This window comes from Sphingobium sp. B7D2B (assembly GCF_025961895.1).
GTDB lineage: Bacteria > Pseudomonadota > Alphaproteobacteria > Sphingomonadales > Sphingomonadaceae > Sphingobium.
Window position 1 is genome coordinate 2,840,422 of sequence record NZ_JAOQOM010000001.1, and the last position, 57,243, is coordinate 2,897,664.

A 57,243-nucleotide genomic window follows, 5' to 3' on the forward strand; every position below is an offset into this window, starting at 1 on the left:
CCGTTGAGATTGTAGGCGCCGGTCGAAAGGGTGCCGCCGCTGGTTACGTTGGTCGCGTCTGCTGTCGCGAGGTTGAAGTTGCCGGTCGTAATGTAGCCAGGCGCCGTGAGAGTCACAGCACCAGTGGCGCCCGTCTGAGTAATCGTGCCGGTGTTGATGGTGCCGGTGCCGGTCTTCCCGGCCGTAACGGTGAGTGCACCGCCAGCAGTCAGAGCGCCGCCGTTGACGTTGATCGCAGCATCCAGGTTGAGGCTGCCCGCCGTTGCGACGATGTTGTTGTGGACGATCGTTCCGGCCTTGGCCTGTACCAGCAAGTCCGCGGTATCGATCTGCACTGTGCTGCCGAGGTTGAGTGTGCCTGCGTCGGCAATGATGCTGCTGCCGCTGCCTGCCGTCTGGCGGATTGAGCCATTTATGGTGATGCCATTGCCACTGCTGATATTCACCTTGCCGGCGGAAGTGATGCTGGACCCGGTTGAGACGATATTGATACCGGGCGCGGCGCCTGTCGTGCTGGTAGACGCCATGGTAACGCCCCCTGCACCTGCGGTAATCGTAGCCGTACTATCCAGCCAGATCTGCGAACCCTTCTGGCTGCCGGTGAAAGCGACGCTGTTGCTACCGTTGAACGAGACACTGCCGCCGGCGAAAAACGTGCCGGGGCCAGGATGATTGGTCGTGGTATTGGTGACCAGAATATCCTTACCGGCGAAGGTGCCCGTCCCAGCCGAGTTTCGATAAATTCCATTCACGTTGGTGGACGTGCCGTCGAGTGTCAGAGTGCCCGTCGTCGTGAGCGACTGCGAGGTTCCGCTCCGGAAAACAACGCCGTAGCCGTCATAACCAGATCCGACGAGGCTGATCCCGCCGGTGCCGGCTGTGAGGGTGTTCGCACCAATGCTGACGCCTGAGCGGTCGGGATAACCATTGCTATAAGATCCTGTGGGAATCGTGGAGGCGCCATTGAGGTTGATGCCGCCGGTACCCGCCGTCTGGAGGATCGCGCCGTCATACAGATAGACCCCGCTGCCGGTGCCGTTGTTGTTGACGTTGACGCTGGCGCGCCCACTCAGGCTGATCGTTCCGCCCTCGGTCGTGCCGCGCCGCGCATCAATGGTGGTCGTGCCCTGGACGCGGACTCCCGCGTCACCGTTAAAGCCTTCGGCATACCCACCCGGCGTAGGCGTGCCATAGGCGGTTACGTTGCCGCCCTGCGTGGTGATATTCCCGGTGATATTGATAAAGGAATTGCGGAGCGTAGTGTCGCTGTAGCTGCTGTTCAGAGTCACATCGAGCTTGCCTGCGCCGACTTCAGCCGTGATCGCGGTCCCCACGTTGATCATCCCCATGGCCCGCACGGTGAGCTTGCTTGCCCCTGTCGCCGTCGCCTTCTTAAGAATAGAAGGAGGACTTACTTGGCCGGCTGTTCCGGTGATCGTGAGATCTCCCGACCCATAAAGGGTGATGGGATTGAGAGTCATGTACGTGCCGGTTAGCGAGATGGCGTCATTGGTATAGGTGGTCAGATTGCCCATGCTCATCGTGGCCGCACTGCCGATCGACACGGTCCCGCTCGAACCCGTCTGCTGAATATACGCCCCAGCATTCCCAAAGAGCGCGACATCGCTGTCGCTGTAAATGTCGATCGCGCCCGCGCTTTTGAGCAGCGAACCGGCCGCAGTGTCCAAAATGATGCCAACGGAATTGACCGCCGGATAGCTGGTCGTCGCATTCGCGCGGATCGTGAGGCCACCGCTACCGGCAGCAAGGGTCAGCTTTGGATAATAGAAGGGGTTTCCGGTGCCTGCGGCGATCGTGGCGCGAAGAGCGGATGTACCACGGACATTCGATGTCACATCGTTTGCATTCGATGTGCCGAGGATCGACAGGGCCCCCGCTCCACCTGTTGAAATAGTGGTGTCGCCATTCCCGAAGAGAATGGCTTCTTTGGACGCGGTCAGGTCCGTGCTGGCACCAATGAGACTGATGTTACCGGACGTCGAGGTAATGCCCGCGGTGCCCTGGTGGTCGATCGCAAGACCGGCACCCTTGGCGCTCGTTCCCTTCAGCGAAATGGCGCTTGTTGTCGTAGCAAGCGTGCCGCCATAGAAGCGATTGCCATAACCGGTGCCGGCTGCCGTGCCTTCCAGGCTGACCGCACCGGTTCCGCTGGTTGCGAAAGTGGAGCCGTAACTGTGGAGTCCATAGCTGCTTCCAGCAGCGTTAGTGCTGCTGCCGAGAAGCGAAATAGCACCGTTCGTCGCGCTGATATTGGCCTGGAAAAGGTGAATACCGTGAGCGGAAGGGTTGGTCGAATCTGACGTACCGGTCAGAGTGACCGGGCCTGCGCCCCCCGTCAGCGTATAGGTGAGGCTTCCCCCTGTCTTCTGGATCACAAGGCCGACGCCGTTGACGCTGCTTCCGGTCATCGTGATTGCGCCATCGGCCTTGATGTTCGTATTTGCGACACGAACGCCGCTCGTATCCTCGGCCGAGTAAAGTGCGGCAATGCTCCGACCGACGATGTTTATCGACCCGCTGCCCGCATCAATCGAAGCATTGTTGCCCAAACCGGAAATGAGCACGCCCGCCATGGTGTCAGTGTTGCTGATCGCCGCGCCACTGCCCACAGCGCCACTGCCGCCCCAGATGTTGAGGTCGCCGCCATTGGTGGTGATGCTGTTGTAGACCTGGACGTTGCCGGACGCTGCATCGCTGGCACGGCTGTTCAGGTTGACGGTCAGCTTTCCGCTTGTCGAGCTGATCGCGCCGTTCAGGATGATGTTACGATCCGCCTTCAGCGTGAGCGCGGCATCGCCGCCTGCGCCCTTGACGATGTTGGCACCCGCAGCCAGCGTGATGTCGCCCGTGCCGCCCGAGACCCCGGCGCCGCCGGTCGAGATGGTCACATTGGTGCCGCTGTTGAGCCGCCCGTTGAGGTTGGTGACGTTGACCGTCGAGATGCCGGCGGTCGGCGTATAAGTGCCGCCCGCATAGGTCGCCGAGGCATCCGCCGCCGTGGAGATGGTGACGCTGGCGGGATCGAGCAGCCACTCGCCCGCCTTGCCGGTGCCGGCCTTGGCATCGACCGTGCCGACGGCCTGGAGGACATTCTTGGACGAGGTTTCGACCCGGCCGCCATCGGTCGTGCCGCTGGCGTCGATGGTGCCGTGAAAATTGGTGAAATTGTCGGACCAGAGCACGGCCTTGCCGCCCGCGCCGGCCGAACCGGTCACGTCGATCTTCGCATCGGGTGCGACGACGACGGCTCGCGCGCGCTGGATGTCGCGGTCGAGCAGGCGGGTGTCGGCATTGTGGCCGCCCTCCCAGTCGCCGCCGACGAGCACGGTGCCGCCGGTCGTGCCGGAGGCATCGAGCTTCGCACCCTGATCGAGCAGGATGTTCTTGCCGGTCACTTCGATGGCGCCGCCGGTGGCGTCGGCCTTCTTCGCGGTGAGCGTGCTGGCGATATTGACCTCGCCGCCTTCGCCGGCGGTGAGGAAGATACGGCCACCTTGCGCGGACACACCCTGGGCGTTGATCGCGCCGCTGGTGCCGGCGAGGGCATAGATGTTGCCGCTCTGCGCGCGCAGTTCGGCCTCGGCAGCCTTCAACTGGCCCGCATTGGTGACGGACGTGCCGGTGCCGCCGACGACGACCGAGAACTTGCCGTCCCGGTCCGCCTGGTCGCGCAGCATCACCTGATAGCCGGCGAGCAGGCCCACCGAACCGTTGGCCGCCTCGATTGCGCCCTGATTGTCGACCTTCGCCGCGACCAGCACGACATCACCACCCAGGCTGCCGATCTTGCCATAGTTGACGATGGAGGCCTCGCTCGCGCCCGCGAGCGTCTGATTGCCGCCAGCGAGGAAGCTCTCGTTGCTTATGTCCTGCGTCGAGCCGACGAACTTGCCGCCAACGTCGATCCGGCCTTCCTTGCCGATGACGATGCCGTTGCGGTTGATGAGGTAGACCGATCCCGTCGATTGCAGCAGGCCGTCGATGCTGGAGGCTGCGGCGCCGGTCACGCGGTTCAGCGTGGCGCCGCTGCCATTGTCGATCGCGACGGTGCCGCCCTTGCCGATGGAAAAGTCATTCCATTCGATGATGGCCTTGCCACTCGTCTGGCGGATGTCCGTCCGTCCCGCGCCCGCGTTGATCGTTGCAGAGCCGGTCACCACCGTCCCGCCCGATGGCAATGTCTGTGCATAGACAGGCGCCAGCGGCACGAACGCGCACAGCGACAGGCCGAACAACGGCTTGGTGAAGAGTGCGGCGCGGCGAGCCTGAGAGCGAGTGGTCATCGTATCAATCCCATCTTCTGTGAGCGCAGTGGTCCGGCCGCCAAAAGGGCGGGGAAGATCGCTCTGGTGTCGGTGCCTGCCGCGAGCCTTCCCGGGCGGGCGTTTCATGTGCGGGCCGCGCTTCGCGGCGGAAAATCCGGTGCCGCGTATCGCGGCGGAAAAGTCAGCGTGCTGCGTATCGCAGCGGAAATCTTCTGGGGCGGATGGCGGCCGGCTGGGGATTGTGCCGGCCGCCATCCTTCGGGGGATCATGGGTGGTCAGGCGGCCCTTCTCAGGCGGCTTCGGCCACCGGCTGTTCCTCGGCCTGGCGGCGCGCCGCGCGGCGGACGATGAGATCGTCCCAGCGCTGCAGCGAGACCAGGTGCATGTCGATCATCGCATGGGCGCCGCGCTTGACGAGGTCAGCGAGCACCGCATCGGGCAGTTCGCGGAGCGTCTCTTCCGAGACGGCATAATAGTCCGCCAGATGCTCGGGCGTTTCACCCGGGATGAACGTGTTCTTGACCTCGAACAGGCCGGCAGCCTCGATCATGTCGATGAAGGTCTGAGTGCGGCGGCGCTCGGATTCGAACTCGTCGAGAAACGCAATGGCGTTCTTGGTGAATTCGGTCGGTTCGCCGCCGGAGAACAGGGCTTCGCCCTCCTCACCCTCGACAAAACCGGGCGCTGCGCGGTCGATGCAGACGACGAACTGTTCCTCGCCGGCACCGGCCAGCGTGAAGGGGTAGCGGCGCAGATAAGCGGGCACATAGGCGCCGGCCTCGAACTGGCCGTCGGCCATGAACAGGTTCTCGCCCTCGGCCAGGCCCATCACCGCCAGCGGCGTGCGCTCGGCACCCGCGAAGATGATTGGATAGTGGCGCATTGCCTGCGGAAACTCGCCGACGAGCAGCGGCACCAGGTGCAGTTCGCGCCCGCTGGGAAAACCCGCCTCGGCACGCTGAAAGCGCAGCGCGCCGTGGACTTCGGAGTGGAGGGCCTCGGGCTGATCGTAGAGAAGCTGCGAGCCAGAGAGTTCGATGTCGTTGTTAACCTTGGTCATGCGAGTGGTCCTTCGCGTTTCGTGGTTGTGATCGTGATGATCGGGGGTCTTCCGGTTCAGAAGCTGGCGGTGACGCGGGCCTGGAGGCGCCAGTCGCCGGAACGTGTGCTCATCCCATCCTTGAGAGCCCAGGCCGAATTGATGCCGGCAGAGAGGTGCCGGCCGAAGCGGTAGTCCGTCCCCACACCCGCCGATGCGACGGTCGTGTTGCGCCGCGCGGCAAGATCGCGCCCATGCGCGATGTCGGTGAAGAGGTAGGGGGAAAGCTGGTCTTCCTTGCCAATCAGGGCGAAGGGCGGCAGGCGCAGCTCGTTGCGCAGCACGAAGCCGCGATCGTAGCTGCCGTCATCTGCCGTGTAGCCGCGTGCCAGCCCCTCGCCACCGACGCCGATCTGCGCAGGAAGCGGCAGCGGGCGGCGGGCATATTGGAACGCGAACTGGCTCGTCAGCGCGAAGTTCTTCGGCAAGCGAACCGCGCCGGAGACGTCCAGCGTCGCATAGGCATAACGGTCGGACGTGACCCGGTCGTTGGTCAGTTCCGCAAGCCGCGCGCCAGAGCTGCGGGCGCTCAGCCCGCCGGGGCTGACATGGAGGTTCCCGCTAACCGAAAGCTGGCGTCCATTGCCCGTCCATCCCTTCGAGAGGCCGAGCAGGCCCTGCCACATATCCGCAGAATCGGAGAGCGCGGTCAGTTGGCCGAAGAAGACCTCCCGGCGCTGACGCTTAAATTCGACACCTGCTAGAACGTCGCCAAAGCCGGCAGGCAGGCCCAGATTGGACAGTGCCGAGCGATAACCGAGCGTTGCCTCGCGGGTGCGCTGGCGAACGGAGAAATCCGCATTGATGACCTGATTGGTGAGCGCATCGCTCAGCGTCAGTTCGATATTCTGGCGCGGCGCGGTCGGGATATAAAGCCGGCCACCCTGTGCGACATAGCGCGGCTGGCCGCGAAGAACGCCGCCATCCTTGTACCAGAAATCCGTGCTGCCGGTGATCTGGTAGGATGCATAGCCCCCTTCGATGAGGGGAAGACGGGCCATCGCACCCAGGAAGAACCGGTCGATCCCCGTGGAATCCGAGCCGCCATTGCTCCAGCCGCCATAGACGCGCACGGGGCGGTCACGGCGCACAGCCAGAGTGAGATCAGTGACGCCGTCCTGGTCCACCGCCGGCGCGAAACGCGCACCGACTTCACCCATGGGCGTGCGATTGAGCCAGTCGAGATCTTCGGCAAGCGGGGTCGCTTCCACCGGGTCGCCCGACTTCTGGCGGATGCCATCGAGCACGGCCTTGGCCGCCTTGCCGTCAGCGCCCTGCACCTTGATGTCGCCGACGCGGAACTCGGTCACGCGGATTTGCAGGACGCCAGAGGTGATTTCCTGCGCAGGCGTGGAAAGAGAAACGAACGGGCGCCCGACACTGCGCGCCTTGCGCGCGATGTCGGCCTGAATCTGGGCGATCAGCTTGCGCGAGAGCGGCTGGCCGATGAACGAGCGCAGCGTGTTGTCGATACCAGCGCGATCGAGATTGGGAACGCGCGAGGCATCGACCGCGTCTGAAGGCACCATGTCGAAGGCAAGCGGCTCGTCCGTGCCGGAGAGAAGAACGATGTGGCGCAGCGTCGCGCCCAGGGGCGTCTCGTCTTGCGATGCCGGCACGATGTCTGGCGCGGCAATGGGCGCGCCCGGCGCCACCGGAACCGGCGGGAGGCTGCGTTCGATTGCGGTCTGCGCATTAGCTGCCGACGCACCCAGAAGGGCCAAGCTTGTCGAAAGCATTAAGATGTGGGTCTGTTTCATCATTCCAAGCCAATTACAAAGAGACATTAAGTCACGTCTGAAAGTAAATATGCAGCCTGTTATGAGTAATTCTGATTAATAATTAGTTAAAATGACCTGTTACATAATATATGTAACGCTATGTTACATATTTCACTATGTATCACCTAAACTGTATTTGAGTTATCGGATGGGCTTTTGCGTATTAGGAAGGCGCTGCATGAGAAGCACGGCTTCCCGCTGCAGCGTGCAAACGAGACCTGCGCGATCCACCCGCTTCCCGCGGTGGACGGCAATCCAAGTGGCAATGTCGATAGGAAAGGGCTGGGGATGCAGATCTCGCCGCGCACGCCTGCCAGGCCTGGAGAACCCGGTTCGCGTCACCGCCACCGACGCAGTGCCGACGCAACCCAAGCGACGTTCAGGATTCGGGCGATGGATGCAGGAGGCGTGAGGTCATCCATCAAATGGATCATCGACCAACGCGAAAAGCGGTGCGCGCGGAAACCGACACCGCGAGCAAACCATGTTCAGATCAATATGGCGCCTTGGGAGATATACACTTTCCGCATCGACCTGACTGCGCCATGCCTGCGTGCGGTTCAGGCCCGGGGCTGATCGGTAGCGGTGACGACATAGCCGGTCCCTCGCGCCGCGCGCACGGGAAATGCCATGCCGGTGAAATCCTCGACCCGTCGGCGCATCCGGGAGATCAGGACGTCCAGCGCGCGGTTGTCCGGGTCCACATGCGTTTTCCCAAGGTTGGCGTTCAACACATCACGAGAAACCGCTTGTCCGGGCGTTTCCAGCAGTGGCGCCAATATCTGGCACTCCAGCGAGGAGAGCTTGACCGATTTGCCGTTCGGCGCCGTCAAAAGCCAGGCGCGCAGGTCGAGATGCCACGAGCCCTTTTCGCCAACAGGGTCTTCCTGGCTTGTCCGGCTCTTGCTGACACGACGTGCCAGATTTCTGATAACGCTCTCAAGCTCGCGCAGATTCACGGGCTTATGCAGATAATGGTCGACCCCCATGGACAGACTGAGCAGCTTGTCTTCCTCGGCCGTGCGCCCGGTAAGGATGATGATCCCCACTTGCGACCAAGACCGCAGCCGGGCCGCAGCCATGATGCCATTCTCACCAGGAAGATTCACGTCGAGGATTACCACGTCGGGCGGATCGGCCCGCCAGACATCGTCGAGGTCAGCCGTATTGGCGAAGGGAGCGACCTTCATTCCGACGCCGGACAAGAAACGGCTCAATATACTCCTCAGATCATCATCGTCTTCCACGATGCTGACCAAGACACTGTCTGGCATAATGGCTCCTATCTCTCGCCTTTCAATGACCCATGTCCTCGCTAAACCCTTATTCCTTCTCAGATATTACCAAAATTACCGTAAACCCCAAACGCCGCTTCAGTCGGGTCGGTTGCTTGCCAGCCCGAACCGGGTGTACGCCATCCTGACGGGTCGAGGTCTCTTTGCCGTTGAGTGGAAGCGCGAGGGCCGGCTCGCGAAGCACCTCAAATATTGACGACCTTGCGAATATGCTGAGCCAGCGTGATCGGGTTGAAGGGTTTCAGGATGATGTCCGCCACCCCCAGTTTGCGATAGCTCGCAAGGTCCATTTCCCGCCCCATGGCCGTGATGAAAATGAAAGGCTTGCCCTGAAGCCCGTAACTGTTGCGCAGGGTCTGCATCAACTCTGGACCGCTCATTTTAGGCATCATCACATCCAGCATGATCACGTCCGGTCGCCAGTCACTGGCATCCAATAACGCCAGAGCCTCTGCCGCGCTCCCCGCAGCGCGCAGGTCCATCGCGCGATCGAGCGATACCGCAAGCTTCACGATATGCCGGATGTCCGCGTCGTCATCGACATACAGCAAGGCAAGGGGCGCCTGACCACTCATAACCGGAGCCTGACGTGACGTTCTGCAATCACCCGGCGAATGGTCGCCTTGAGATCGGGCATGGACGCACGAGATTTCAGCAGCACCGCATCGACCGGAGTAAGATCGTCGAACCGCAAGTCCTGCGCGGAATAGATGATAACTGGAATTGCGACACCATCTGTGGTGAGCAGGTCAGGCAGTAGATCGAGCCCCGTTCCGTGCTCCAAATGATAATCAAGGATCACCAGGTCGGGTTGCCGCCTGGCAAGCAGGGTGCGGGCCTGCTCCAGCGAGCGGGCCTTGAAGATTTCGGCTTCACCAGCCAACGCCATGGCCGTCACGTCCAGCGTATCCTGGTCGTCATCGAGATGGAGGACGGTCGGCCGCTCTCTCTTATTAAGCGGGACACCGGCGGAGACAGCAGCCTTCAACCGTAGGACATCGACGGGCTTTTCGATCCAGTCGACCAAATCCAGCGAGAGACGGGTCGTTGGCGCCTCAAGATTCTGCGGTGACACCACCAAAATCGAGAGGCTGTCAGGCCCCGCCTGCTGGCGCAGATCACGCGCGATCTCAAAAGCATTGGCATCTTCCAGTGCCATGTCCAGCAGCAGCATCGTGTAACCATGCTCGGCAATGGCGTCGCGGGCTGCCATGGCATTGGTAACGAGGTGACTGGCATAGCCCTCACTCGCGAGGGCAGATTGCAGGGAAAGCCCCACCTGCGGGTCGCTCTCGCAAATCAGGATGCTGGTCTCCAGATCCAGATCGTCGGCGACAGTCGCCGACACCGATGCAGGGAGCGAGAAAACGAAGCGTGTGCCGGCCTTCGGCAGATCCTCAAACCAGATCTTACCGCCATGACGGCTGACGATCTCCTGTGCTATGGCAAGTCCGAGACCGGTGCCGGCAGTCCCTTCATGCTCGATAGCGCGCTCGAAGCGGCCGAAGATTCGCGAACGGAATTCCGCTGCAATGCCCGGCCCTTCGTCATCCACCTGCACGATTGCCTCGCCATCGTGCCGCCCGTGGCGCACGGTAATCTGCACACGGCCCTGCCCCGGCGTATATTTGAGCGCGTTGGAAACGAGGTTGCCGATCACCTGAAGAATGCGATCGTCATCCACTTCGACGATCACCGGCGCATCCGGCACATGACACGTCAATGCGGCACCTTGCGAGCGGGCAAGCCCGTCGAAATTCTCGCAGGCACGCAAAGCGATATCGCGCAGATCGACCTGGGCCATCGACATCTGGAAGCGCCCGGCTTCGATCCGATCAATATCGAGCATGTCGTTGATCAGCCGGATCAGCCGGCGACCATTATTTTCGGCGATGCCGACGAGCTCGCGCGCGCCTTCGGGCAGCTCACCGCCCGCCTCGGCATTGAGGAGCGAGAGCGCGCCGATGATCGAGGTGAGCGGCGTGCGCAGTTCATGGCTGACAGAGGAAATGAGGTCGTTCTTCTGCTGATCGAGACGACGGCGCTCGGTAATGTCTCGTAGGGACATCACGAGATGGTCTCCATCGGGCAACCGCATGGTGCCGAGCGCGATATCGAACGGGATCATCTTGCCACTGCGGTCGCGCACAATCTGCTCATGGAAGAAGCTGACCTTCAAGACGCCGTCGACCAGCCCCACCCGCTCATGGAAACTGCCGCTGCCCGGCGCGATATTGGTCACGACGCTGATGTCGCGACGATCGAGCTCGTGCGTGTCATAGCCCAGTGTGCGCGTGACGGCGGGATTGATCATCTCGATCGTCCCGCTCGGGTTGATGATGAAGATGGGATCGGCGGTCCCGTTGAGAATCGCCTGATTGCGCTTGGCCGCATCGTAGCTTGCCAGTGCGATACGATACTGCGCTTGCCGCTGGCGCCACAGCAGCCAGAGCATCACGGCCAGCACGAGGCTGCCTATAGCGAGGATGATCCACATCGCCCGCTGGAGCGTCGCTGATCGCGCCTGTACTGCCTGAACCCGCTGCGCGCCCGTGGCGATCTCTCGCTGGATTAGCTGGCCCGCCACCCGTTCAAACCTCGCCATCAACCGCTGACCCTGACCATCGCTGATCCGGCCGAGCGCAGCAGCAGTGCCCTGCGTGTCATGCAGATGGATCACCTCGTCCATCTCTGCGAATTTCGTATCCGCCGTCTGATCCAGGTCGGACAGCCTCTCCTGCTGGATGGTATCGTCGCCAAACCCCTTGTGCAGTTCGCGCAACAAACGGCGGGTCGAACGTTCGCCCTCGATAAATCGGGAACGGAGCGCTTCATCGCCACTGATCGCATAGCCACGCTGGCTGGTCTCAGCCGATCGCATGATCGACAGCAGGTCGCTGACCTGACTCCTGCGGCTGTTGGATGCTAAGGCTTCTACACGCAGCGTTTCCCAACGATCATATTCGCTCTGCAACCAGGTCAGCGTCGATGCCAGCATCAGGGGGATCATCAGCGCAGGCACGAGGAAGAGCCATGCAATGGGTCGGCGCGGTTGTAGCCGATTCATCCGAAGGTTCCTTCGCGCCCGATGTTGCCCAGCTCAAGAGGCACCGTCCCGATAAATCGAACACTGAGGAATCCGCTCAATCCCCGTTTATTTGCGATGCAGCGCACTCAGATTTGCCCAAGGCGTACGGTTCTTTTGAAAGCAAAGTTCCTAAGACTGAGCCGCAAAGCGGGTTCCATCAAAGCTCTCCCGAAATCGAAGCCTTCCAGCACGGAACCCTTACTTGTGCCGGCAGAGAGTTAGCCCCCCACTGGGCAGGGCACCCCGGCCTAGCTATATTCTCAATTTTTGTTCAACTCGCATAATGATTGCCTAAATCATCTTTGTCCACACTGGAGATGCGACCACTTGACTCCTCCATCAGGCGTGAATCCAGTGATAGTAGTGGGTGATATCGGATAGTCGAACATGCGCTCTATGCCAACGCCTCCCGGATCATCGGCGCGTCCCGGCTCGCACCCTCGCCTGCCAGTAAGTGTCGGCTCTGCTACTCAATCATTCCCTTATGGGCCGGAGCGCCCCGCCTCCATGCATTGTCGCCAAATCCTCCAGCAAAGATGGTACGATCTGGCACGCCGCCCTTTAGGCAACCGAGCGCGGGGGGCGTTCGTTCAACGATATTGCGCAACGCGTTCAAGGAGACATCACATGACCACCCGGACAGCATCGGCTCAATATGAAGGCATGGGCAAGGCCGGCAAAGGCCGCCTCACCACCCAATCCGGCGTGCTCAAGGAGCAGCCCTATGGTTTTGGCACCCGGTTCGGCGATGAGCCCGGCACCAATCCCGAGGAGCTGATCGCGGCGGCCCATGCCGGTTGCTTCACCATGGCGCTCTCCTTCGCGCTGGAGCGCGCCGGCTATGCCGACGGGTCGCTCGACACCAAGGCGTCCGTCAAGCTCGAACAGGGCGATGGCGGCTTTACGATCACCCGCTCGGACCTGGTGCTGGAAGCCACCGTCCCCGGCATAGACCCCGATGAGTTTGCGCGGATCGCGGAAGAGGCGAAGAAGACCTGCCCGGTCTCGAAGCTGCTCAATGCCGAGGTGACGCTGGAACATCGCCTGAGCTGATCCGGCACGCGAGCGCGCAGCAGGACGGGTTCTGCGAGCCCTCGGAACGACCTCGCCTTCCAGCCGTTATCTCTGCCAACAAGGGCAGGACGATCAGAAAGGCAAGGACATGACTTTCGCAGGATTTCGCACACCGGCCATCGCGCTCGCAGCCGCGACCATGACCCTCGCAGGGTGCAGCGACATGGGCCTTGGCGGCGGCCCCGGCTACGCCTCGAACAATGATGGCTATGTGCTGGGCGCCAATGACCCGATCTACCGTGACGACCGAGGCGGCTACTATTGCCGCAAGCCGGACGGCACGCGGGGCGCGATCATCGGCGGCCTTGCCGGTGGCGTTCTCGGCAACATCATCGCGCCCGGCGGCAGCAAGACGATCGGCACGATCATCGGCGCTGCGGGTGGCGCCGTGGCTGGTCGAGCCATCGAACGCGGCGAGGTGCGCTGCCGTTAAGGCTTGCCGGTCGACGCCGTGACAGCACTTCGCAACATTTTGCAAATCAGGAGAGCATCATGCTGAAAACATTTTTCTATGGAGCGGTCGCCGCCTTCATCGGCTCGAAGCTCAAGAAGATGAACGATGAGGGACGCCTCGAGCCGTACAAGGATCGCGCCCGCAAGCGCGCTCAAGAGCTGAAGGACAAGTTGGCGGAACATCGCCAGACGTCCGAGACGGATACGGCCCGGCAGGGGATCGGCAAATCGCTGTCGTCCGGCAAGGCGCAAGCCAATGCTTCGGCATCGCCGGACGTTTCGAAGCCTGCAAAGGCCCATCCTTGGCCGGTTGATCCAAAGGCCATGCCGAGCTGAGCGATTAGTCCTCCACATGAAACGGGCGCCCGAACGGCGCCCGTTTTGCTTTGTCAGCGGCGCTCGATCAGCCTGTTCAGCTCGACTTGGCGCTGGGCGATCAATTCCGGCACCGCGTCGATTTCCTTCTCCAACGCATCGCGCAGGCTGCAAATCTGCGCATCGGTGAGATGCTCGATTCCGATATAGCCATTCTGCGCGGACTCGATGGCGCGGATAAGCTCGTCCAGCTTGACCTGCATCGCGCTCGCGTCGCGGTTCTGGGCATTCTGGATCAGGAACACCATGAGGAAGGTCACGATGGTCGTGCCGGTGTTGATGACCAGCTGCCAGGTATCGGACCACTGAAAGAGCGGCCCGCTGACCCCCCATATGACGATGATGCCCAAGGCGAGAACGAAGGTGAATGGCTGGCCCGTCCAGCTCGCCATGCGACTGGCAAAACGGGTGAAAAACATCTCGATCATGGTGCGCATTCCAGCAGGGAGGATGCGGCGGATGTGTAACCGGTCGGGGCCGGGCTGGCCAGCACGCAGGCACGCACACCAAGGATGCTGCGCCCGCCTGTGCGCCAAGACAGAGCAGCCGAAACGCAGGCTCTAGGCATGAGCCGCCTGGCCGGCTAATCTCCCGCGCATGAAGCTCACCTCCGCCCGCGCGCTTGCCGCCCTCGCCCTGCCCGCAGCCATTTTGTTGAGCAGCTGCGCGACGCCGGAAAGTCGCATTCGCGCAGGGCTCGTGCGCGCTGGCCTCAGCGAGCCGATGGCCGGCTGCATGGCGCGCACCCTCACGGATCGCCTGAGCAATGCGCAGCTTCGCCGGATCGCGACGCTGACCGATGGACGCGGCATCGACCCGAACCGGACGACGGTGAGCGAAATGGTTCGCCACCTGAGCACGCTGGGCGATCCCGAAATCCTGCGAGCGGCGACAGCATCGGCCATTAGCTGCGCGATCTGACGCACAGACCTGACGTCTTCCAGCCAATCCGACTTGCGACGCCTTGCTCCGAGGGGGCACTGGTCCACGTGTAAATAGCGTATCCGAACCGTCGATTTTGCAACTTTGCAAATTACGCCGGCGTCGGCTTGGGCTATGGCGCGGCCAACCTCTTCTCAGGCTCAGGATACTGCACCCATGAACATCCATGAATATCAGGCCAAGGAACTGCTCGCGAAATTTGGCGCCCCCGTCCCCGCCGGCCATGCCGCGCTGACCGTGGCGGAAGCCGTCGAGGCCGCCAAGTCGCTCCCCGGCCCGCTCTATGTGGTGAAGGCGCAGATCCATGCCGGCGGGCGCGGCAAGGGCAAGTTCAAGGAGCTCGGTCCGGATGCCAAGGGCGGCGTGCGGCTGGCCAAGACGATCGAGGAAGTCGAGGCGCACGCCAAGGACATGCTCGGCAACACGCTGGTGACGATCCAGACCGGTGAGGCCGGCAAGCAGGTCAACCGCCTGTACATCACCGATGGCGTCGACATCGAGAAGGAATTCTACCTCGCCCTGCTCGTGGACCGCGCCAGCGGCCGCATCGCCATGGTCGCTTCCACCGAGGGCGGCATGGACATCGAGGAAGTGGCGCACTCCACGCCCGAGAAGATCCACACCATCACCATCGACCCGGCGACCGGCTTCATGCCGCATCATGGCCGCCGCGTGGCTGCCGCGTTGGAGCTTTCGGGCGATCTCGCCAAGCAGGCCAGCAAGGTTGCCGGCGCGCTCTACAAGGCGTTCCTCGGCACCGATGCCAGCCAGATCGAGATCAACCCGCTCGCCATCGCCGGCGGCAAGATCCAGGTGCTGGACGCCAAGGTCGGCTTCGACGGCAATGCCCTGTTCCGCCACCCGGACCTGATGGACCTGCGCGACGAGACCGAGGAAGACCCCGCCGAACTGGAAGCGAGCAAGTACGACCTCGCCTACATTAAGCTGGATGGCGACATCGGCTGCATGGTCAACGGCGCGGGCCTTGCCATGGCGACGATGGACATCATCAAATTGAACGGCATGTTCCCGGCCAACTTCCTCGATGTGGGCGGCGGCGCCTCCAAGGAGAAGGTGACAGCGGCGTTCAAGATCATTCTGAGCGACCCCGCGGTGAAGGGCATTCTGGTCAACATCTTCGGCGGCATCATGCGCTGCGACATCATTGCCGAGGGCATTGTCGCAGCGGCCAAGGAAGTGAATCTCTCGGTGCCCCTGGTCGTGCGGCTTGAGGGCACCAACGTGGCGCAGGGCAAGGAAATCCTCGCCAATTCCGGCCTCGCTATCGTGCCGGCCGACGATCTGGGCGATGCCGCCAAGAAGATCGTGGCCGAGGTGAAGGCACTGGCCTGATGCAGGGCGCGGCAGAGGGCGGTTGCCGCTGTGGCAAGCTGCGCTTTCGGGTGACCGGGGCGCCGCTGTTCACGGCGGCCTGCCACTGCCGCGGCTGCCAGCTGATGACGGCGAGCGCTTTCTCGCTGAGTAGCTGCTATCTCTCCACCGGTTTCGAGGTAATCGCCGGGGAGTCGGTGATCGGTGGATTGCACGGGGCAACCCGGCATTTCTTCTGCGACCATTGCCTGAGCTGGGTGTTCACGCGGCCGGACGGCATGGACGAGATCGTCAACGTGCGCACGACCTTGCTGGACGCGCCGCCGACGGACCCGCCGTTCCTCGAAACCTATACCTCGGAAGCGCTGCCCTGGGCAGTCACGAAAGCCAGACACAGCTTCGAGACCTTCCCGCCCATGGAGCAATTCCAACCCCTCATGGCGGAATTCGCCAGTCTCGCGCACGGTTGACGTTAACGTGAACGTCAACTAACATTTGAATGTCTTAAGGAGAGCGCAGATGAAAATCCTCGTCCCCGTAAAGCGGGTGCTCGATTACAATCTCAAGCCGCGCGTGAAGGCGGACGGGTCCGGTGTGGACCTGGCCAACGTCAAGCTCAGCATGAACCCCTTTGACGAGATTGCCGTCGAGGAAGCCATTCGCCTGAAGGAAAAGGGCGTCGCGACCGAGATCGTCGCAGTCTCCATCGGCGAGGCGAAGTCGCAGGAGACGCTGCGCACGGCGCTGGCCATGGGCGCGGACCGCGCGATCCTGATTACCCACGAGGGCGTGGCCGAGCCGCTCGCGGTGGCCAAGCTCCTGAAGGCGATTGTCGATGAGGAGCAGCCGGGCCTGGTGATCCTCGGCAAGCAGGCGATCGACGATGACAGCAATCAGACCGGGCAGATGCTCGCCGCGCTGCTCGGCTGGGCACAGGGCACCTTCGCCAGCAAGGTCGAGGTCTCGGGTGATACGGCGAACGTGACGCGCGAAGTGGACGGCGGGCTGGAAACGGTGGCGCTCAAGCTGCCAGCCATCGTGACGACCGACCTGCGCCTGAACGAGCCGCGCTATGCCTCGCTGCCCAACATCATGAAGGCCAAGTCCAAGCCGCTCGCGCAGAAAACGCCGGCCGACTACGGCGTGGACATGACGCCGAGGCTGACGACGCTGACGGTGACCGAACCGGCCAAGCGGCAGGCGGGCGTGAAGGTGAACAGCGTGGATGAGCTGGTCGAGAAGCTGAAGGTGCTTGGGGTCGCCTGAGCGACCGATCACTTTTCCGTTCGTGTCGAGCGAAGTCGAGACACGCCGCGCACAACGCTTCTCGACTTCGCTCGAAGCGAACGGGATGCGGATGAAGGGACAGGATAATGAAGACACTGGTTCTGGTCGAGCATGACAATGCCACCCTCAAGGATGCGACCCTGCCGGTCGTGACCGCCGCCGCCAAGCTGGGCGAGGTCCATCTGCTCGTCGCGGGCAAGGGCTGCGCCGCCGTGGCCGAGCAGGCAGCGAAGATCGCGGGCGTGGCCAAGGTCCATCTCGCCGACGACGCCGCGCTGGAGCATCAGCTGCCGGAAAATGTCGCGCCGCTGATCGTCGATCTCATGGGGCATCATGACGCCTTCCTCGCGCCTGCCACCACCACCGGCAAGAACATCGCCCCGCGCGTCGCCGCCTTGCTGGACGTGATGCAGATTTCGGACATCATCGCGGTTGATGGGCCGGACACGTTCACGCGCCCGATCTATGCCGGCAACGCCATCGCGCAGGTGAAGACGAGTGACGCCAAGCTGGTCATCACCGTGCGCGGCACCGCCTTCGACAAGGCGGCGCCCGAGGGCGGATCGGCTCCGGTGGAGGCCGTGTCCGGCACCGGCGATGCCGGCACGGCGCGCTTCGTGTCCGCCGAGGTTGCTGCCTCGGAACGGCCCGAGCTGACCAGCGCCAAGGTGATCGTCTCGGGTGGTCGTGGCGTGGGCAGCGGCGAGAATTACAAGGCGCTCATCGAGCCGCTGGCCGACAAGCTCGGCGCGGCAGTGGGCGCCTCGCGCGCGGCGGTGGATGCGGGCTTCGTGCCCAACGACTATCAGGTTGGCCAGACCGGCAAGATCGTGGCGCCGGACGTCTACATCGCCGTCGGCATTTCCGGCGCCATCCAGCACCTTGCCGGCATGAAGGACTCCAAGACCATCATCGCCATCAACAAGGACGAGGATGCGCCGATCTTCCAGGTGGCCGACGTCGGACTGGTGGGCGACCTGTTCCAAATCGTGCCGGAGTTGACGAGCAAGCTCTGAAGCGCGGGTTGAATTTGGCAGAATGCGGGCGCGTCGCTATTGGACGCGTCCGGGTTCTGCGGGGCCAAGACCGGCTCTGCTAAAGGTTCCTAACCTTGGCGCAGAAGGGCGCGGACGTGACTTGCGTTGTAGAACGGGAAAGTCAGGGATTGGTGAGCCCGAACGGCGATGCGCGCCGGCGCTAGCAGATGAAGAAACAAGGTTCGGCAGGCAATTTCGCCCGCTATAGTCGCACCGATGGCTCTTGACCTTGGACGGCGCCTTGCGCCCATACGCTTCCTCGCTTTTGCGACGATCCTGCTTGTCAGCCTGCCGCTGCTGCATCCGGTTCTGGGCTGGCGTCATGCCACGATGGCGGGATTCGATATCGCGGCCGGCATCTTTCTGCTGTCCGTCTGGCCTTTGCTGGCCCGCGCCGGGCCGGATCAGATGCGCCAGTCTGCCGCGCGGAACGATGCCAATCGCACCTTGCTGCTGGGGATAACCGGCGCGGTCTCGCTGGTGGTGCTCGTCGCAATCTTCTCCGAACTTGAGAACAGGCACGATCCCGGCGTCGAGGCCATGGCTCTGGTCATCGCGACCCTGGCACTGGCGTGGATCTTCTCCAACATGGTCTACGCCCTCCATTATGCCCATATGTTCTATGTGCGGAGCGAGGGCGACGCGAAGGACGAGGGCGGCGCGGATGCGCGCGGCTTCGACTTTCCCGGTACCAAGGAGCCGACCTATTGGGATTTCGTCTACTTCAGCTTCACGCTGGGCATGACGTTCCAGACCTCGGACGTGGCGGTCACCTCCACGTCGGTCCGGCGCGTGGCGACGATCCACAGCCTTGCCGCCTTTGTCTTCAATCTGGGCGTGCTGGCCTTCACGATCAACGTGCTGGGCGGCAGCGGTAACTGAGCCTATCCACGCGGTTGCGACACATTGATACAAAATCCGCCGATTGCGACAAAGTCTCGTGACAAGTGCGGGCTATACAGTCCTCATCAGCGTTACTCTCCCACGGCGCTGATACTCTCCCACAGTCCCCGACGGCCCCTCCCTCCCCCAGGGAGGGGCCAAGGACGTTGGGGCTAAGTGCCCCCATCCCAGCTAGATTTGCGAATAGTGCTCCTGCGCAGGCAGGAGCCTAGGGCGCAGCCGGATGTCCTTGCCGCCCTAGGCTCCTGCCTGCGCAGGAGCACACGCTTCTATCTAGCTGTCGTAATTGTAGCCCTCAGGCGGCGGTCCAGCCGCCATCCACGCTGATGTTCGCGCCGGTAATGTTGCTCGCGGGATCCGAGCAGAGGAACATCGCGATGGCGGCGACCTGCTCCACCGTCACGAACTCCTTGGTCGGCTGGCCAGCCAGCAGAACATCGTTGATCACCTGCTCGCGCGTCATGTTGCGCGCTTTCATCGTGTCCGGAATCTGGCCCTCGACCAGCGGGGTCCAGACATAGCCGGGCGAGATGCAGTTGGCAGTGATGCCAAAGGTCGCCAACTCCAGCGCGATCGTTTTGGTAAAGCCGGCAAGGCCGTGCTTGGCCGTCACATAAGCCGACTTGAACGGCGAGGCGACGAGGCTGTGCGCGGAGGCGGTCTGGATGATCCGGCCCCATTTGCGCTGCTTCATATAGGGCACGGCAAGCCGGGTGGTGTGAAAGGCGGATTCCAGATTGAGCTTGATGATGAGGCTCCACTTGTCGAGCGGGAATTCCTCCACCGGCGCGACATGCTGGGTGCCGGCATTGTTGATGAGGATATCGACACCGCCAAAGGCCTCCGCCGCCTGCGCCATCATCGCCTCGATCTCCTCCGGCTTGGTGAGATCATGGCCGGAATAGATCGCCTTCGCGCCGCTCGCCTGCTCCAGGGCCAGCCGCTCCTTCTCGATGGCATCGGCATCGCCAAAGCCGTTGATGACGAGGTTGACACCCTCGGCCGCCAGCGACTTGGCATAAGCAAGGCCGATGCCTGATGTGGAGCCGGTGATCAGCGCTGTCTTGCCCTTCAAACTCATGCCTGCTTCTCCTTGATCTGACCGGTCAGCGCGAGGTCGAAGGTTGCGCTGCGGCCACTGACGATATTTTCCGCGATAAGCTGGGTCCCGTGCGAGAGCACGGCGGCGACGGCTGCATCGCCCTGCGCCCAGTGATCCAGCATCGTGCGGCGCGAAAATTCGAAATCGCGCGCGCCGCTGTGCCATGCGCGCAGGCGGTGGATAAGATGGATGATGTTGACCGATCCCTCTTCGATCATCCCCGCCAGCCGCCGGGCCTCGGGTGTTTGGGCGAGGTCCTGCGGCAAGCGATCCAGCAGCGCGCGGATCGCCTCATGCTCGCGCCGAGTACGCAGGAAGCGGTCCGTCACCTGCCGGGTGCGGCTGGAATATTGAATATCCTTTTGCCGCGACCAGACATCGCTCATTTCGCGCGGCAGCGGCCCTTCTGCCGGGAAGAGATCGACCTGGAAGATCAGCAGATCACCGGACTGATGCTCGAGGACATGACTGAGCGGGGTATTGGAGACCAGGCCGCCATCCCAATAATGGCGTCCATCGATCTCCACCTGCGGGAGTCCCGGCGGCAGGGCACCGGAAGCCATGACATGGCGGGCATCGATCCGGCCCCGCCATTTCGGGTCCTGATTGTCGAAATAGACGAAATTGCCGCTCTCGATATCCACTGCGCCAATGGAAAACCGCATGGGACCGTGATTGACCCGGTCCCAGTCGACCAGCCGGTCCAGTGTCTCGCGCAAGGGCGCCGTGTCGTAATAGCTGATCGCTTCCGTCGTGCCGGGCGGCGCCCATAGGGGCTGCAAGAAATGCGGGCGGAAGAAACCTGGTACGCCCCCGAGCAGCACGGCGCCGGCGGCGGCGAGATGTGCGCCCTCGCGCAGATGATCGTCCTCGGGCAGGCAGATGTTCGGCAGGCCGCTGCTGACGAGAGTCCAGAACTCGGTCAGACGGGCCACCCATTGATCGGGCGTGTTGCCGGCGATGATGGCGGCATTGACGGCGCCGATGGAGATGCCCGCGACCCAGTCGATCCCGATGCCAAGCGCCGCCAGCCGCTCGATCACGCCGGCCTGATAAGACCCCAGCGCGCCTCCGCCCTGGAGGACCAGTGCGACCTGATCGGGCAAAGGGAGCGGCGCATGGCCGCCGCGGCGACGCGGAGTCGGCATATCCATGGTGCGATGCAATATCCCAATCCCCGGCCGTCCACCAGCGCCGAGCGGGGACCGGATGTCGCGATCCCCACAGAATTGCCGGGGCGTTGGGATAGTTCCTAGCCTTGTTGCATTTCACCGTCGCAGCGGGGAGAATTTCCCGACACATCGACCATGGCGTGATCATGCAAGCACGCGCTGGGGAAGGGACGAGAATGCGGCTCGACGACGAACGGGAAAGCAGCAACTACGAGATCCAGCGTGGCGGCGGGGGCGGTTTCGGCGGCGGGGGCGGCAATCTGCTCGGCATGTTGCTGCCGATGATCGGCAGCCGCTTCGGCTGCGGCGGGGTGGTAATCGCGCTCGCCGTGTTCGCCTTCATCAGCTTTAGCGGCGGCGGGCTGCTGACCGGCGGAGATACCTCCCAGCCGGCGACCGAGCAGGGCGCTCCTACGGGTCAGGAGGGAGAGCTGACACAGATGCAGAGCTTCTCGCTCAAGGTGCTCAACACCACCGAGCGCATCTGGGGCGATCTCTTCCGGCAAAGCGGCCAGACCTACAAGCCCGCCGTGCTCTCATTCTATGCCCAAAACGGAAAATCTGGCTGCGGGGCGGCGCAATCGGCCATGGGACCATTCTACTGCCCGCTCGACGAGAAGATTTACCTCGACACGGATTTTTTCCGGGAACTGCAGCAGCGCTTCGGCGCACCGGGCGACTTCGCCCAGGCCTATGTGATCGCCCATGAAGTCGCGCATCATGTCCAGCATCTGGAGGGCCGGCTGGATGATGTGAACAAAAGGCAGCAGCAGCTGGGCGAAGCACAAGCCAATGCACTGCAGGTCCGCATCGAGCTGCAGGCCGATTGCTACGCAGGGGTGTGGGGACGCCGTACCGGTCTGATGGAAACCGGCGACCTTGAGGAAGGCCTGCGCGCTGCCGCAGCGATCGGCGATGACACGCTGCAAAAGGACGCCGGGCGCCGGCCGGTGCCGGACAGCTTCACCCACGGCACCAGCGCCCAGCGGGTGGCTTGGCTGCGTCGGGGCTACGACTCCGGCGACCCTGCCCAGTGCGACACCTTCAGCGGCGACATCTGATCGTCGAAGCGGGCAGGTGATTCGCGAATACGGGCGACATTGCATTCGATTGCAATGTTCAGCTAGGAGCAAGGCGCCCTCATCCATGATCAGAAAATGGCGGGTTTCTTTGAATTTTTTTCGCTTCTTTGAGGCGATCCCCGGTTGATTCCGTCACCTCTCGCGGGCGCGAGATAAAACCCAGCGGTGAGAGAGATGAAGAAGGTTTCCCCTCCGGCGAAAATTTTTTCTCTTTTAGATCAAAGGCGTATATCTAAATTACATTTTTGCATCAGCGAGTTTCGTTTTTCGCACTTGCAGCAAAAAACGGATGTGCTATTTAGAAACTGCCTTTCAGGCATCCTCTCCTAAGACTCAAGGGGCCGATCTCTCACGAGGTCGGCCCTTTTTTTTTGTATAAAACTGCATTAGGCAGGCCCGTCTCCATCGCTCTTACAAGATTACTTCGGAGAGGGAGCCGCCGGGAAGACCGGCACGGGCGACGGGACAAAGCGGAGGATCGAGCGCTTAGAAGCAGCTCTCCTCCGCTTTTTCGTTTCTGGACATTGGCGCGATTATAGATGCAGCAGAATCCTGCTGTCATTGCGGGCTGACTGCCGTAGGCGGGTGTGAGCGCGCGGGTTAGGGCACAAGGATGCTCCCCGAGCGAAGGCGGAAGCCCGGCACCGTTGACAGCCTCCCGAGAGAATAGAAAGCCCGCGAGCACTGAACCGCGCACGCGCAATCAACGCTAGTTGATCAGTCAGGAAGGCGAGCGGCCAGAACGCCGCTCATCGGCGGCGCGCCCTGCGCAGACATGCAAGCTATCGGGAGGAGAGCTGCCAGTCGTGTGATCAATCGTCGCGGGAGACTTTTTCCTGCCGTTCGTGGCGCTCCTGCGCCTCGACGGTCATGGTCGCGATGGGGCGGGCTTCAAGGCGACCGAGCGAGATGGGCTCACCGGTCACTTCGCAATAGCCATACTCGCCATCGTCGATGCGGCGCAACGCGGCGTCGATCTTCGAGATGAGCTTGCGCTGGCGATCGCGGGTGCGCAGCTCGATGGACCAGTCCGTTTCGCTGGAGGCGCGATCGTTGAGATCGGGCTCGCGCAGCGGTTCGCTCTGCAGCGTGGCGAGCGTGCCCTCTGCCTCGGCGAGAATTTGCTTTTTCCAATCGAGCAACCTGCGGCGGAAATATTCCAGCTGCAGCGGCCCCATAAACTCTTCGTCTGCGGAAGGCCGATAGCCCTCGGGAAGATCGATCCCCGAGCCTTTCGAGCCGTTTTTATCCGACGAATCTGCAAGCGAGGCCATTCACTTCTCCGCGTCGATCAAGTCGCCGATTTCCGGCGCTCTCGCGGCGCCTATAGAGCGCAGCCGAGAGTGAAACAAGCACTGTTTCCAGCGCATTGAACGATGACTGAACAACGGCCGAATCCGCCGTGAATCGGCGGCCGAACGAGACGAATACCGCTGCCCTCGCCAGGCTTGGGCGGCGGTGCCAGTCGCGTCCTCACCACTGGGAGATCGCTGGCCGCTTGATCGGCCATGGCGCGCGGGGCATAGGCGGTGCGCCATGCATGATATCAAAGCCATTCGGGACAATCCCGCCGCCTTCGACGCCGCCCTCGCCCGCCGTGGTATGGAGCCGGTCGCCGCCTCTATCGGCGAGGAGGACACGCGCTGGCGCGCCGTCGCCACGCAGGTGCAGGAAGGCCTCGCGCGACGCAACGAGGCCAGCAAGGCCATCGGCCAGGCGATGGCGAAGGGCGACAAGGAGACAGCCGAGGCGCTGAAGGCGGAGGTCGCGACACTCAAGACCAGCCTGCCCGAGCTGGAGGCGCAGGAGAAGGCGCTGGCGGAGGCTGTGCAGAGCCGCCTCGCCGCCATTCCCAATCTGCCCGCCGCAGACGTGCCCGATGGCGTCGATGAGGCGGGCAATGTGGAAGTGCACCGCTGGGGCACGCCGCGCAGCTTCGACTTCACGCCGCAGGACCATGCCGATTTCGGTCCTGCGCTCGGCCTCGATTTCGAGGGTGCGGCTGCCATGTCCGGCGCGCGCTTCGCGGCGCTGCGGGGGCAGATGGCGCGGCTGCATCGGGCGCTCGCGCAATTCATGCTCGACCGGCAGACGGAGACCAATGGCTATACCGAGGTCAATCCACCGCTGCTGGTGCGCGACGAGGCGGTGTTCGGCACCGGGCAGTTGCCGAAGTTCGCCGAAGACCTCTTCCGCACCACCACCGGCCACTGGCTGATCCCGACCGCCGAGGTGAGCCTCACCAATCTCGTGCGCGAGCAGATTTTGACCGAGGCCGCGCTGCCCATGCGGTTCACGGCGCTCACGCCCTGCTTCCGCTCGGAGGCGGGGTCGGCCGGGCGCGATACGCGCGGGTTCATTCGCCAGCATCAGTTCGAGAAGGTCGAGCTGGTGGCGATCTGCACACCCGATCAGGCGGCGACCGAGCATGAGCATATGCTCAAATCCGCCGAGGGCATTCTTGAGGCGCTGGGCCTGCCCTATCGTCGGATGCTGCTCTGTGCTGGAGACATGGGCTTCTCCGCCACCAAGACCTTCGATCTGGAAGTGTGGCTGCCGAGCCAGCAGACCTATCGCGAGATCAGCTCCGTCTCGACCTGTGGCGACTTCCAGGCGCGGCGCATGAATGCGCGCTACCGGCCCGAGGGCGAGAAGGGCACGCGCTTCCTGCACACGCTCAACGGATCGGGTCTCGCCGTAGGGCGGACACTGGTAGCGGTGCTGGAGAATTACCAGAACGCCGACGGCAGCGTGACCGTGCCCGAGGCGTTGCTACCCTATATCGGTGGCCTCACGACGCTGGCGCCCGCCTGATGCGCATCCTGCTTACCAATGACGATGGCGTGAACGCGCCCGGCCTCAAGGTGCTGGAGAAGATCGCCCGCTGCTTTTCCGACGACATCTGGATCGTCGCGCCGATGGAGGAGCAATCGGGCGCCGGGCACAGCCTGACACTCTCCCGCCCGCTGCGCCTGCGCGAGCATGGCGAAAAGCATTATAGCGTCTCCGGCACGCCCACCGATGCGGTGATGATGGCGGTGGGGCATCTGATGAAGGACCAGAAGCCCGACCTGCTGCTCTCCGGCGTCAATCGCGGCGCCAATCTGGGCGAGGACGTGACCTATTCCGGCACCGTCTCGGCGGCGATGGAAGGCGCGATCTCCGGCGTGCGCTCGATTGCGCTGAGCCAAGTCTACTCGCGCGAGGGGCTGGGCGACAGCATTCCGTTCGAGGCGGCCGAGGCCTGGGGCGAGCGGGTGGTCCGCGCGCTGCTCAAGCAGGATGCGCTGGAACGCACACTCATCAACGTGAACTTCCCGGCCCTGCCCGCCAGCGCGATCAAGGGCATCAAGGTCGCGCGCCAGGGCTTCTACGACATCGACCGCACCCGCATCGTGCCGGGCACCGATCCGCGCGGTTATGATTATTTCTGGTTCGGCCTGCACCACAGCGACTCAGCACCGGAAGCGAGCGACCTCGCGGCGGTTTCGGAGGGCTATGTATCGGTGACGCCGCTGCACTACGACCTGACGCACTATGAATTGCTCACGGCGCTGCAAGCGGGGCTGGCGGGGGCCGGGGAATAACGGCAGTGATCTGAAGCCCCTTCTTGGAAGATGAGGGGAGAAGGTTCACTCCTGCCCCCACCTCGCCTTGCACCTTGCCCTCCCCGCTGGCACAAGGCCGTTGATGTTCCAGCGCGACGATCCCCGCGTGCCGCCGCGCGCCTTTTTGCGACGGCGCTCGTCCCTGCCGGTCTGGGCGGACCTCGCGTGGCGGGTGGGTGCGATCCTGATCCTCGCGACCTTCGTTCTGATGGTTCACTGGTTCGAGCGGGACGGGCTGCGCGACAATCTCGACGGGGAGGTCAGCTTTGGCGATGTCGTCTACTTCACCGCCGTGACGGTCACCACCGTGGGCTATGGCGACATCGTGCCGGTCACGGACCGCACCCGGCTGTTCGAGAGCATCTTCGTTACCCCGGCGCGCATCTTCGTCTGGCTGATCTTTCTTGGCACGGCCTATCAGTTCGTTTTCCGCAATGTTTGGCACAGGTGGCGCATGTCGCAGATCCAGAAGTCCCTCACCAACCACATCATCGTCGCCGGCTTCGGCACGAGCGGTTCCGAGGCGGTGCGGGAGCTGGTGGCGCGCGGCACAGACCCGCGCTGCATCGTCGTCATTGAGCGCAGCGACGAATCGCTGGCGCTGGCCGAGGCCGCTGGTTGCAACATCCTGAAAGGGGATGCGACGCGCGACCAGACGCTGATGGACGTGCGCGTTCAGGAAGCGCAGGCCATGATCGTCTCGGCCGGACGCGACGACACTTCGATCCTCGTGACGCTGACGGCTCGCCACCTCGCGCCCGATATCCCGCTGAGTGTCGTCGTGAGGGCGCCAGACAATGAGTCGCTCGCCCGCCAGGCGGGCGCGACGACGGTCATCAATCCGGTCAGTTTCGCCGGACTGCTGCTCGCCGGTTCGTGCCAAGGCGCTCATATCGCCGATTATATGGCCGATCTTGCCGCATCGGGCGGGCGCGTGCAGCTGCGCGAGCGCCGCGTCACGCAGGCCGAGGTGGGCGAACCGCTGAGCGCGATCCAGACCGGCCTGGGCGTGCGTCTCTATCGTGCCGGGCGCGCTTATGGTTTCTGGGAGCCAGAAGCCGCGATGCTCTATGCGGGCGACATGATCATCGAGATCATTCCCAACGACGGCGAAACACCGCCCAGCCCCAGCCCGGCGTAACGGCGCAGATGGACCGCGCGGGACGACTCGCCTTTTGCTTGCCGGCGCCCTATATGCGCGCGCAATCATGGCATTGAAAATCCCCGACGCGCCCAAGGTGGGCATGGTCTCGCTCGGCTGCCCCAAGGCGCTGGTCGATTCAGAACGTATCCTCACCAAGCTGAGGAGCGATGGTTACGCCCTGTCCCCAGACTATGATGGCGCGGACGTGGTGCTGGTGAACACCTGCGGTTTTCTGGACAGCGCCAAGGAAGAAAGCCTCGAGGCGATTGGCGAAGCCATTGCTGAGAACGGCCGCGTGATCGTGACCGGCTGCATGGGCAATGAGGCCGAGCTGATCCGCGCCCGCTTCCCGGAGGTGCTGGCGATCACCGGTGCGCATCAATATGAGGATGTGGTCAATGCGGTGCACGATGCCGCGCCGCCCGTCCCCAATGCTTTTGTCGATCTGGTGCCCGAGGGCGGCCTCAAGCTCACCCCGCGCCATTATGGCTATGTGAAGATCAGCGAGGGCTGCAACCATAGCTGCGCCTTCTGCATCATCCCCGATTTGCGCGGCAAGCTCGCCAGTCGACGGATCGACGCGGTGCTGCGCGAGGCGGAGAAGCTGGTCGCGGCGGGCACCAAGGAACTGCTGATCATCAGCCAGGACACCTCTGCTTATGGGGTGGACGTGCGCCATGAGGAACGGCTGTGGAAGGGCGAACCGGTCCGCACCCATATGACCGACCTTGCCCGCGCACTCGGCGGCCTGCGCACGCCACAGGGCGAGCAGCCCTGGGTGCGGCTGCATTATGTCTACCCCTATCCGCATGTCGACGCGGTGATCCCGCTGATGGCGGAAGGGCTGCTGACGCCCTATCTCGACATCCCCTTCCAGCACGCCGCGCCCAATGTGCTGCGCGCCATGAAGCGCCCCGCCAACGAGGCCAAGGTGCTGGAGCGCCTGCGCGGCTGGCGGGAAATCTGCCCGGATATCGCGATCCGCTCCAGCTTCGTCGTCGGCTTCCCTGGCGAGACGGAAGCGGACTTCCAGTATCTGCTCGACTGGCTGGAGGAAGCGCAGCTCGACCGCGTCGGCGCCTTCCGCTTCGAGCCGGTGGAGGGGGCGCAAGCCAATGCCCTGCCCGACCATGTGCCAAACGAAGTGAAGGAAGAGCGCTTCCAGCGGATCATGGACGCCTGCGCGCGGATTTCAGCCGCCAAGCTGGCCGCCAAGATCGGCCGGACGCTGCCTGTGATTATCGACGAGGTTGGCGAACCGGATGAGGACGGCAGTGTCGGGGCGACCGGCCGCAGCCAGGCTGACGCGCCGGAGATCGACGGGCATGTTTATCTGCGCGACGTCGATCCGGGGCTTGCGGCGGGGGATTTCGTGACCGTCGAGATCGAGGATGCGGACGAGCACGACCTGTTTGGCGTGCCGATTTCGGTCTGACCAAGCTTTCCAGCCTCCCGTTCGTGTCGAGCCCTTCGACTGCCCGCAGGCGGGCGCTCAGGATAAACTTCAGCCGTTAGGCTGAAGTCGAGACACGGGAAGAGCGGTGCTTGTGTGTCTCGACTTCGCTCGACACGAACGGGAGGTGGGGATTGCCGGCCTACTGCGCCGCCGCGAAGGCCCCCTTCCAGGCCGGTTTCACCGCGCCCAGCACTGCCGCATCCACCGGCACTTCGATCTCGTAGATCCCTTCCGCATAGGGCCCGGCCTCATAAGGCATGATCACGAAGTGAAGGCGGTTGAGCGCGCCGCCACCTGAGGTCGCGGCAATGATCGTCTGCTTGGTTGGATCGACACATTGGTCGAATTCGGGGATCGGGCTGCCCTCCCCGCTGCCGACGGGCTCTCCGCGCCGCTTGGCGCGCTCGGCGTCCAAAGCCGTGCAGAAGCGGTCTTTAACGGCGCGGCCTAGCGCAGCGACGTCGAACAAGGCGCCGGCCTCCAGCGCCTTGTTCCCGGCCTTGTCCCAGTAGAGAACCTTGACCAGTGGCATGCCGTGCGCGCCGCCCGTATAGCTATAGCCTTCGCTGCGCAAAACGAGCAGCGCCGGCACGTCGGCTGCCACGGACCAGTCCTCGGTATAGCTATAGCCACGGAAGGGGTAGCCGGCCTCCTTTGCGGAGGCTTCTTCTGCCCGGATGCCGTCCTCCGTTTCCTTGCGCTGCTTCTCCGCGCTCTCCTGCAGCATGGCATTGAGCGGGGCGATGGCCGCCGCCGCGGCGGGCCAGCTGACGCGAAATTCGGATTCGTCCTTGGTGAACGCCACCGACTTGCCTCCCACCGCATTGGCCTGCATCGCATTGATGGGCTCGGCTGCGTTGACCGCATTCTCGACCGGCACCTGCATATTGTTGGCGACGGTTTCATTGCCGCAGGCGGCCAGCGCGATGCACAGGCTGAGCAGAGTGGCGGTCTTGATGGGGGCCATGGGGCAATCCTTTCACGAATGGGGCGAGCCTAACGGATCAGCCGGCGCTTGCCGAGGCCCCTTGCGCACTCTAACCCTGCATTATGACGGACCCAGCCGATCTCGTTCGCCCCGACACGGGCCAGACCGCCCATCTCATCCATCTCATCGATGCCGCCAGCCATGAGCAATGGCTCGCCGGACGAACCGAGCGGGAACGCGCGGCGCTCGTGGCGCAGAATTACCAGCCAAAGGCCTATGCCCACGCCATCATGCCCGGGGAAAAGCCCGATGATTGGAGCGTGGTGACCTATGTCGCCAATGTCGACTCGCTCTCCAGCTGGTGCCTCGCCAAACTGCCGGGCGTGCTGCCCGCGGGAACCTATCGCCTGGCAGAGCGGGAGCCGGGCCCGGCCATCTTCGGCTGGATGACGGCGCAATATCGCTTCGAGCGCTACAAGGCCAAGCCGGCGACCAAGGGACCATGCGTGCTGCTCACCGGCCAGCCCGGCGCCATTGACGGTGCCGCCGCGCAGGCCCGCGCGACCGCGCTGGTGCGCGATATGGTCAATACGCCGACGGCGGAAATGGGGCCGGACGAGATCGAGGCGCAGACGCGCGCGGTCACCGAGCGCCACGGCGCGACCATGACCGTGACGCGCGGCGATGCGCTCGAATCGGGCTATCCGATGATCCAAGCCGTCGGCCGCGCGGCGGACCGAGCCAATGCGCCCCGGCTGATCGAGCTGGTCTGGGGCCGCGAGGAGCATCCGCGCATCGCTTTGGTCGGCAAGGGGATCACCTTCGATACCGGTGGCCTCGATATCAAGCCGGCTTCCGGGATGCGGCTGATGAAGAAGGACATGGGCGGCGCGGCCCACGCGCTGGCGCTGGCGGATCTGGTGATGGGCGCAGGTCTGCCTGTACGGCTGCACCTGCTGCTGCCGGTCGCCGAGAACGCCATCGCTGGCAATGCCTTCCGCCCCGGCGATGTCCTGCGTAGCCGCAAGGGCCTGACCGTCGAGATCGGCAATACCGATGCGGAGGGACGGCTGGTGCTCGGCGACGCGCTGACGCGGGCCGGCGAAGACAAGCCCGAACTCATTATCGACTTCGCCACGCTGACCGGCGCGGCGCGGGTCGCGCTCGGCCCGGACCTGCCTGCGCTCTTCACCAATGACGATGCACTGGCGGCCATGCTGGCCAGCTGTGGCACCGACGTGGACGATCCGCTGTGGCGCCTGCCACTATGGGCGCCCTACAACGACCTGTTCAAGAGCGACATTGCGGACCTCTCCAACAGCGGCGAAACCCCGTTTGCCGGCGCCTCGACGGCGGCGCTGTTCCTCCAGCGCTTCGTGCCGGACAAGACCCCGTGGGTGCATTTCGACACCTTTGCATGGCGGCCGACCGCCAAACCGGGCCGACCCAAGGGGGGTGAGGCCCTCGGCCTGCGCGCGACCTTCGCCATGCTGCAAAAGCGCTACGGACAGTCTGGGGATTGAGCGATCCGGGCATCTGCGCCGGGGGCCGGGATGCACCGTTGCGGTCGGGTATCCCTTGACCTTTCGGCCTGTTTTGCCGCAGGGGGCGCCGATGAAACAGACCATCGCCGGGACTAGCGTGGCGTCGTCGCCCGAACGCAAGAGCGTGAAGCTGGATGGGACATCCCGCAGCTACGATCCGCGCGTGCGCGCGATCCGGCCCGATCTGGCCGATGTGGCCCTCGCCGATCTGTATTTCGCGCCGCATTATGCCGCGCCGGTGCCGCGCAGCTGCGCGGTGGCCGCCACGATGCTGCGCGCCGCCCCGGATGCCGCCGCGAGCGCCGTGAGCGAGCTGCTCTATGGCGAGAGCTTTCACATGCTCGATGCCCGCGCCGGCTGGGCCTGGGGCTATTGCGCCCATGATCATTATGTCGGCTATGTGCCGCTGGACGCGCTGGGCGAACCTGCCGAGACCAGCCATGTCGCACGCGGCATCGCGCCGGTATTCGCGGCGGCTGACATCAAATCGCCTGTTCAGATGCTGCTGCCCGCCGGTGCCAAACTGGCGGGTACGGCGCAGGGCGATTTTCTCGCTATCGATGCCGGGTTCGTTCATCAGCGGCACGTCCGCACCCTCGCGGATGTCGAGAGCGACTGGGTTGCCGTCGCGGAGCGCCATCTGGGCGCGCCCTATGTGTGGGGTGGCCGGGGTCTTGGGCTCGATTGCTCGGGGCTGGTGCAGATCGCTCTGGCTGCCTGTGGTATCAACGCACCGCGCGATACCGACCAGCAGGCCGAGGCCGTCGGCGAGGCGCTGGGCGACAATGCGGCGCTCCGACGAGGCGACATCATCTTCTTCCCCGGTCATGTGGGGCTGATGGTGGATGGCGAGCGCCTGATCCATGCCAATGCCCACGCAATGGCCGTGACCATAGAGCCGCTGGACGATGTCGTCGCGCGGCTCCGCGACACGCATGAGCAGCCGGTGACAGGCCGGCGCAGGATTACGACATGACAAAGATTTTCATTGACGGCGCCGCAGGGACCACCGGCATCCAGATCCGGGACCGGCTGGAGGGGCGCAGCGAATTCGATCTCATCACGCTGGGCGATGCCGCCCGCAAGGACGATGACGCGCGCGCCGAAGCGATCAACGCCGCCGATATCGTCATCCTCTGCCTGCCGGACGATGCTGCGCGCCAGTCCGTGCAGATGATCGCCAATGATCGCACGCGGGTGATCGACGCCTCGACGGCGCATCGCGTGGCCGACGGCTGGGTGTATGGCATGCCGGAAGTTTCCGGCCATGATGCGGTCGCGCAAGCCCGCTTCGTGAGCAATCCCGGCTGCTACTCGACCGGCTTCATCGCGCTGGTCGCGCCGCTGGTGAAAGCCGGCATCATCCCCGCCGAGACGCAGCTCACATGCAACGCCGCCTCCGGCTATTCCGGCGGCGGCAAAGCCATGATCGCCGAATATGAGGGCGCTGATGGCGCGCCGAGTGCCTTCCGCACCTACGCGCTCGGCCTTGGCCACAAGCATGTGCCCGAAATGCAGGCCCGCTGCGGCCTGACGCATCGCCCGCTGTTCGCGCCTGCTGTCGTGCCGGTCTATTCTGGCATGATCGTGGACGTGCCGCTGCATAGCGATCTGCTGACCAATGGCACGGATGCCCGCGCCATGCGCGCAGCACTGGCCGAGCATTATGCAGGCTCGCCGATCATCAGCGTGGCGGATGGCTATGAGGCTGCGACGCTCCCCATCGAGTTGCTGCGGGACAAGGACATCATGCGCCTGTTCGTCTTTGCGGACGAAAACAGCGCGCAGATCCGACTGGTCGCGGCGCTCGACAATCTCGGCAAGGGCGCGTCCGGTGCAGCCGTGCAGAACCTCAACCTGATGGCGGGCCTGCCGGAGACGACGGGGCTGCGCCTTTAGGCAACAGCCAGCGGATTCCCGTTCCCGTTCCCGTTCGTGTCGAGCGAAGTCGAGACACTTTGCCACTGTGCTTGACGTGTCTCGACTTCAGCTTGCAGCTGAAGTTTATCCTGAGCGCCCGCCTGCGGGCAGTCGAAGGGCTCGACACGAACGGCAGGTGGACTGGGCGCGCCCCTTTGCACCCCGCCACCGACTTCCTATCTTTGAGGCAAAACACCCCCTCCTCGAAAGGACGCCCCCTCATGAGCGCGACTGCAACGTTGGCCGGCGGCTGCTTCTGGTGCACAGAAGCGGTCTATCAAAATCTCGCAGGCGTCGAGTCCGTCGAGAGCGGCTATATCGGTGGCAGCAAACCCAACCCCACTTATGAGGAGGTCTGCTCGGGCAGCACGGGCCATGCCGAAGCGATCCGCATCACTTATGATCCGGCCGTGATCGGCTATGGCGATCTGCTCGATATCTTCTTCGCCACGCATGACCCGACGACGCTGAATCGGCAGGGAAATGACATCGGCACCCAATATCGCTCGGCCATCTTCCCTCATGATGCCGAGCAGGAGGCCGAGGCACGCGCTGCCATGGAACGGGCACAGGCGGACTGGCCGAACCCTATCGTCACGACGATCGAGCCGCTGGCCACCTGGTATCCGGCCGAGGATTATCACCAGCAATATTGGGATCGGGTCGGCGACCGGAACCCTTACTGCATGGCGGTGATCCCACCCAAGCTGCAAAAGCTGCGCAAGGGCTTCGCCGATCGCCTGAGGACCTGAGCAGCAAGCGGCTGCGATTCCGGCGCAGCAGGCTTGCGCGACGGCGGGAAGCCGCTCAGACAGTGCTCCTGTCCCTGATGGACATTGGAGAGGCTGCCATGGTTCGACCTGCCCTGCTGATCGCCGCGAGCGTGCTTGGACCGCTCGCCCTGCAGGGCTGCGTTGCTCGCACCGCCTACAAGGTAGCCAAGGCGCCGGTCGATGCCGGTGCGAAGATGGCTGACTGGGCAACGGTCAGCGGCGATGAAGCGGATCGGGAACGGGGTCGCGAACTCCGGCGCAAATGCAAGGCGCGCTACGACCCTTATTATTGCGAATGAGGCAGGAGGGCGGGACTAGCCGCCCTCCCCTCGATTGTCAGAACCTCAGCTTTCCCAGACGCGGCTGACGGCCACGCGCGCATCCCGCGGAATGTAGCGCGGGCGAGACGGCCGGGGCGCCGGGCGGGAGGCACGAATGGCCGTCGCCGCCATCAACGGCGCACAGAAGAAGCGCAGGGCCAGCGACACGAAGCCGATAAAGCTGAGGAGCGCGACGCCCGTGCCAAGCAGCCCGATGGCAAACAGGCAGAGCACCGCCACGGCGAGCGACGCACATCCTGCGATCGTCTCGGGCCGGGTCGCTGCAAAGGGCGATTCGTCGGCCAGTCCGGCGAACTTGGGCGTGCGCCGCCAGGCGAGCGGGCGATTAGAGAGGCCGGCGATGCCTGCGACCAGCACGACATAGCTGAGCGATGCGCGGGCGATCTCGCCCCACACCATGGCGCCCGTGTCATAGCAGCCGGACAAGCGATAGCGATGCACGAGCCGCACCCACCATGTCGCCGCACCGATAAGCATCAGCAGACCGGCGATGGACGGCACCTTGACCGGCTCCATGGCGCCGATGGCCAGCCCGACAACCATGGCGAGCATGCCCCCCACGCTGACGACGAGCGCGGCCAGCGTCTGCAGCGGCGCGAGGCAGCGCACGACTTCCAGCAATTTTGTCCAGCCTGGCAGCGGCGCGGCAAAGGGCGCGGGCAGGAACAGGCGCCAGTGACGACGCAGCTGCTGCACCGGACCCGCCGTCCACCGGAAGCGCTGCTTCTTGTAATCGTCGAAGGTCTCGGGGATCAGGCCGCGCCCAAAGGTCTCGCCGAAATACAGGCCCTCATAGCCGACCTTGCGCAGGCGGACGGAGACTTCTGAATCCTCGGTCAAACACCACTCGGCCCAGCCACCGGCTTTCACCAGCGCATCCTTGCGCATCAGACACATCGTACCGATGGTGAAGGCACCGCCATATTCGCTCACGCCGGGGTAATCGACCTTGTTGACCGGCATATATTCCCAATAGCAGGCGCTCAGATAGTCATTGCCCTCATAATCGCGATAGTCGTGGGGCGTCTGTATATAGCCAAGCTTCGGATCGGCAAAGAACGGTAGCAAGCGCGAGAGGAAGTCGTTGCGGGAATAATAATCGGCGTCGATCACGCCGATGATCTGCGCATCGGAGGCGGTCTGCTCGAGCAGGAAATTGAGCGCGCCAGCCTTGGCGCCGGGCAGCGGATCGACATGGAAAAAGCGGAAGCACTCCTTGCCGAGCTTAGCGTTGAGGCGCGCGCAATGGGCTTCCAACGGCCTCCAAAGAGCTTCGTCCTTCGTATTATTATCGCAGACCAGAACTTCGAAATTATCATAATCCTGGGCGGCGAGGCGGTTCATCGTCTCGATCACGATCTCGGGCGGCTCGGCATAGCAGGCGAGGTGCAGCGAGACCTTGAGATGCGCGGCTGCGGGATCGGATGAGGGGATCGCCACAGGCAGGCGCCAGCGCTCATGCGTCAGCACTGCTTCGCGCGCCACGCTGGCGATGAGATTGGCGAGGAAGGCGAACAGCGTCAGCCCGAGCGCGGCGAAGGCCAGCACCATCAGCAACGGCGGCAGGCCGGCTTCGAGAATGAACAGCGTGCCCCACAGGCTCGTCATCACGCTGCCAAGCCCGGCGCCGGTCAGCCAGAGGATGCCCGGCATGCTGAAACGCACGAGATAGTAGCGCGCGATGGCGACCAAGGTGATCGCGGCGAGAAAGATGGGGATGACCGAGCCGATCTGCCAGGTGACCAGCGCCGTGGCGAAAAGCGCGCCGAACGAAGCGCCCAAAAACTCGTGCACTTCCTCGGAAACCGGCCGAGAAATACGATGCGGCGCAGAAACGGCACGAAGTGTCAAAAGTGCAGCCGCAAGTGTAAAAAATGCAACGAAGATCAACGAAGAATCGAGATCAACTCTGGATAAGGCGATCAATTATTCAGTCCTCCGTTTACTGCCGACACGCCAACTGGATTTGCCGCGTCCGTGCATAACGCATGGATTTGACAATCGAGCCTTCACGAACTCTTCAAAAACCGCAAACCAGCCAGCGGCAAACCGTGCATGAGCCGCCGCTGCCTGCCACATGTGCGAGATTCGCGAGGATGGCCAGCGGTCGATCGCCCCCGCCCGGCCCGCATATTTTCGACCGACTCACTGCTCAGGCCGACCTCACGCAGCGGCGCGACGCAGACGATCGTTGATGGCAAGACCGAGCCCTTCAGACGGGATCGGCGCCACCGAAATGCGCGCCGCCGCGCTCTCATCCGCCTCGTGCAGAGCGGCGAACAGATTGGCGGCGGCTTCGACCACATCACCGCTCGGGCTGAGGTTGCGCTGGGATGGTCCCGGACCGAAACCGATGTGGAAGCTGCCCGGCGCAGGGTCCGTGCAGTTGAGCATCAAGGGTTTGGATGGCGCATAATGGCTTTCGAGCTGGCCGGGCGCGGTAATCCCTGCACTGGCTGCCGGTGCGCGCACTGGTCGTCCGGTGATCGCTTCCAGGCGCTCCGGGGTCACGGGGCCGGGCCGCAGCAGGATGATCGCTTCGTCGAGCGGCTGGACGATGGTCGATTCCACGCCATCGCTGGCTGGCCCGGCGTCGAGGATGAACGAAATACGCCCCCCGAGGCTGGCCAGCACATGGCTGGCACGGGTCGGGCTGATCGCGCCGGAGCGATTGGCCGAGGGGGCGGCCAACGGCACGCCCGCCGCGCCGATGAGCGCGCGCATTGCCGGATGCGATGGCAGCCGCACCGCCAGCGTGGGAAGACCGGCGCTGGCAAGCCCGGCGACGGGACTATCGGGCAGGCGCGGCAGGACCATGGTCAGCGCGCCTGGCCAGAATGCCTCGGCCAGCGCCTGTGCCGTGGCGTTGAACGACACCAGCTGGCGCGCCATCGCGACATCGCTGACATGGACGATCAGGGGATTGAAGGACGGGCGGCCCTTGGCCTCATAGATGCGCGCCACGGCGAGATCGTTGGTCGCATCGGCGGCGAGACCGTAAACCGTCTCGGTGGGCACGGCGACCGGTTCGCCGGCCATGATCAGCGCGGCGGCTTCCGCCAGCCCGGCGCTGTCATAGGCGCGAATACGCGTTTCGAGGGACCGGGTGGCGCGGGACATGTGCGGCCTATAGCCGCGCCGCGTGACACATTGAAGCGGCATGATAGCGTGGCGGCGACGGGGCGGAGACCGGTGCCGCCTGCCTTCGCGTCTTGACCTCGCGGGAACGGCCCGCCACGGCTCAATCCATGATGACCGAGGGAAATGCCATGTCCACACCGTCCATGGACGATGCGCTCGCGCGGATCGCCGCCGCGCTCGAACGGCTTGCGCCGAATGCCGCCGCCACCCCGGACCTGGAGGCCCATCCGGCCTATCGTTGGGATGGGAAGATACTGGTGCCCATCGAGGGCTTCGAGCCGATCGACTACGCCCTGCTGACCGGCATCGACGCGCAGAAAGAGGCTTGCCTTGAGAATACCCGTCGCCTCGCGCGGGGCCATGCGGCGCACGACATTCTGCTGTGGGGTGCGCGGGGCACGGGCAAGTCGGCCACGGTGGCCGCCTGTGTCGGCCAGGTGCAGAAGGAAGGGCTTCCGCTCGCGATGGTCGAGATCGCGACGGACGATCTGCGCAGCCTCGCAACGCTGTTCTCGCTGCTGCGCGCCGCGGGCCGGCCGATCGTCCTCTACATCGACGACCTTGGTTTCGACGGTGACTTCGGCGCCGATGCACGAGCGCTGCGCTCGCTGCTGCAGGGTGGCGCCAGTGCGCGCGGGAGCCATGTGCGGCTCTATGCGACCTCCAACCGACGCCACATCGTGCCGCGCTCGATGGGCGAGCAGGATGACCCGATCAACCCCCGCGACGTCGTGGACGACCGGATGGCCCTATCCGACCGGTTCGGCCTGTCGCTCGGCTTCCATGCGCTCGATCAGGATGCCTATGTCGCCATCGTGCGCCGCTATGCCGCCCGTTATGAACTGGATGTCGATCCACTGGCCGGGATCCAGTGGGCAACCCAGCGCGGTAGCCGCTCAGGCCGGGTCGCTTGGCAATATGTGGTGGAACTGGCCGGGCGGGCGGGCATTACGCTCGACCGCTGAGTGACCGGGCGGGACGCTGCTATGAAGGCCGTACTCCTGCGAAAGCAGGAGTCCAGGGCGCGGCCGAGGAGCTGAGCCGCCCTAGGCCCCTGCTTTCGCAGGAGCACCGGGTCCGATCATTTGCGTGAAGGGCTCAGGACGCGGGCGGGCGCTCCGGCGTCGGCGCGGCGGCCGGTTTTGCGGAATTGCTCACACGCCAGATGATCCCGCCGACATCGTCACTGACCAGCACCGATCCATCGGCGGCCACGAGCACGTCGACCGGGCGACCCTGCGCCTGCCCGTCCTTGTTGAGGAAGCCGGTGAGAAGGTCGACCAGCTTGCCCTGCGGCCGGCCGCGATCGTCAAAGGCGACATAGGAAACCTTGTAGCCGCTGGGCGGCTTGCGGTTCCAACTACCATGCAGGGCCACGAATGCCCCCTGATTGAACGGCGCGCCCAGCGCGGACCCCGGCGTGAAGGCCAGGCCCAGGGGCGCCGTGTGCGTGCCGAGACCAAAGGCCGGGCGGCGGGTATATTCGCGCAGATCATCGCGCTGCGGCTGCACGCGCCGGTCGACATAGCCGCCCCAGTAATTCCACGGCCAGCCGTAGAAGGCCGCGAATTCAACGTCGGTCATGTAATCCGGCACAAGGTCCGAGCCCAGCATGTCCCGCTCGTTGACGACCGCCCAGAGCGAGCCGGTCCACGGGTTCCACGCCAGATCGGTGGGGTTGCGCAGGCCGCTGGCGAAGATATTCGCCTCGCCCTTGCGCGGGTCGATCTCCAGAATGGCGGCGCGATAATCCTCCGCATCCAGCCCGTTCTCGGCGATATTGCTGTTCGAGCCGACGCCGACATAGAGCTTGCCGTCGGGGCTTGCTGCAAGGCTGCGCGTCCAGTGATTATTGGGCGCATTGGCGGGAAGATTGGCGACCTTGCGGCCTTCCACGCTGATCCGCGTTTCGCCCAGCTTGTAGGGGAAGGCCATCAGGCTGTCGGTATTCGCGACGTAGAGCGTCTCGTCGATCAGCGCCATGCCATAGGGCGAGTTCAGCCCTTCCAGCAGAACATGCCGCTGCTCGGCAATGCCGTCGCCATTGGTATCGCGCAGCAGCGTGATGCGGTTGGCGGACACGCCACCAGCGCCGGCAAAGCCGATCAGCTTGCCCATGATCCAATCCTGGATGCCACCGGCTTTGCGGGGCGGGCTGTTGGTCTCCGCCACCAGAATGTCGCCATTGGGCAGGCGCAGCATCTGACGAGGGTGATCGAGACCGGCCGCAAAACGCTGCACGACGAGACCACGCGCGGCCACCGGCGCGGCGCCATCGGCCCAGCCCACCGGCTTGGCGATCATAACAGTGGGGAGGATCTGCTTGCGCGCCGGCGTGAACTCGGGCTCACGCCCTTCAAGCGCGGTTTCCGGCAGGCGCGCGACATCGGGGCGCGACAGATAATAGAACACGCCACCCGCGATGAGGATCAGCGCGGCGAGTGTCAGCAGGATGATCTTTTTCATGGCGACGATCTTACGGCTGCGCCTGCCTTGACGCAACAAGCCGAGCGGCCATGCGCGCCCTTATCTGCGCGGATCAGCCCCGGCCCTTCAGCCAGATCGCGACAGCCACGATCACCCCCAGCGCAAGCCCGGCCAGAATGCCGATCGAGGGCTGCCCGGTCGCGATGCCGACGATCGTGCCAAGGAGAATAAGGCCAGCCAGCGGCGCACCGCCGCCCATGGGTGTTTTGTCGCCTGAAGAATTCGGATCGGTCATGTCACGCCCATGCCATGTCCCGCGCCGCGATGCCAGCCGAACAAGCCGGCGGTCTTCGTCGTGCCGTAACTGGACAGATTGCTCCCGCGCGGGACTTGGTTAAGCCGTGCTTAGCCAGCGTGGGGCGTCCGGCACGGATAGAGGGCGAAGCTGGCACGGTCCGTGAATGGTTACAGCTGGACCAGAATGACTCGATTTTGCGGGGGCAAGGGATTCGAATATTGAATGCATCTTCCGATCATGGTCGACCGTCGGAGTTATGACGACGCCACCGCATTGATGCGGATTTTCGGCGATCACGCGGGCGTTGAGGCGGCCCAGCGCGCGGATCGCAGCCGCGATGTCGGCAACCACATCCGCTTCTGCCACTGGAGAGAGGTGGAGCGCGTCCTGTTTCTTCTCCAAGTCCAACATTGCGTGGGAACCGTCCATTGACAGCCGCGTTGAGGGAATGATGCGGCTCCCCGCAATTGCCGCTATCATCTCTCCCGGCTCATCCCTCAGTCCCCCCCAACGATGAGCCGGGAGAGAAACCCTCAAACAAGCCCCGCCTTGGCCCGCTCTTCCGCGACAAGTTCCTTGCGCGAGAGCTTGCCGACCAATGTGCGCGGCAGGCTCTCACGAATTTCGACCGCGCAGACGCGCTCATGCTTGCCGAGTTGCGGATTGAGCCAGTCCTTGAGACGCTCCCCGTCGATGTCGTCCTGCACCTCCGGCCGCAAGGTCACGAACGCCTTGGGCACCTCGCCGCGATAATCATCGGGAATGCCGATCACGAGCGCCTCGCGGACCGCGGGATGGCGATACAGCACGTCCTCCACTTGGCTAGGGAAGACCTTGAAGCCACCGACCGCGATCATGTCCTTGATGCGGTCGACCACGCGGAAATAGCCGTCTTCATCGATCGTGCCGACGTCACCGGTGCGCAGGAAGCCATCGACGAAGACCTCCCGATCGGCATCCGGATTCTGCCAATAGCCTTGCATTCTTTGCGGGCCGTCAAAGGCGATCTCACCCGGTTCCCCCGGCGGGGCAAGCCGGGACGGGTCTTCCCGGTCAAGCAGGCGCACGCGCGTGCCGGGAATTGGCTGGCCGATCGAGCCGGTCTTGCCCGGCCCATCATAGGGATTGGCCGAGACGACCCCGCTGCTCTCCGTCAGCCCATAGCCTTCGACCAGCCGCGCGCCGGTGGTCGCCATGAACCGCTCCTTGAGTGGCAGTGGCAGCGGCGCGCCACCGGAAATGCAGACGCGCAGGGAAGAGAGGTCGGCTTTGGCGAGATAGGGACTGTCCAGCAGAGCCTGGAACATGGTCGGCACCCCGGGCAGCGAGGTGACGCGGGTCCGCTGGATCGCCGCGATGACCTGACGCGCATCGAAACGCGGAAGAATGACGATCTCGCCGCCGCGAACGACCGTGCGATTGAGCACCGCCGTGTTGGCGAACACGTGGAAGAAGGGCAGCGCACCCAGAATGCGGTCCTCAAGGGCATGCCAGGGATCGAGCAGGTCGATCTGCCGTGCATTGGCCGAGAGGTTCTGGTGGGTGAGCATCGCGCCTTTAGGCCGCCCGGTGGTGCCACCAGTATATTGCAGCAAGGCAAGGTCACGCAGCGGATCGATCGACGGCAGGCTGGAGGGATCATCGCCCAGCAACGAGCCGAACGAGAGAATGCGCGGATCGGAGGGGACATGGTCGTCCGCCGACCGCTTGAACAGGCGGTAGAGCAAGGATTTGCCCAGCGGCAGGCCACCGGCGACGGAGCCGACCACCAGCCGGTCGATGCAGGAGCAATCCAGCACGGCGCAGGCATTGCCGAACAGGGGCTTGGCGGAGATGGTCACCAGCAGGGTCGTCCCGCTGTCCTCGGCCTGATGCGCCAGTTCCTCGACCGTATAGAGCGGCGAGAAATTGACCGCGATGGCGCCGGCCATCATCGCGCCATAATAAGCCACGACGTAATGCGGGACATTGGGGAGGTAGAGACCGACCCGGTCGCCGGGCTGGACGCCAAGGCCGATCAGCCCGGCCGCGAAACGCCGTGCATTGCGGTAGCACTCGGCATAGCTGAACTTGCGCCCGTAAAAATCAAGCATCGGGCGGCTGCCATCCTGCTCCACCGCAGATCGCAGCATCTCCGGCAGCGATAGCGGGGCAAAGTCCTGCGCCCACGCAACGGGGTGATCATAATGGTCCTGCCAGGCGGGTTTTTCGCTCTCCATACGGAGAGGCTATGCGATCCCGCGTGGCAAGGCAACGCCATGCCGGGCGACGCTACGTCGCCCGGATGAATGCTTTTGATCACAGTGCAAATTCGACCCCGAACGCCCCGAATCGGGGCGCGAAATCAGTCTTCGCGGGGGCGGCTCGCAAACAAAGCAGCTTCCTCCGCCAGCATCGTTTCAGACGCGCGGCGCTGTGCGTCCTCGCGCTCCTGACGCAGTTCGGCGATCAGTGCCTCACGGTCGCCATCGAGACGATTGTCGGTGGGCGCTTCGATGCCGGCCTTCTTGGCCGCCTTTGCCACCAGCGCATCCAGCTCACGCTGCGAGCACAGGCCCAGCGTCACCGGGTCCTTGGGCTGGATATTGCTGATGTTCCAGTGCGTCCGCTCACGGATCGCCTGGATGGTCGTGCGCGTCGTGCCGATCAGCTTGCCGATCGCGCCGTCCGAAACCTCGGGATGGTGGCGCAGAATCCAGGCGATGCCGTCCGGCTTGTCCTGACGCTTGGAAACCGGCGTGTAGCGCGGTCCCTTGGTGCGGCGGACCGGGTCCGGCCCCTTGAGCATCTGCAGCTTGTAATCGGGGTTCTGCTCGCCCTTGTGGATTTCCTCCACGGAGATTTCATGCGCACGGACCGGATCACGGCCGGTATATTTGGTGCCGGCGGTATCGTCCGCGATCGCCTGCACCTCGAGGATGTGCAAACCGCAGAATTCCGCAATCTGCTCAAAGCTGAGCGCAGTGTTGTCGACCAGCCAGCTGGCTGTGGCGTGGGGCATGAGCGGCTGTGCCACGGGACAAGTCCTTCTGTGCAAAATAGAAGGGCCACCCCTCACGGGATGGCCTTGAAGGTCGCACAGATAAGCTATTCCGGCTGGATCGGCAAGCGCTCGCGCGCGTCACGGCCCCCAAGGGGGCGAAAGACCGTTCGGCCCGTACAACGGGCTCAGGCCGCGCGTGCCAACGCCGGGGCGTCGAGCCAATGCAAGCTCTCGAGGAACTGCTCTGCACTGCGCCGCCAGGTGAAGCCGCGCGCATGCGCCGTGCAGGCCGACGGAGAAAGCTCCAGCGCCTGCGTCACGGCGCGCGCGAGATCCTCATCCATCGCGCCGGCCTGTGCTGTCAGCACGTCGACCGGGCCGGTGACCGGATAAGCCGCCACTGGCGTGCCGCAGGCGAGCGCCTCGATCATCACCAGCCCGAAGGTGTCGGTGCGACTGGGGAAGACGAAGACATCGGCAGCCCGATAGGCCGAGACAAGCGCCTCGCCGCTCAACATGCCGAGGAAGTGAACGCCGGGATGCCGCGCCTCCAGCGACGCGCGCGCAGGCCCATCGCCCACCACGACCTTGCTGCCGGGCGTATCGATCGCAAGGAAGGCCTCGATATTCTTCTCCACGGCGACGCGGCCAACGTGAAGAAGGATTGGCCTCGGCAAGCCGGCAAGCGCGGGATGCCCATCCCCTAGCGGCGAGAATTGCGTGAGATCGACGCCGCGCCCCCAGTGATGCGTGTGGCGGATGCCGGCGCGATGCAGTTCGGCGCGCACTGACGGCGTCGCCGTGAGCACCGCCTGCGCCGCCCCATGAAACCAGCGGAAATACGGCCAGAACCAGTCCGCCGGCAGGCCCGTGCGCCGCTCGACATAATCGGGGAAATTGGTGTGGAATGCCGTGGTGAACGGGCGGTTGTGACGCAGGCACCAGCGCCGCGCGGCCAGACATAGCGGGCCTTCGGTCGCGAGATGAATCGCATCCGGCCCGAACGCCGCGATCATGCGGGCAATCGCCCCCGGCGCCGGCATTGCCAGCCGAATTTCGGGATAGGTTGGGCAAGGCAGCGTTTGAAAGCGGTCGGGCGCAATCACCTCGACCGTGTGCCCCATGGCGATGAGTTCCGCGCGAACCGCCTGAAGCGTTCGCACGACGCCATTGACCTGCGGCGCCCAGGCATCGGTGACGATGAGGATGCGCCGGCGGGCCGGAGCAGGCCCATAACCGCTCAAGCGGCGGCCTCCAGCTCATCCGCAGCGGCGCCTGGGGTGCGCGCCGCCATCACCTCGGCCCAGTGCAGGATTTCCATCCGCCCATCATGATGCTCGACAAGCGCCGTGCATCCCTCCACCCAGTCGCCATCATTGTAATAAGTGATCTCGCCGAACTGGCGGATTTCCGCCGTGTGGATGTGCCCGCAGACCACCCCATCGACCCGCCGTCGTCCCGCCTCATGCGCAACGATCTCCTCGAAACGGGTGATGAACGCCACCGCATTCTTGACCTTGTGCTTGGCGATCTTGGAGAGCGACCAATAAGGCAGGCCCAGCCAGCGGCGGACCTGATTGACGCGGCGATTGAGCGCCATCAGCGCGGTGTAGGCGGCGTCCCCTACAAAGGCGAGCCAGCGATGGGCGAGCATGACCGTGTCGAACTCATCACCGTGCAACACCAGCAACTTGCGGCCGTCGACAGTGGTGTGGATCATCTTGCGGCGGATTTCGACGCCGCCAAAGCTCATGCCGGTGAACTGGCGGAAAATCTCGTCATGATTGCCGGGGATATAGATGACGCGCGTGCCGCGCCGCGCCCGCTTCATCACACGCCAGACCACGTCGTTATGGGCAGTCGGCCAGTAGACGCGCTTCTTGAGCTGCCAGCCATCGACGATGTCGCCGACCAGATACAGCGTGTCGCTGTCCACATTGTCGAGAAAATCGACCAACATCTCGGCGTTGCACCCCTTGGTGCCGAGATGGATGTCGCTGATCCAGATCGTGCGGTAGTGGGCGCGCGGATGACCGCTGCGCACGGCCCGCTCCTGCGCGATTGAGCTGATGGCGTTCATGGCTTTCTTGACCCCCGGGGACACCATTTCCCCAAGCGCGCTCTAGCCGAACAATGTGACAGTTTTTCTGGGAATATGACGGATTTGCGTCACTCGTCGGCCCTTCACCGCACCTTCAGGACGATCTTTCCGAAGTGCCCGCCCGCTTCCATCAGCGCATGGGCTTGCGCGGCTTCGCCAAGCGGGAAGACGCGGTCCAGTGCGGGACGCAGCGCGCCATCCTCCGCCATCGACCAGACCGTGCGGCGGATTTCATCGACGAGCAGGCCCTTGAAGCCCGCGGTGCGCGCCCGCAATGTGGAGCCGGTGAGCGTCAGGCGGCGCATCATGATTTTGGGAATGAACAGGTCGGCCTTGGCCCCACCCAGCACTGCGATGGAGACATGCCGGCCGTCCTCCGCCAGGCACTCCAGGTTGCGCGGAAGATAATCGCCGCCCACCATGTCCAGCACCGCCGTCACGCCCTTGCCATCCGTGATGCGCTTCACAGCTTCGACGAAGTCCTCGCTGCGATAATTGATCGCATGGCCAGCGCCCCATTCCAGCGCGGCGCGGCACTTGTCGTCACTGCCACAGGTGACGATCGTCGTGATCTCGAACAGCCGGCATAGAGCCACGGCCATCGTGCCGATGCCGCTCGTCCCACCATGGATGAGCACGCTGTCGCCGTTCACGATGTAGGCGCGCTCGAAGAGATTGTGCCAGACCGTCATCAGCGTCTCAGGAATTGCGGCCGCTTCTTCCATCGAGAGCGCCGGTGGAATGGCGAGGCATTGGGCATAGTCGGCGCAGACGTATTCGGCATAACCGCCGCCCGCGACCAGCGAACAGACGCGTTCGCCGATCACGTCAAGGCCTACCCCCTCACCCACCGCCACAATGGTTCCGGCCACTTCCAGCCCGGGCAGCGGGGAGGCGCCGGGCGGAGGCGGATAGCTGCCCTGCCGCTGCAGAACGTCTGGGCGATTGACGCCTGCCGCCGCGACCGCAACGAGCACTTCGCCTTGCGCGGGCACCGGCAGGGGAACCTGAACCTCGGTCAGCACATCCGGCCCGCCCGGCTCCAGAATAGCAATGGCGCGCATGGTCTCGGGCAGGTTCGTCACCTTGGCTTGCTCCCCCTGGCTGGCCGTGATCGGCCCTACGTCTAGAGTCCGGTGCGAAAAAGACCAGCCCGGAAAGCAGGGTAGGCGGATTGAGATCGCCCCTTCCGGCATGCCGAGGCTTCTGCCAACCCCGGTTGACTTGCGCGGACTTTGGCGCAAGCATGTCGCCATGGATTTCGACGACGCCTCACCCCGGGCGCGGCCCGGCGACCTGATTGCACAGCTGATCCGCGAAGATTTGGATCGGCTTTCGGTCGATGAGCTCGATGAACGCATCAGCCTTCTTTCAGCCGAAATCGAGCGCACCCGCGCCAAGAAATCGAGCGCAGTTCACCATAAAGCAAGCGCTGAGGCGCTATTCAAGAAATGAGGAGAGCGGAGGCAGGATCGCCTTCTGGCGCATATCGGCCCCCGGCAAATCGGTGGATGACAGAGCGGCCCTTGAAGGCGGCTCGCGGCGTGCCGACATTGACCCTAACGCGACCCTCTCTCGGGCCGCAGGAGTAGAACGATATGCCCTCTTTCGCGTCCGCCCTCGAAACAACTCTGCACAATGCCCTGGCACATGCCACGGAGCGCGCGCACGAATATGCGACGCTCGAGCATCTGCTGCTGGCGCTGATTGACGATGAACATGCCGCAAAGGTCATGCAGGCCTGTGGCGTGGATCTTGGTGAGCTTGGCGACACGGTCACCCATTATCTCGATACCGAACTGGAGAGCCTGAAGGTCTCCGGCGGCGTCGACCCCTCTCCCACCAGCGGGTTCCAGCGCGTCGTCCAGCGCGCGATCCTTCACGTCCAGTCTTCCGGCAAGGAAGAAGTGACCGGTGCGAATGTGCTGGTGGCTTTGTTCTCCGAGCGGGAGAGCTACGCCGTGTATTTCCTGCAGCAGCAGGACATGAGCCGCCTCGACGCGGTTTCCTATCTCTCGCACGGCGTCGGCAAGGGCGCTGCCTCGCCGGAGCCGGCCAAGCCGGCCCAGGCCGAGGAAGAGAAGAAGCCGGAGGCCAAGAAGAAGGAAGGCGCGCTCGACCAGTTCACCGTCAATCTCAACGAGAAGGCGAAGGAAGGAAAGGTCGATCCGCTGATCGGCCGCGATTCCGAGGTGGATCGGACGATCCAGATCCTGTGCCGGCGTTCCAAGAACAACCCGCTCTATGTGGGTGATCCGGGCGTGGGCAAAACGGCCATTGCCGAGGGTCTGGCGCGCAAGATCGTCAATGGCGAAGTGCCCGACGTGCTCAAGGAAGCGGTGATCTACTCACTCGACATGGGCGCGCTGCTCGCTGGCACGCGCTATCGCGGCGACTTCGAGGAGCGGCTGAAGGCCGTCGTCACCGAACTGGAAAAGATGCCGCACGCGGTGCTGTTCATCGACGAGATCCACACGGTGATCGGCGCCGGCGCGACGTCAGGCGGAGCCATGGATGCCTCGAACCTCCTGAAGCCTGCGCTGTCGGGTGGCGCGATCCGCTGCATCGGCTCGACGACCTACAAGGAGTTCCGCAACCACTTCGAGAAGGACCGCGCGCTGCTGCGTCGCTTCCAGAAGATCGATGTGAACGAGCCAACGGTGGATGATACCGTCAAGATCCTCATGGGCCTGCGTTCGGCCTTCGAGGATCACCACTCGGTCAAATACACGCCCGATGCCATCAAGGCGGCGGTGGAGCTGTCAGCGCGGTATATCAATGATCGCAAGCTGCCGGACAAGGCGATCGACGTGATCGACGAAGTCGGCGCGATGCAGATGCTTGTGCCGCCCTCGCGTCGCAAGAAGATGATCACGCCCAAGGAGATCGAGGCTGTGATCGCCACGATGGCGCGCATCCCGCCCAAGACCGTGTCGAGCGACGACAAGAGCGTGCTGGAAACCCTCCAGACCGATCTCAAGCGTGTCGTCTTCGGGCAGGACAAGGCCATCGAGGTGCTCAGCTCCGCGATCAAGCTGTCGCGCGCCGGCCTACGCGATCCGGACAAGCCGATCGGCAACTATCTCTTCTCCGGCCCTACCGGCGTCGGCAAGACAGAGGTCGCCCGCCAGCTCGCCACGCTGCTCGGCATCCCGCTCCAGCGCTTCGACATGTCGGAATATATGGAGCGGCATTCGGTCAGCCGCCTGATCGGCGCGCCTCCGGGCTATGTCGGCTATGATCAGGGCGGCCTGCTTACCGATGCTATCGACCAGAACCCGCATTGCGTGCTGCTGCTGGACGAGATCGAAAAGGCCCATCCGGACCTGTTCAACATCCTGCTGCAGGTGATGGACAACGGGCGCCTGACCGATCACCACGGCAAGACCGTCGACTTCCGCAACGTGATCCTGATCATGACGACCAATGCCGGCGCGTCCGACATGGCGAAGGAATCGATCGGGTTCGGGGAATCGACGCGCGAAGATGTGCAGGAGGAAGCCGTGAAGAAGCTCTTCACGCCGGAATTCCGCAACCGCCTCGATGCCATCGTGCCCTTCGGCTATCTGCCGTCCGAGGTTGTCGCCCGCGTGGTCGACAAGTTCATCCTGCAACTCGAGCTTCAACTGGCCGATCGCGATGTCCACATCACGCTCGACGACGAAGCCCGCAACTGGCTCACCGCTCGCGGTTACGACAAGCTGTACGGTGCCCGTCCGATGGGTCGGCTCATGCAGGAGAAGATCAAGCAGCCCCTCGCCGAGGAACTGCTGTTCGGCAAGCTCGTGCACGGTGGCGAGGTTCATGTCCGCCTCAAGGACGATGCTCTCACCTTCGAGATCACGCCTGCTGCGCCCAAGCGCAGCAAGGGGAGTGCTACGCGCAAAGCAAAGAGCGGCCCTTCCGAGGTCTCAGAGCCAAAGAGCTGAACACCATCGACGGCACAGTTCATATAATCTCGACCGGCCCCGTGCAGTTGCTCGGGGCCGGCTTGCTTTCAGGATATCCGCATCACCATGAGGATGGCCGGGATCGTTCAGGCATGATCAGGCGTTGAAACCCACCGTGCAGCCGACTGTCGTCCTTATTCATGGCTTTGCCGGATTTGCGGTAATGAACCGCCCCCTCGCCGCCATGCTTCGCAGTACCGGCTATCAGCCCGTCGATCTGAGTTACGACAGTTGGCGGCTGGACCTCGAGGGCATATGCAAACTGCTCGGCCCACGTCTGGAAGAGATTGATACAGCGGGTGGCTCGGATCAGCCTCTCCACATCGTCTGCCATTCCATGGGTGGTCTGGTCGCCCGCGCGCTGATCAAAGCGCGGCGCCCGGCGCGGTTGTGCCGGGTCGTCATGTTGGGAACCCCTAACGCTGGCAGCGAGATAGCCGACACATTGCACCGTTATGCTCTGCTGCGCCCGATCCTCGGTAGGGCCGCCCCGGCCTTGGTCACGCTGCGCCCGGCAGAGGTCACTGCAATGTTGGGTGAGATCGACTATCCGGTGGGAATCATCGCCGGCGACCGCCCGATGATGCGGTATGGCGCGTCCCGCCTTCTGCCCGGGCCGAGCGACGGCAAGGTCAGCGTGGCCTCGACCAGATTGAAGAACGCGACGGACCACATCGTCCTCCCGCTCTCCCATATGCTGCTACCCTATCACCCGGCAGCTCATGCCCAGATAAAGCATTTTCTGAGCGAAGGACGCTTCGCTCGTGAGGCAGGGCTTTGACGAAGCCCTAAATTTCGTTCATGATACGTTCCAGTCACTGGGGAGACGATCATGAGCCAAATTCAATTCTACACCAACCCGATGTCGCGTGGGCAAATTGTCCGCTGGATGCTGGAAGAAGTCGGCGTCCCGTACGAAACCCACCTGCTCGACTACCAGACCGAGATGAAAGGCCCGGCCTATCTGGCCATCAATCCGATGGGAAAGGTGCCCGCCGTGGTGTACGAAGGAGCGGTCGTCACAGAATGCGCCGCGATTTGCGCCTGGCTGGCGGATCGCTTTCCCGAAGCAGCGCTGGCCCCACCCCTGCCCGATCGTGCCGATTATTATCGCTGGATGTTCTTTGCGGCGGGACCGCTAGAGGCGGCTGTGACGAACCGTGCACTGGGTTTCGTCGCTGAGCCTGGTCGGGAAAGGACTTTGGGCTATGGCAGCTTCGAGCAGACAATCGACACCTTGGAAAGCGCGCTCCGGGGGAAGACGTTTATTTGCGGAGAGATGTTCACGGCAGCCGATGTGTATGTCGGATCGCATATCGCCTGGGGGCTGCAGTTCGGCACCATCCCCTCCCGACCGATTTTCTCGGACTATGTCGCGCGTCTTGAGAGCCGACGCGCCTATGTGCGCGCGAAGGAAATCGACAATGCGCTTATCGCGCAGGCGCAGTCGGGCAAAGCTTAATCCAGACTCAGGTCCGGTGCACTCACTCGGGCTGCCTAATAAGAAAAAGGGCCGGGAGGATGTCTCCCGGCCCTTCTTGTACAAGAAAAGAACCCGGCGCGATCAGTCGCGATTGCCCAGGAACTGCAGCAGGAACGTGAACATGTTCACGAAGTCCAGATACAGGCTCAGCGCGCCCATGATGACGGCCTTACCCATCATGTCGGACCCGGCAACCTGGAAATACAGGCTCTTGAGGCGCTGCGTATCATAGGCAGTCAGGCCGGCAAAGATCAGGACACCAAGGATGCTGATGACCAGCTGAAGCGCCGTCGACTGCACGAAGATATTGATGACCATGGCGACGAGAATACCGACCACGCCCATGATCAGGAACGTGCCAAAGCCGGAGAGATCCTTCTTGGTCGTATAGCCGTACAGGCTCAGGCCCACGAACGCAGCTGCCGTGGCAAAAAATGTCTGCGCAATCGAGACACCCGTGAACACTAGGAAGATCGACGACATGGAGAGGCCCATGACGACTGCAAATGCCCAATACAGCGCTTGCGCGGTGCTCGTCTGCAGCTTGTTGATGCCGAAGCTCAGCACCATCACGAAGGCCATCGGCGCCAGCATGATTACCCAGCGCAGCGGGGTCACCAGCACCTGAGCCGCGAAGCCGGAGCTTGCAAACAACAGCGCAACGATACCCGTGACCAGCACGCCGCTGGCCATGTAATTGTAGATCGAGAGCATGTAGGAGCGCAGGCCTGCGTCATAAGCAACCTCGCTCGCATGCGTGGAAGCACCACCGTAGCCCGTAGCGGACGACCGGGGATCTGGCCAATTCGCCATTTTATCATCTCCTCTTTCCGGCAACAGCGCCGGACTATCAGCGCACAATATCGGGCTATGCCCTTAGATTTCAAGTGAAACCGGTCCGCGAGGCTTATCATGCCTGCTGTATCGCCCGCTCTCGATGCGCGCCCATAGACGCAAGATGACAGCCCGACGCTCTTTCACACAAAAAAAGGGGCCGGATAAGCCGGCCCCTTCCTTGTTCGTCCCGCCGAAGCGGAGAGTTCTTAGTTGCCCGAACCCGGACCGTAGGTGATTTCCACGCGACGGTTCTGGAGTTCACGCACACCGTCGGCCGTGTCGACACGCGGACGCGTCTCACCGAAGGCCTGCGTCGAGATGACGCCGTCGGAGATGCCACGCGAGGTGAGGTAGCCACGGACCGAAGCGTTACGACGCTCGGAAAGGCCCATGTTGTAGCGCGGCGAGCCCGAACGGTCAGCGTGACCAGCGAGCATGACCTGCGCACTACCGCAGTTCGCATAAGCCGAAACCGCGTTGTCGAGGATCGAGGCAGCATCCGGCGTAACGTCGGCGCTATCCCACTCGAAGAACACGATGTACGGCCCCGGCTGGCACTGCGCGACCGGCGGAGGCGGCGGAGGCGGAGGCGGCGGGGGAGGCGGCGGCGGGGGCGGCGGGGGAGGCGGCGGGGGAGCCGGCTCTTCACCACCGAAGTTGAACACCAGGCCTGCCAGGATGCTGTGGCTGCGAACCTCAGTTTCCAGCGGCGTGCCAGCGGTGTTGATCAGGTCGATGTTGCTGTGGTTGAAGAAGCGATACTTCAGCGACAGATCGACGTTGTTGCTCACCGGATAACGGACGCCAGCAATTGCCTGCCAGGCGAAGCCCGTGTCGGAATCGCGCGTGTCGGGCAGCGAGATCTTGGACCGCGCAACGCCGACGCCGCCGCCGACGAAGCCCTGCAGGCCATCATCGGGACCGAAGTCGAGCATACCGTTCAGCATGATGCTGTCCACGCGAGCCTGGCCGCCGGGCAGAGCCGTCGTCCGGTTCGAGTAGGTGGTGTTCTTGTTCATCGCCTTCTTGTGCGAATATTCGGCTTCCAGGCGGAACGCGCCGAAGTCGTAACCCACATAACCCGCGGCGTCGTAACCGACCTTGTGCGGGGTGTTGGCCGTGACGCCAGTGGTCGCTGCCACACCGGCAACGGTGCCGGCGTCATACGTGGTGTCAGAGTCCTCGACGATGATCGCGCCAACGTCACCGCCCAGATACCAGGCGCCGTCCTTGGCGAGCGATGGTGATGCCATCGCGGTCGAAGCGAGCGCTATGGCGAGGCCAAGCTTCCGCATATCATTCCCCTTTCAGGTTGATCGTAAAATGCTGCTCGACGTTTTTAGGAGTGCGCCGCAAAGGTTTCAAGCGCACAATCGCATGATGTTGCCTAAATGCCGCATTGTGATCAGCTAATGTTGGCCCTGCAGGAAATATTGCCTGTCGCGTCCGCATGTTGGGAACCGACAACGTCTTTGTGCTTTATGCGTGGTTACGATGCGATGAGGCCGTCTGCCCTCAGGGTATCAAGCACTGAAATGATCGCCTCTCTCGCCTGCGAATCGACGGGCGCCCCCCCGGATGGATTCGCGATTGCAGGCCGCCTGCTGCCAATCACTTTCTCGCCATCAACATAGAAACCGTCAGTCCGCAGACCTTCTTCCCGCCAGTCGCCGGCCTGGAATCTCACGCCACTTTGCGTATCCCGCTTCCAGCAATGCAAGCCTTCGAACGGCGCGAGGAAGCGCCATCCAGACGCAGTCCACGCCGCAATCATTCGCTCGCACCCCGCCCACTCACCCGTTGCGCCACTTCCAACGAGCCAGCACGCACCCAGGTCGGGCGCGGCGGGAGGCGCTGACAGGCTTGCGCTTTCCACCACTCGCCCGATCGCGATGTCGATGAGCGACAACGCCTCATTATGAGTGAGTTCCTTTTGCGCCTGCCCAGCAGAGAGCAGCGGCAAGCCAAATCGATCGGTTTGAGCCATAGATCGTCGTCCTTCTGATGTGGGAAGTCGCGCGCGGAGACGTGGATAAGTCAGGGCCAGGGAATGACGAGCGCTCGCCCCGCTCCCCAGCTTCCCATCTGCCTCACTTCGATCTGCATGCCAGGCGAGGCCGCCGCCGCGAGATCGGCCGCAACGTCATTCGCCGCGTAGACGCAGGACGGGAGCGCCGTTTCCCATCGCCGCAATGTCACGCCGTCCGCGACGACACTGACCGCATAAGCCTCCCGCTCCTCCCCGAGGGGCGCATCCACGCCGTCAATCCATGCCGAGCCAAGCCGGCTTCTGCGAACCCAACTGACCTCAACATCACCACCGGCCAAAGTCGTGTGCCGCCCGTGCACCGGCGAAAGAGGCATCAATGCGCGGCCGTCGATCAAAAGGCTGTCCTGCGCGGGCGTACTGTCCCCGCTGCCGATTGCCCTCAGAGTCAGCGTCGTTCCAACCGCGCTTTGCTCTACCGGGATCGGCGCCAGCCGCTCGCGGTCGATCAGCACGAACCGTTCGCCCGGATCGTGCCCAGTCATGGCCCATTCGGTGCCCATGCGCCCGCGAACGAGACGCGATAGACGATAATGCCCCGGCCCGAGCGCGTCCGCCTGACCAAATTGCAGCAGTTCCTCTCCAATCTGGCAGATGTTCGCGCCGCCGAGCAGAAGATCGTCCCCCACCCCGGTCAACACATCACCGGGATCGTCGAGAATGATCTCAATGCTGCTGGAAAGGTCCATCCGCCACGGCGCGCCCGGAGGCAGCGCGCCAACAGTGCGGCCCATCACGGCGGGCGGCGCTGTGCTGCCAATGGGCTCGGCAATCTCCAGGACCGGATCATAGCGAAAGAGGGCTGCGCGCCGCCACCCGGCATTTGTACCGCACGCCGCTGCCGCAAGGACTGGGCTCGTGGAAATCGTAGTCCCGTCACCCGGCAACTCCACAATCGTCAGACTGGTCGGCCCCTGGACGAGGTCAGGCTGACGGACCGGCTCCCCGGAGGCCCCTGCGCCCGCGATGGCCCGCGTGCCGCTCTCAAAAGCCTGCAAGCTGAGCCTGACGGCCATGTCATCCCATTCCGTCGTCTCGACGAGCCACTGCCCCGGCTCGCCCGCGACCGTCACAAGATCGCCCGCACCGAGGTCCAGCGCGCTCCAACCAGCGCCGATATTGAGGCACCGGCGGTGCCGCAGCGCATTGCGCAGCTTCCGGTCGGCCAGGCGCCGCGCATCATCCGCCCCCATCGCCGCCGGCAGGTCGATTTCCTCGCCGCGCATCCCCGGCCCCGCCCGCAATGCGGTCTGCAAGCCAAGCTGATAGTCGCGAGCCGGGTCGTGGTGACGGATTGCCAGCCGGGCAGCCACCGTCTCAATCGGTGTGCGAACATGCTGAGGCTCGGCTTGCTTCTCGCCGTCTATGCTGCGCACGACGGCCGCCGGATCGATGACATGGTCCGTCGGCCTCCCGCTGTTCAACGCAAGCGCGCCCTCGCGCTCTGTCCATCGCACGTCGTGCAGCGAGACGATGTCGCGCATCGCTTCCTCCACTGTCCCTTCCGCCGCGAAGCCCAGCAGACGCGCTGGATCGCCGTCTCCGGCATGACTGACGGTGCGCCCGGCAAGGTCGGAGGCAATCGCCGGCAGGGCCACTGGTTCGGCCTCAGCCATCACTTCGAACGTCAGCGAGGGAATACGATTGCCGAAGTCCGCCAGCTGCAGCCCTTCGAACACGACGTAAGCACAGCCGCGATAAGCAGGACATTGCGCCACGCCCACTGCGGACGCAACCAGCGGGTCCACCATCTGGTCCGGCCCGCCCAGATACAGCCGAAATGCCGTGAGCGGCGATTTGAAATCCCCGACCGCGCCACGAAGCAGATTGCCGTCCGCCCAGATGCGTCCGATGCCGAGAATAGGCCGTGAGGAAAGCGCAACAGCCAGGCTCGCGGAATAGCTGTAGGTCGTGACGCTTGGGCTGCCCTTGCCTCCACCGCTTGTCGATGTGCTTTCCTGAAGGTCCGTGGCCCAGATCACCGTGCCCGCGACACGGATCGTTCCGTGGATGCGCGGGATCGCCGCGCCGTAGCGGGATGTCTGAACCTGAAGGTCGCTCAGCCGGGGCCCCGTCCGCCCGCCGGGTCGAAAAATCAGGGCATCGACAGACCGTCCGGCGAGCGCGCCGACCGCGCCGCCAATCGCCGCGCCCACAGCGCCGAACGTTCCGCCAAGGGCACTGCCCACGGCGGTGAGAACCAATGTCGCCATGCGCTACTCCTGAAATTGCCACGCGCCCAGCACCGGCCAGGGCGATGGCCCCGGCATCAGCACCACCTTGCCCAGTCCGGCATGAGCATGGACATGGCCGCCCCGCGTCACGATCATAAGATGCAACTGCATCGGACCGCTATCGACCAGCAGCACGGCGCCCTCGGCCATCTCCGGCACCGGTGAGAGGCCGCATGCCGCGAGGTTCCGCACCGCCCTCGCCTGCCCCATGCCCCTCAGCTTATAGGTGGGGAGCGTGGGAACAGGAATTCCGGCCCGCCGCGCCGCAAGCGCAACCAGGCCGACACAATCCACCCCCGTTTCCATGCTGCGCCCGTGCAACCGAAAGGGCACGCCGACCAAAGCCAAGGCCTCGGCCGCCATTCGTTTGCCAACGTCCATCACTCAGCTCCCGGGATAGCGCGTCAGCAGGTCCATGCCGGGCAGATGCGGCTCCCCGCGGAAATTGACGGCATTGCCGAACCGCGCCGCACAAGTCGCGAGGCGCTTGTCGCACCCCTGCGTCAACTGCGCGCGCGTGCCTGCTGCCACCGGAAACACCGGCGGTTCCGCCAAGAAAACGCCCCCCGCCTCCTGATCGACAATGGTCTGCAGGAGGCCGCAATTGGGCCCCTCCAGCCAGCGCAACGAGCCGAAGGGATACACCCCAGCCAGCAGGCCACCGCACGCAATGCGGTCATCCGCCACGGCACCAACCGCGACGATCTGCTGATGCCGTCGCAAATCGATCCGGCAATCCGCATCCCCCAGCGTCGCCCGGCAAGTGGCGCTGGTCACCGGCGCGACCGGTCGCTCAAGCGCCGCAGCAAGCGTGGACCGTAAGTTCACCGAATAAGCGCCGCCGCGCCGCTCGATGCTTCCCAGTTCGCCGCGCGCAAGTTCCAGCCAGAGCACCCCCGGTTCGGTCCATTCGGTGAGATGCAGGAGCAGTGTCGCGCCGTCCCAGCGCCCGGCATCGAGATCGACCTCACTGATGGCCGCGCTGCTGATGGCGCCCTGCAAGTCCGTCAGGTCCGGGTCGTTGCCACCCTGCACGATAGCGCTCGGCGTGATCCCGGGTGCTGCCGCATAATGCAGGCCGTGCGCCTGCAGGCCCCGGTCATGGCTGGTCAGGCCGATGGTCACGCCATCCCGCCGCTCCAACCGCCAGCAGAAAGCGAGCGCGCAAAGCGGCTTGCTCAGGATCGCTGCGGCGCTCACTCACGCACCTCCATCAGGGGAACGGACGGGACAATGCCCGCCGCAAACGTCTCTCGGTCGATATCCAGCCGGTCTTCGGCAAAGCGCACGGGCACGTCGAAGACAAAGCCCGCCGTCACCACCGCGCCCTCGGGCGGCGCGTCGTCGAACGCAACCTCCCCCATGCCCGGATGGGACCAGCCGGCAAACCGCTCGACCCCGTCCACCGCAACCCTGATGGTCCCCGTGACGGGCCGCGTGATCCGTCGTTGCTGGGGATCATCCACCCCGTAATTCTTGCGCAACTGGAAACTGGTCGTCACGCCATCGCCCGTTCCGAGCCACTGATCAAGCGGCCCCGGCGCAAGGCCGAACGAGCCAGACGCATGATCGAACGGATCACGGAACCGAAACCCTCGCGCTGCACCGCGTCGAGCCCGAAAAAAGGCGATGAGCGTCGCGATATCCGCCTCAGATCGCACGCCCGGCCCCGCATCGAACTGCAGCCTCGCATCAGCCCATTGCGTGCTGCGCTGCTCG

General features: G+C 63.9%; 52 protein-coding genes (2 of these 52 cut by a window edge). 25 read left to right on the plus strand and 27 right to left on the minus strand.

Features of this window, described 5'->3' with window-relative positions:
- The 6 genes from M2341_RS13105 to M2341_RS13130 all read right to left on the minus strand — a co-directional run.
- A protein-coding gene (locus M2341_RS13105) for a YDG domain-containing protein (protein WP_264585540.1) crosses the window boundary here: on the minus strand, window positions 1–4,304 show its 5' end (the start). Its footprint begins 10,258 nt before the window's first position; 4,304 of the gene's 14,562 nt are visible here — the first part of the coding sequence; it begins with the start codon at window positions 4,302–4,304; its stop codon lies beyond the left edge, outside the window.
- Between the two features lie 272 nt (window positions 4,305–4,576).
- Window positions 4,577–5,347, minus strand: a complete 771-nt coding sequence (locus tag M2341_RS13110) for a SapC family protein (protein ID WP_264585541.1) — start codon at window positions 5,345–5,347, stop codon at window positions 4,577–4,579.
- Window positions 5,348–5,403: 56 nt separating this feature from the next.
- The gene (locus M2341_RS13115) at window positions 5,404–7,125 is read right to left on the minus strand and encodes a ShlB/FhaC/HecB family hemolysin secretion/activation protein (RefSeq protein ID WP_264585542.1); all 1,722 of its coding nucleotides are present in this window, start codon (window positions 7,123–7,125) and stop codon (window positions 5,404–5,406) included.
- A gap of 602 nt (window positions 7,126–7,727) precedes the next feature.
- Window positions 7,728–8,441: a response regulator transcription factor gene (locus M2341_RS13120; RefSeq protein WP_264585543.1), complete on the minus strand. Its 714-nt coding sequence runs from the start codon at window positions 8,439–8,441 to the stop codon at window positions 7,728–7,730.
- 206 nt (window positions 8,442–8,647) lie between these two features.
- Window positions 8,648–9,037 (minus strand): response regulator, encoded by a 390-nt coding sequence (locus M2341_RS13125; protein ID WP_264585544.1) that lies wholly within the window; start codon window positions 9,035–9,037, stop codon window positions 8,648–8,650.
- Window positions 9,034–11,460 (minus strand): ATP-binding protein, encoded by a 2,427-nt coding sequence (locus M2341_RS13130; RefSeq protein ID WP_264585545.1) that lies wholly within the window; start codon window positions 11,458–11,460, stop codon window positions 9,034–9,036. Before M2341_RS13130 ends, M2341_RS13125 begins: the two co-directional genes overlap by 4 nt.
- Window positions 11,461–12,177: 717 nt before the next feature.
- Here M2341_RS13130 and M2341_RS13135 point away from each other — a divergent pair.
- The 3 genes from M2341_RS13135 (at window position 12,178) to M2341_RS13145 (ending at window position 13,413) form a co-directional block, all read left to right on the plus strand.
- Window positions 12,178–12,603: an OsmC family protein gene (locus M2341_RS13135; protein WP_264571026.1), complete on the plus strand. Its 426-nt coding sequence runs from the start codon at window positions 12,178–12,180 to the stop codon at window positions 12,601–12,603.
- Window positions 12,604–12,712: 109 nt separating this feature from the next.
- Entirely contained in the window at window positions 12,713–13,057 is a 345-nt protein-coding gene (locus tag M2341_RS13140) for a glycine zipper 2TM domain-containing protein (protein ID WP_181560327.1), read from the plus strand.
- A 59-nt stretch (window positions 13,058–13,116) separates the two neighbouring features.
- Window positions 13,117–13,413, plus strand: coding sequence for a hypothetical protein (locus tag M2341_RS13145; RefSeq protein WP_264585546.1), 297 nt, complete (start codon window positions 13,117–13,119; stop codon window positions 13,411–13,413).
- A 53-nt stretch (window positions 13,414–13,466) separates the two neighbouring features.
- On the opposite strand, the gene M2341_RS13150 is transcribed toward M2341_RS13145, so the two are convergent.
- Window positions 13,467–13,880: a low affinity iron permease family protein gene (locus M2341_RS13150; protein ID WP_413715532.1), complete on the minus strand. Its 414-nt coding sequence runs from the start codon at window positions 13,878–13,880 to the stop codon at window positions 13,467–13,469.
- 169 nt (window positions 13,881–14,049) lie between these two features.
- Between M2341_RS13150 and M2341_RS13155 the strand changes: the two genes are divergently transcribed.
- The 6 genes from M2341_RS13155 to M2341_RS13180 all read left to right on the plus strand — a co-directional run bounded on the left by M2341_RS13155 (window position 14,050) and on the right by M2341_RS13180 (window position 18,932).
- Window positions 14,050–14,373, plus strand: coding sequence for a hypothetical protein (locus tag M2341_RS13155; protein ID WP_264571028.1), 324 nt, complete (start codon window positions 14,050–14,052; stop codon window positions 14,371–14,373).
- Window positions 14,374–14,550: 177 nt separating this feature from the next.
- Window positions 14,551–15,747 carry an ADP-forming succinate--CoA ligase subunit beta gene (gene sucC / locus M2341_RS13160; RefSeq protein WP_264571029.1) on the plus strand — a complete coding sequence of 399 codons (1,197 nt, stop codon included), beginning with the start codon at window positions 14,551–14,553 and terminating at the stop codon, window positions 15,745–15,747.
- Window positions 15,747–16,196: a GFA family protein gene (locus tag M2341_RS13165; RefSeq protein WP_264585547.1), complete on the plus strand. Its 450-nt coding sequence runs from the start codon at window positions 15,747–15,749 to the stop codon at window positions 16,194–16,196. The genes sucC and M2341_RS13165 overlap by 1 nt, the downstream gene beginning before the upstream one ends.
- Before the next feature lie 49 nt (window positions 16,197–16,245).
- The gene (locus tag M2341_RS13170) at window positions 16,246–16,992 is read left to right on the plus strand and encodes an electron transfer flavoprotein subunit beta/FixA family protein (RefSeq protein ID WP_181560332.1); all 747 of its coding nucleotides are present in this window, start codon (window positions 16,246–16,248) and stop codon (window positions 16,990–16,992) included.
- Between the two features lie 107 nt (window positions 16,993–17,099).
- Window positions 17,100–18,029: an electron transfer flavoprotein subunit alpha/FixB family protein gene (locus M2341_RS13175; protein WP_264575220.1), complete on the plus strand. Its 930-nt coding sequence runs from the start codon at window positions 17,100–17,102 to the stop codon at window positions 18,027–18,029.
- Between the two features lie 237 nt (window positions 18,030–18,266).
- A complete protein-coding gene (locus tag M2341_RS13180) occupies window positions 18,267–18,932 on the plus strand; it encodes a DUF1345 domain-containing protein (RefSeq protein WP_264585548.1) in 666 nt (221 codons plus the stop codon).
- 316 nt (window positions 18,933–19,248) lie between these two features.
- On the opposite strand, the gene M2341_RS13185 is transcribed toward M2341_RS13180, so the two are convergent.
- Window positions 19,249–20,034, minus strand: coding sequence for a 3-hydroxybutyrate dehydrogenase (locus tag M2341_RS13185; protein WP_181560335.1), 786 nt, complete (start codon window positions 20,032–20,034; stop codon window positions 19,249–19,251).
- Window positions 20,031–21,209 (minus strand): patatin-like phospholipase family protein, encoded by a 1,179-nt coding sequence (locus M2341_RS13190; RefSeq protein ID WP_264585549.1) that lies wholly within the window; start codon window positions 21,207–21,209, stop codon window positions 20,031–20,033. The genes M2341_RS13185 and M2341_RS13190 overlap by 4 nt, the downstream gene beginning before the upstream one ends.
- Before the next feature lie 194 nt (window positions 21,210–21,403).
- Between M2341_RS13190 and M2341_RS13195 the strand changes: the two genes are divergently transcribed.
- On the plus strand, window positions 21,404–22,288 hold the full coding sequence (locus tag M2341_RS13195) for a neutral zinc metallopeptidase (protein ID WP_181560337.1): 885 nt from the start codon (window positions 21,404–21,406) through the stop codon (window positions 22,286–22,288).
- Between the two features lie 833 nt (window positions 22,289–23,121).
- Here the strand turns inward: M2341_RS13195 and dksA are convergent.
- Complete coding sequence (gene dksA, locus M2341_RS13200; RefSeq protein WP_181560338.1) at window positions 23,122–23,583, minus strand: RNA polymerase-binding protein DksA; 462 nt, start codon at window positions 23,581–23,583, stop codon at window positions 23,122–23,124.
- 262 nt (window positions 23,584–23,845) lie between these two features.
- Between dksA and serS the strand changes: the two genes are divergently transcribed.
- The 4 genes from serS (at window position 23,846) to rimO (ending at window position 28,496) form a co-directional block, all read left to right on the plus strand.
- Entirely contained in the window at window positions 23,846–25,123 is a 1,278-nt protein-coding gene (gene serS / locus M2341_RS13205; RefSeq protein WP_264585550.1) for a serine--tRNA ligase, read from the plus strand.
- The gene (gene surE, locus M2341_RS13210) at window positions 25,123–25,896 is read left to right on the plus strand and encodes a 5'/3'-nucleotidase SurE (RefSeq protein WP_264585551.1); all 774 of its coding nucleotides are present in this window, start codon (window positions 25,123–25,125) and stop codon (window positions 25,894–25,896) included. Before serS ends, surE begins: the two co-directional genes overlap by 1 nt.
- A 103-nt stretch (window positions 25,897–25,999) precedes the next feature.
- On the plus strand, window positions 26,000–27,058 hold the full coding sequence (locus M2341_RS13215; protein WP_264573368.1) for a potassium channel family protein: 1,059 nt from the start codon (window positions 26,000–26,002) through the stop codon (window positions 27,056–27,058).
- Between the two features lie 67 nt (window positions 27,059–27,125).
- Window positions 27,126–28,496 (plus strand): 30S ribosomal protein S12 methylthiotransferase RimO, encoded by a 1,371-nt coding sequence (rimO, locus tag M2341_RS13220; protein ID WP_264585552.1) that lies wholly within the window; start codon window positions 27,126–27,128, stop codon window positions 28,494–28,496.
- A gap of 160 nt (window positions 28,497–28,656) precedes the next feature.
- Here the strand turns inward: rimO and M2341_RS13225 are convergent, their stop codons facing one another.
- Window positions 28,657–29,484 carry a DUF3298 and DUF4163 domain-containing protein gene (locus M2341_RS13225; RefSeq protein WP_264585553.1) on the minus strand — a complete coding sequence of 276 codons (828 nt, stop codon included), beginning with the start codon at window positions 29,482–29,484 and terminating at the stop codon, window positions 28,657–28,659.
- An 83-nt stretch (window positions 29,485–29,567) separates the two neighbouring features.
- On the opposite strand from M2341_RS13225, the gene M2341_RS13230 reads away from it, so the two are divergent.
- The 5 genes from M2341_RS13230 (at window position 29,568) to M2341_RS13250 (ending at window position 33,981) form a co-directional block, all read left to right on the plus strand.
- The gene (locus M2341_RS13230) at window positions 29,568–30,968 is read left to right on the plus strand and encodes a leucyl aminopeptidase family protein (RefSeq protein WP_264585554.1); all 1,401 of its coding nucleotides are present in this window, start codon (window positions 29,568–29,570) and stop codon (window positions 30,966–30,968) included.
- 91 nt (window positions 30,969–31,059) lie between these two features.
- Window positions 31,060–31,965 (plus strand): C40 family peptidase, encoded by a 906-nt coding sequence (locus M2341_RS13235; protein ID WP_264585555.1) that lies wholly within the window; start codon window positions 31,060–31,062, stop codon window positions 31,963–31,965.
- On the plus strand, window positions 31,962–32,888 hold the full coding sequence (argC, locus tag M2341_RS13240; RefSeq protein WP_264585556.1) for an N-acetyl-gamma-glutamyl-phosphate reductase: 927 nt from the start codon (window positions 31,962–31,964) through the stop codon (window positions 32,886–32,888). The genes M2341_RS13235 and argC overlap by 4 nt, the downstream gene beginning before the upstream one ends.
- Window positions 32,889–33,130: 242 nt before the next feature.
- A complete protein-coding gene (msrA, locus tag M2341_RS13245; RefSeq protein ID WP_264585557.1) occupies window positions 33,131–33,661 on the plus strand; it encodes a peptide-methionine (S)-S-oxide reductase MsrA in 531 nt (176 codons plus the stop codon).
- Window positions 33,662–33,759: 98 nt separating this feature from the next.
- Window positions 33,760–33,981 (plus strand): hypothetical protein, encoded by a 222-nt coding sequence (locus tag M2341_RS13250; protein WP_181560348.1) that lies wholly within the window; start codon window positions 33,760–33,762, stop codon window positions 33,979–33,981.
- Between the two features lie 45 nt (window positions 33,982–34,026).
- Here the strand turns inward: M2341_RS13250 and M2341_RS13255 are convergent, their stop codons facing one another.
- Together M2341_RS13255 and M2341_RS13260 are read right to left on the minus strand one after the other, a co-directional pair.
- Entirely contained in the window at window positions 34,027–35,817 is a 1,791-nt protein-coding gene (locus M2341_RS13255; protein ID WP_264585558.1) for a glycosyltransferase, read from the minus strand.
- A gap of 369 nt (window positions 35,818–36,186) precedes the next feature.
- A complete protein-coding gene (locus M2341_RS13260; protein ID WP_264585559.1) occupies window positions 36,187–37,143 on the minus strand; it encodes an L-threonylcarbamoyladenylate synthase in 957 nt (318 codons plus the stop codon).
- A 164-nt stretch (window positions 37,144–37,307) separates the two neighbouring features.
- Between M2341_RS13260 and M2341_RS13265 the strand changes: the two genes are divergently transcribed.
- Complete coding sequence (locus tag M2341_RS13265) at window positions 37,308–38,129, plus strand: ATP-binding protein (protein WP_264586049.1); 822 nt, start codon at window positions 37,308–37,310, stop codon at window positions 38,127–38,129.
- A 133-nt stretch (window positions 38,130–38,262) separates the two neighbouring features.
- On the opposite strand, the gene M2341_RS13270 is transcribed toward M2341_RS13265, so the two are convergent.
- Both M2341_RS13270 and M2341_RS13275 read right to left on the minus strand, forming a co-directional pair.
- Complete coding sequence (locus M2341_RS13270) at window positions 38,263–39,630, minus strand: PQQ-dependent sugar dehydrogenase (protein ID WP_264585560.1); 1,368 nt, start codon at window positions 39,628–39,630, stop codon at window positions 38,263–38,265.
- A 73-nt stretch (window positions 39,631–39,703) separates the two neighbouring features.
- A complete protein-coding gene (locus M2341_RS13275; RefSeq protein WP_264585561.1) occupies window positions 39,704–39,886 on the minus strand; it encodes a hypothetical protein in 183 nt (60 codons plus the stop codon).
- Window positions 39,887–40,111: 225 nt separating this feature from the next.
- Here M2341_RS13275 and M2341_RS13280 point away from each other — a divergent pair, with 225 nt between their 5' ends.
- Window positions 40,112–40,321 (plus strand): hypothetical protein, encoded by a 210-nt coding sequence (locus M2341_RS13280; RefSeq protein ID WP_181560352.1) that lies wholly within the window; start codon window positions 40,112–40,114, stop codon window positions 40,319–40,321.
- 101 nt (window positions 40,322–40,422) lie between these two features.
- On the opposite strand, the gene M2341_RS13285 is transcribed toward M2341_RS13280, so the two are convergent.
- From M2341_RS13285 to M2341_RS13305, 5 genes are all read right to left on the minus strand, one after another.
- Window positions 40,423–42,108 (minus strand): long-chain-fatty-acid--CoA ligase, encoded by a 1,686-nt coding sequence (locus tag M2341_RS13285; RefSeq protein ID WP_264585562.1) that lies wholly within the window; start codon window positions 42,106–42,108, stop codon window positions 40,423–40,425.
- A 125-nt stretch (window positions 42,109–42,233) separates the two neighbouring features.
- Window positions 42,234–42,890: a DUF1013 domain-containing protein gene (locus M2341_RS13290; RefSeq protein WP_181561486.1), complete on the minus strand. Its 657-nt coding sequence runs from the start codon at window positions 42,888–42,890 to the stop codon at window positions 42,234–42,236.
- A gap of 167 nt (window positions 42,891–43,057) precedes the next feature.
- Window positions 43,058–44,116 (minus strand): glycosyltransferase family 4 protein, encoded by a 1,059-nt coding sequence (locus tag M2341_RS13295; RefSeq protein ID WP_264585563.1) that lies wholly within the window; start codon window positions 44,114–44,116, stop codon window positions 43,058–43,060.
- The gene (locus M2341_RS13300) at window positions 44,113–44,952 is read right to left on the minus strand and encodes a UDP-2,3-diacylglucosamine diphosphatase (protein WP_264585564.1); all 840 of its coding nucleotides are present in this window, start codon (window positions 44,950–44,952) and stop codon (window positions 44,113–44,115) included. Before M2341_RS13300 ends, M2341_RS13295 begins: the two co-directional genes overlap by 4 nt.
- 104 nt (window positions 44,953–45,056) lie before the next feature.
- On the minus strand, window positions 45,057–46,037 hold the full coding sequence (locus M2341_RS13305) for an NAD(P)H-quinone oxidoreductase (protein ID WP_264586050.1): 981 nt from the start codon (window positions 46,035–46,037) through the stop codon (window positions 45,057–45,059).
- A 190-nt stretch (window positions 46,038–46,227) separates the two neighbouring features.
- Between M2341_RS13305 and M2341_RS13310 the strand changes: the two genes are divergently transcribed.
- The 4 genes from M2341_RS13310 (at window position 46,228) to M2341_RS13325 (ending at window position 50,385) form a co-directional block, all read left to right on the plus strand.
- Complete coding sequence (locus M2341_RS13310; RefSeq protein ID WP_181560355.1) at window positions 46,228–46,428, plus strand: DUF1192 domain-containing protein; 201 nt, start codon at window positions 46,228–46,230, stop codon at window positions 46,426–46,428.
- 143 nt (window positions 46,429–46,571) lie between these two features.
- On the plus strand, window positions 46,572–48,902 hold the full coding sequence (clpA, locus tag M2341_RS13315; protein WP_181560356.1) for an ATP-dependent Clp protease ATP-binding subunit ClpA: 2,331 nt from the start codon (window positions 46,572–46,574) through the stop codon (window positions 48,900–48,902).
- Between the two features lie 124 nt (window positions 48,903–49,026).
- Complete coding sequence (locus M2341_RS13320; protein WP_264585565.1) at window positions 49,027–49,704, plus strand: alpha/beta fold hydrolase; 678 nt, start codon at window positions 49,027–49,029, stop codon at window positions 49,702–49,704.
- Window positions 49,705–49,755: 51 nt separating this feature from the next.
- Window positions 49,756–50,385, plus strand: a complete 630-nt coding sequence (locus M2341_RS13325; protein WP_264585566.1) for a glutathione S-transferase family protein — start codon at window positions 49,756–49,758, stop codon at window positions 50,383–50,385.
- A gap of 102 nt (window positions 50,386–50,487) precedes the next feature.
- Here the strand turns inward: M2341_RS13325 and M2341_RS13330 are convergent, their stop codons facing one another.
- The 7 genes from M2341_RS13330 to M2341_RS13360 all read right to left on the minus strand — a co-directional run.
- A complete protein-coding gene (locus tag M2341_RS13330) occupies window positions 50,488–51,219 on the minus strand; it encodes a Bax inhibitor-1/YccA family protein (protein ID WP_264571054.1) in 732 nt (243 codons plus the stop codon).
- 230 nt (window positions 51,220–51,449) lie between these two features.
- A complete protein-coding gene (locus tag M2341_RS13335) occupies window positions 51,450–52,538 on the minus strand; it encodes an OmpA family protein (protein ID WP_181560360.1) in 1,089 nt (362 codons plus the stop codon).
- A gap of 194 nt (window positions 52,539–52,732) precedes the next feature.
- Window positions 52,733–53,230, minus strand: a complete 498-nt coding sequence (locus M2341_RS13340; protein WP_264585567.1) for a DUF2793 domain-containing protein — start codon at window positions 53,228–53,230, stop codon at window positions 52,733–52,735.
- A 50-nt stretch (window positions 53,231–53,280) separates the two neighbouring features.
- Window positions 53,281–55,503, minus strand: a complete 2,223-nt coding sequence (locus M2341_RS13345) for a phage tail protein (RefSeq protein WP_264585568.1) — start codon at window positions 55,501–55,503, stop codon at window positions 53,281–53,283.
- A 3-nt stretch (window positions 55,504–55,506) separates the two neighbouring features.
- Window positions 55,507–55,905: a peptidoglycan endopeptidase gene (locus M2341_RS13350; protein WP_264571058.1), complete on the minus strand. Its 399-nt coding sequence runs from the start codon at window positions 55,903–55,905 to the stop codon at window positions 55,507–55,509.
- Between the two features lie 3 nt (window positions 55,906–55,908).
- Window positions 55,909–56,724 carry a DUF2163 domain-containing protein gene (locus M2341_RS13355; protein ID WP_264585569.1) on the minus strand — a complete coding sequence of 272 codons (816 nt, stop codon included), beginning with the start codon at window positions 56,722–56,724 and terminating at the stop codon, window positions 55,909–55,911.
- Window positions 56,721–57,243, minus strand: the 3' portion of a protein-coding gene (locus tag M2341_RS13360) for a DUF2460 domain-containing protein (RefSeq protein WP_264585570.1). Its footprint extends 1,805 nt past the window's final position; only the last 523 of its 2,328 coding nucleotides appear in the window; its start codon lies off the right edge, out of view; it ends in the stop codon at window positions 56,721–56,723. Before M2341_RS13360 ends, M2341_RS13355 begins: the two co-directional genes overlap by 4 nt.

Bases quoted from the DNA above. Each gene is read 5' to 3' on its own strand.
- M2341_RS13110 (WP_264585541.1), bottom strand. From the start codon at position 5,347: ATGACCAAGGTTAACAACGACATCGAACTCTCTGGCTCGCAGCTTCTC.
- M2341_RS13115 (WP_264585542.1), bottom strand. From the start codon at position 7,125: ATGCTTTCGACAAGCTTGGCCCTTCTGGGTGCGTCGGCAGCTAATGCG.
- M2341_RS13120 (WP_264585543.1), bottom strand. From the start codon at position 8,441: ATGCCAGACAGTGTCTTGGTCAGCATCGTGGAAGACGATGATGATCTG.
- M2341_RS13125 (WP_264585544.1), bottom strand. From the start codon at position 9,037: ATGAGTGGTCAGGCGCCCCTTGCCTTGCTGTATGTCGATGACGACGCG.
- M2341_RS13130 (WP_264585545.1), bottom strand. From the start codon at position 11,460: ATGCTGGCATCGACGCTGACCTGGTTGCAGAGCGAATATGATCGTTGG.
- M2341_RS13135 (WP_264571026.1), top strand. From the start codon at position 12,178: ATGACCACCCGGACAGCATCGGCTCAATATGAAGGCATGGGCAAGGCC.
- M2341_RS13140 (WP_181560327.1), top strand. From the start codon at position 12,713: ATGACTTTCGCAGGATTTCGCACACCGGCCATCGCGCTCGCAGCCGCG.
- M2341_RS13145 (WP_264585546.1), top strand. From the start codon at position 13,117: ATGCTGAAAACATTTTTCTATGGAGCGGTCGCCGCCTTCATCGGCTCG.
- M2341_RS13150 (WP_413715532.1), bottom strand. From the start codon at position 13,880: ATGATCGAGATGTTTTTCACCCGTTTTGCCAGTCGCATGGCGAGCTGG.
- M2341_RS13155 (WP_264571028.1), top strand. From the start codon at position 14,050: ATGAAGCTCACCTCCGCCCGCGCGCTTGCCGCCCTCGCCCTGCCCGCA.
- sucC (WP_264571029.1), top strand. From the start codon at position 14,551: ATGAACATCCATGAATATCAGGCCAAGGAACTGCTCGCGAAATTTGGC.
- M2341_RS13165 (WP_264585547.1), top strand. From the start codon at position 15,747: ATGCAGGGCGCGGCAGAGGGCGGTTGCCGCTGTGGCAAGCTGCGCTTT.
- M2341_RS13170 (WP_181560332.1), top strand. From the start codon at position 16,246: ATGAAAATCCTCGTCCCCGTAAAGCGGGTGCTCGATTACAATCTCAAG.
- M2341_RS13175 (WP_264575220.1), top strand. From the start codon at position 17,100: ATGAAGACACTGGTTCTGGTCGAGCATGACAATGCCACCCTCAAGGAT.
- M2341_RS13180 (WP_264585548.1), top strand. From the start codon at position 18,267: ATGGCTCTTGACCTTGGACGGCGCCTTGCGCCCATACGCTTCCTCGCT.
- M2341_RS13185 (WP_181560335.1), bottom strand. From the start codon at position 20,034: ATGAGTTTGAAGGGCAAGACAGCGCTGATCACCGGCTCCACATCAGGC.
- M2341_RS13190 (WP_264585549.1), bottom strand. From the start codon at position 21,209: ATGGATATGCCGACTCCGCGTCGCCGCGGCGGCCATGCGCCGCTCCCT.
- M2341_RS13195 (WP_181560337.1), top strand. From the start codon at position 21,404: ATGCGGCTCGACGACGAACGGGAAAGCAGCAACTACGAGATCCAGCGT.
- dksA (WP_181560338.1), bottom strand. From the start codon at position 23,583: ATGGCCTCGCTTGCAGATTCGTCGGATAAAAACGGCTCGAAAGGCTCG.
- serS (WP_264585550.1), top strand. From the start codon at position 23,846: ATGCATGATATCAAAGCCATTCGGGACAATCCCGCCGCCTTCGACGCC.
- surE (WP_264585551.1), top strand. From the start codon at position 25,123: ATGCGCATCCTGCTTACCAATGACGATGGCGTGAACGCGCCCGGCCTC.
- M2341_RS13215 (WP_264573368.1), top strand. From the start codon at position 26,000: ATGTTCCAGCGCGACGATCCCCGCGTGCCGCCGCGCGCCTTTTTGCGA.
- rimO (WP_264585552.1), top strand. From the start codon at position 27,126: ATGGCATTGAAAATCCCCGACGCGCCCAAGGTGGGCATGGTCTCGCTC.
- M2341_RS13225 (WP_264585553.1), bottom strand. From the start codon at position 29,484: ATGGCCCCCATCAAGACCGCCACTCTGCTCAGCCTGTGCATCGCGCTG.
- M2341_RS13230 (WP_264585554.1), top strand. From the start codon at position 29,568: ATGACGGACCCAGCCGATCTCGTTCGCCCCGACACGGGCCAGACCGCC.
- M2341_RS13235 (WP_264585555.1), top strand. From the start codon at position 31,060: ATGAAACAGACCATCGCCGGGACTAGCGTGGCGTCGTCGCCCGAACGC.
- argC (WP_264585556.1), top strand. From the start codon at position 31,962: ATGACAAAGATTTTCATTGACGGCGCCGCAGGGACCACCGGCATCCAG.
- msrA (WP_264585557.1), top strand. From the start codon at position 33,131: ATGAGCGCGACTGCAACGTTGGCCGGCGGCTGCTTCTGGTGCACAGAA.
- M2341_RS13250 (WP_181560348.1), top strand. From the start codon at position 33,760: ATGGTTCGACCTGCCCTGCTGATCGCCGCGAGCGTGCTTGGACCGCTC.
- M2341_RS13260 (WP_264585559.1), bottom strand. From the start codon at position 37,143: ATGTCCCGCGCCACCCGGTCCCTCGAAACGCGTATTCGCGCCTATGAC.
- M2341_RS13265 (WP_264586049.1), top strand. From the start codon at position 37,308: ATGGACGATGCGCTCGCGCGGATCGCCGCCGCGCTCGAACGGCTTGCG.
- M2341_RS13270 (WP_264585560.1), bottom strand. From the start codon at position 39,630: ATGAAAAAGATCATCCTGCTGACACTCGCCGCGCTGATCCTCATCGCG.
- M2341_RS13275 (WP_264585561.1), bottom strand. From the start codon at position 39,886: ATGACCGATCCGAATTCTTCAGGCGACAAAACACCCATGGGCGGCGGT.
- M2341_RS13280 (WP_181560352.1), top strand. From the start codon at position 40,112: ATGCATCTTCCGATCATGGTCGACCGTCGGAGTTATGACGACGCCACC.
- M2341_RS13285 (WP_264585562.1), bottom strand. From the start codon at position 42,108: ATGGAGAGCGAAAAACCCGCCTGGCAGGACCATTATGATCACCCCGTT.
- M2341_RS13290 (WP_181561486.1), bottom strand. From the start codon at position 42,890: ATGCCCCACGCCACAGCCAGCTGGCTGGTCGACAACACTGCGCTCAGC.
- M2341_RS13300 (WP_264585564.1), bottom strand. From the start codon at position 44,952: ATGAACGCCATCAGCTCAATCGCGCAGGAGCGGGCCGTGCGCAGCGGT.
- M2341_RS13305 (WP_264586050.1), bottom strand. From the start codon at position 46,037: ATGCGCGCCATTGCTATTCTGGAGCCGGGCGGGCCGGATGTGCTGACC.
- M2341_RS13310 (WP_181560355.1), top strand. From the start codon at position 46,228: ATGGATTTCGACGACGCCTCACCCCGGGCGCGGCCCGGCGACCTGATT.
- clpA (WP_181560356.1), top strand. From the start codon at position 46,572: ATGCCCTCTTTCGCGTCCGCCCTCGAAACAACTCTGCACAATGCCCTG.
- M2341_RS13325 (WP_264585566.1), top strand. From the start codon at position 49,756: ATGAGCCAAATTCAATTCTACACCAACCCGATGTCGCGTGGGCAAATT.
- M2341_RS13330 (WP_264571054.1), bottom strand. From the start codon at position 51,219: ATGGCGAATTGGCCAGATCCCCGGTCGTCCGCTACGGGCTACGGTGGT.
- M2341_RS13335 (WP_181560360.1), bottom strand. From the start codon at position 52,538: ATGCGGAAGCTTGGCCTCGCCATAGCGCTCGCTTCGACCGCGATGGCA.
- M2341_RS13340 (WP_264585567.1), bottom strand. From the start codon at position 53,230: ATGGCTCAAACCGATCGATTTGGCTTGCCGCTGCTCTCTGCTGGGCAG.
- M2341_RS13345 (WP_264585568.1), bottom strand. From the start codon at position 55,503: ATGGCGACATTGGTTCTCACCGCCGTGGGCAGTGCCCTTGGCGGAACG.
- M2341_RS13350 (WP_264571058.1), bottom strand. From the start codon at position 55,905: ATGGACGTTGGCAAACGAATGGCGGCCGAGGCCTTGGCTTTGGTCGGC.